This is a genomic window from Herbidospora galbida (assembly GCF_005233835.1).
In the GTDB taxonomy this organism is placed as follows: Bacteria; Actinomycetota; Actinomycetes; order Streptosporangiales; family Streptosporangiaceae; genus Herbidospora; species Herbidospora galbida.
The window spans coordinates 1-54,966 of sequence record NZ_SZQA01000039.1 but is presented as its reverse complement, the minus strand read 5'-3'; the positions used below and the strand labels follow the sequence as shown (position 1 = coordinate 54,966).

Annotated in this window: 56 protein-coding genes and 1 riboswitch (1 of these 57 only partly in view); of the genes, 32 read left to right on the top strand and 24 right to left on the bottom strand. The window is 71.8% G+C overall.

What is annotated here, in order from left to right; translation table 11 throughout:
* The 6 genes from FDA94_RS31820 to def form a co-directional block, all read right to left on the bottom strand.
* Positions 1-76: the 5' end (the start) of a sodium:solute symporter family protein gene (locus tag FDA94_RS31820; RefSeq protein ID WP_137250764.1), read on the bottom strand. Its footprint begins 1,589 nt before the window's first position; only the first 76 of its 1,665 coding nucleotides appear in the window; it begins with the start codon at positions 74-76; its stop codon lies beyond the left edge, outside the window.
* Positions 77-138: 62 nt separating this feature from the next.
* Positions 139-1,650, bottom strand: coding sequence for a hypothetical protein (locus FDA94_RS31815; RefSeq protein ID WP_137250763.1), 1,512 nt, complete (start codon positions 1,648-1,650; stop codon positions 139-141).
* Between the two features lie 131 nt (positions 1,651-1,781).
* Positions 1,782-2,204 (bottom strand): nitroreductase/quinone reductase family protein, encoded by a 423-nt coding sequence (locus FDA94_RS31810; protein ID WP_137250762.1) that lies wholly within the window; start codon positions 2,202-2,204, stop codon positions 1,782-1,784.
* A 29-nt stretch (positions 2,205-2,233) separates the two neighbouring features.
* The gene (locus FDA94_RS31805) at positions 2,234-3,058 is read right to left on the bottom strand and encodes a patatin-like phospholipase family protein (protein ID WP_137250761.1); all 825 of its coding nucleotides are present in this window, start codon (positions 3,056-3,058) and stop codon (positions 2,234-2,236) included.
* A gap of 28 nt (positions 3,059-3,086) precedes the next feature.
* Positions 3,087-3,662: a class I SAM-dependent methyltransferase gene (locus FDA94_RS31800; RefSeq protein ID WP_137250760.1), complete on the bottom strand. Its 576-nt coding sequence runs from the start codon at positions 3,660-3,662 to the stop codon at positions 3,087-3,089.
* Positions 3,659-4,186 carry a peptide deformylase gene (def, locus tag FDA94_RS31795; protein WP_137250759.1) on the bottom strand — a complete coding sequence of 176 codons (528 nt, stop codon included), beginning with the start codon at positions 4,184-4,186 and terminating at the stop codon, positions 3,659-3,661. The genes FDA94_RS31800 and def overlap by 4 nt, the downstream gene beginning before the upstream one ends.
* A 174-nt stretch (positions 4,187-4,360) precedes the next feature.
* Between def and FDA94_RS31790 the strand changes: the two genes are divergently transcribed.
* Both FDA94_RS31790 and FDA94_RS31785 read left to right on the top strand, forming a co-directional pair.
* Positions 4,361-7,078: a cellulose-binding domain-containing protein gene (locus tag FDA94_RS31790; protein WP_137250758.1), complete on the top strand. Its 2,718-nt coding sequence runs from the start codon at positions 4,361-4,363 to the stop codon at positions 7,076-7,078.
* A gap of 125 nt (positions 7,079-7,203) precedes the next feature.
* Complete coding sequence (locus FDA94_RS31785; RefSeq protein WP_137250757.1) at positions 7,204-7,650, top strand: TIGR02611 family protein; 447 nt, start codon at positions 7,204-7,206, stop codon at positions 7,648-7,650.
* Here the strand turns inward: FDA94_RS31785 and FDA94_RS31780 are convergent.
* Positions 7,636-8,811, bottom strand: a complete 1,176-nt coding sequence (locus FDA94_RS31780; protein WP_137250756.1) for a M20 metallopeptidase family protein — start codon at positions 8,809-8,811, stop codon at positions 7,636-7,638. The two genes, FDA94_RS31785 and FDA94_RS31780, sit on opposite strands and share 15 nt — an antisense overlap.
* A gap of 115 nt (positions 8,812-8,926) precedes the next feature.
* On the opposite strand from FDA94_RS31780, the gene FDA94_RS31775 reads away from it, so the two are divergent.
* Positions 8,927-9,445 carry a hypothetical protein gene (locus FDA94_RS31775; RefSeq protein WP_137250755.1) on the top strand — a complete coding sequence of 173 codons (519 nt, stop codon included), beginning with the start codon at positions 8,927-8,929 and terminating at the stop codon, positions 9,443-9,445.
* Here the strand turns inward: FDA94_RS31775 and FDA94_RS31770 are convergent.
* Entirely contained in the window at positions 9,399-10,253 is an 855-nt protein-coding gene (locus FDA94_RS31770; RefSeq protein WP_137250754.1) for a beta-keto acid cleavage family enzyme, read from the bottom strand. The genes FDA94_RS31775 and FDA94_RS31770 overlap by 47 nt on opposite strands.
* Before the next feature lie 70 nt (positions 10,254-10,323).
* Here FDA94_RS31770 and kdd point away from each other — a divergent pair, with 70 nt between their 5' ends.
* The 10 genes from kdd to FDA94_RS31720 all read left to right on the top strand — a co-directional run bounded on the left by kdd (position 10,324) and on the right by FDA94_RS31720 (position 18,689).
* Complete coding sequence (kdd, locus tag FDA94_RS31765; RefSeq protein WP_246060257.1) at positions 10,324-11,313, top strand: L-erythro-3,5-diaminohexanoate dehydrogenase; 990 nt, start codon at positions 10,324-10,326, stop codon at positions 11,311-11,313.
* A complete protein-coding gene (gene kamD, locus FDA94_RS31760) occupies positions 11,310-12,809 on the top strand; it encodes a lysine 5,6-aminomutase subunit alpha (protein ID WP_137250753.1) in 1,500 nt (499 codons plus the stop codon). Before kdd ends, kamD begins: the two co-directional genes overlap by 4 nt.
* Before the next feature lie 11 nt (positions 12,810-12,820).
* On the top strand, positions 12,821-13,570 hold the full coding sequence (gene kamE, locus FDA94_RS31755) for a lysine 5,6-aminomutase subunit beta (protein WP_212735595.1): 750 nt from the start codon (positions 12,821-12,823) through the stop codon (positions 13,568-13,570).
* On the top strand, positions 13,567-13,935 hold the full coding sequence (gene kal / locus FDA94_RS31750) for a 3-aminobutyryl-CoA ammonia lyase (protein ID WP_137250751.1): 369 nt from the start codon (positions 13,567-13,569) through the stop codon (positions 13,933-13,935). The genes kamE and kal overlap by 4 nt, the downstream gene beginning before the upstream one ends.
* Positions 13,936-13,969: 34 nt before the next feature.
* The gene (locus FDA94_RS31745) at positions 13,970-14,407 is read left to right on the top strand and encodes a MarR family winged helix-turn-helix transcriptional regulator (RefSeq protein WP_137250750.1); all 438 of its coding nucleotides are present in this window, start codon (positions 13,970-13,972) and stop codon (positions 14,405-14,407) included.
* Positions 14,408-14,505: 98 nt separating this feature from the next.
* On the top strand, positions 14,506-15,195 hold the full coding sequence (locus FDA94_RS31740) for a nitroreductase (RefSeq protein WP_137250749.1): 690 nt from the start codon (positions 14,506-14,508) through the stop codon (positions 15,193-15,195).
* 16 nt (positions 15,196-15,211) lie between these two features.
* Complete coding sequence (locus FDA94_RS31735; RefSeq protein WP_137250748.1) at positions 15,212-16,105, top strand: patatin-like phospholipase family protein; 894 nt, start codon at positions 15,212-15,214, stop codon at positions 16,103-16,105.
* Positions 16,102-17,307 carry a macrolide family glycosyltransferase gene (locus FDA94_RS31730; protein ID WP_137250747.1) on the top strand — a complete coding sequence of 402 codons (1,206 nt, stop codon included), beginning with the start codon at positions 16,102-16,104 and terminating at the stop codon, positions 17,305-17,307. The genes FDA94_RS31735 and FDA94_RS31730 overlap by 4 nt, the downstream gene beginning before the upstream one ends.
* Before the next feature lie 3 nt (positions 17,308-17,310).
* Positions 17,311-17,769 carry a hypothetical protein gene (locus tag FDA94_RS31725; RefSeq protein ID WP_137250746.1) on the top strand — a complete coding sequence of 153 codons (459 nt, stop codon included), beginning with the start codon at positions 17,311-17,313 and terminating at the stop codon, positions 17,767-17,769.
* Positions 17,766-18,689, top strand: a complete 924-nt coding sequence (locus FDA94_RS31720; protein WP_137250745.1) for a hypothetical protein — start codon at positions 17,766-17,768, stop codon at positions 18,687-18,689. Before FDA94_RS31725 ends, FDA94_RS31720 begins: the two co-directional genes overlap by 4 nt.
* On the opposite strand, the gene FDA94_RS31715 is transcribed toward FDA94_RS31720, so the two are convergent.
* Complete coding sequence (locus tag FDA94_RS31715; protein WP_137250744.1) at positions 18,673-19,278, bottom strand: SHOCT domain-containing protein; 606 nt, start codon at positions 19,276-19,278, stop codon at positions 18,673-18,675. The genes FDA94_RS31720 and FDA94_RS31715 overlap by 17 nt on opposite strands.
* A 132-nt stretch (positions 19,279-19,410) precedes the next feature.
* Here FDA94_RS31715 and FDA94_RS31710 point away from each other — a divergent pair, with 132 nt between their 5' ends.
* The 3 genes from FDA94_RS31710 to FDA94_RS31700 all read left to right on the top strand — a co-directional run bounded on the left by FDA94_RS31710 (position 19,411) and on the right by FDA94_RS31700 (position 23,440).
* Entirely contained in the window at positions 19,411-20,343 is a 933-nt protein-coding gene (locus FDA94_RS31710) for an acyl-ACP desaturase (RefSeq protein ID WP_137250743.1), read from the top strand.
* Positions 20,344-20,348: 5 nt separating this feature from the next.
* Positions 20,349-20,882, top strand: a complete 534-nt coding sequence (locus tag FDA94_RS31705) for a DUF1349 domain-containing protein (protein ID WP_137250742.1) — start codon at positions 20,349-20,351, stop codon at positions 20,880-20,882.
* Positions 20,883-20,944: 62 nt separating this feature from the next.
* Entirely contained in the window at positions 20,945-23,440 is a 2,496-nt protein-coding gene (locus FDA94_RS31700; protein WP_137250741.1) for a penicillin acylase family protein, read from the top strand.
* Here FDA94_RS31700 and FDA94_RS31695 read toward each other — a convergent pair.
* The gene (locus FDA94_RS31695; protein WP_137250740.1) at positions 23,437-24,240 is read right to left on the bottom strand and encodes a GIDE domain-containing protein; all 804 of its coding nucleotides are present in this window, start codon (positions 24,238-24,240) and stop codon (positions 23,437-23,439) included. The genes FDA94_RS31700 and FDA94_RS31695 overlap by 4 nt on opposite strands.
* A 180-nt stretch (positions 24,241-24,420) precedes the next feature.
* Between FDA94_RS31695 and FDA94_RS31690 the strand changes: the two genes are divergently transcribed.
* On the top strand, positions 24,421-24,804 hold the full coding sequence (locus FDA94_RS31690) for a RidA family protein (RefSeq protein ID WP_137250739.1): 384 nt from the start codon (positions 24,421-24,423) through the stop codon (positions 24,802-24,804).
* Here FDA94_RS31690 and FDA94_RS31685 read toward each other — a convergent pair.
* Positions 24,801-25,739, bottom strand: a complete 939-nt coding sequence (locus tag FDA94_RS31685; protein ID WP_137250738.1) for an alpha/beta hydrolase fold domain-containing protein — start codon at positions 25,737-25,739, stop codon at positions 24,801-24,803. The genes FDA94_RS31690 and FDA94_RS31685 overlap by 4 nt on opposite strands.
* 35 nt (positions 25,740-25,774) lie before the next feature.
* On the bottom strand, positions 25,775-26,092 hold the full coding sequence (locus tag FDA94_RS31680; RefSeq protein WP_137250737.1) for a putative quinol monooxygenase: 318 nt from the start codon (positions 26,090-26,092) through the stop codon (positions 25,775-25,777).
* A gap of 121 nt (positions 26,093-26,213) precedes the next feature.
* On the opposite strand from FDA94_RS31680, the gene FDA94_RS31675 reads away from it, so the two are divergent.
* Positions 26,214-27,113, top strand: coding sequence for an AraC family transcriptional regulator (locus FDA94_RS31675; protein WP_137250736.1), 900 nt, complete (start codon positions 26,214-26,216; stop codon positions 27,111-27,113).
* A 6-nt stretch (positions 27,114-27,119) separates the two neighbouring features.
* Here FDA94_RS31675 and FDA94_RS31670 read toward each other — a convergent pair whose 3' ends face one another.
* Both FDA94_RS31670 and FDA94_RS31665 read right to left on the bottom strand, forming a co-directional pair.
* Positions 27,120-29,495: a helicase-associated domain-containing protein gene (locus FDA94_RS31670; protein ID WP_137250735.1), complete on the bottom strand. Its 2,376-nt coding sequence runs from the start codon at positions 29,493-29,495 to the stop codon at positions 27,120-27,122.
* A gap of 351 nt (positions 29,496-29,846) precedes the next feature.
* The gene (locus FDA94_RS31665) at positions 29,847-30,383 is read right to left on the bottom strand and encodes an ATP-binding protein (RefSeq protein ID WP_246060256.1); all 537 of its coding nucleotides are present in this window, start codon (positions 30,381-30,383) and stop codon (positions 29,847-29,849) included.
* Between the two features lie 151 nt (positions 30,384-30,534).
* On the opposite strand from FDA94_RS31665, the gene FDA94_RS31660 reads away from it, so the two are divergent.
* The 3 genes from FDA94_RS31660 (at position 30,535) to FDA94_RS31650 (ending at position 31,953) form a co-directional block, all read left to right on the top strand.
* Positions 30,535-31,371 carry a helix-turn-helix domain-containing protein gene (locus FDA94_RS31660; protein ID WP_198169573.1) on the top strand — a complete coding sequence of 279 codons (837 nt, stop codon included), beginning with the start codon at positions 30,535-30,537 and terminating at the stop codon, positions 31,369-31,371.
* On the top strand, positions 31,358-31,591 hold the full coding sequence (locus FDA94_RS31655) for a DUF397 domain-containing protein (protein WP_137250734.1): 234 nt from the start codon (positions 31,358-31,360) through the stop codon (positions 31,589-31,591). The genes FDA94_RS31660 and FDA94_RS31655 overlap by 14 nt, the downstream gene beginning before the upstream one ends.
* 101 nt (positions 31,592-31,692) lie before the next feature.
* On the top strand, positions 31,693-31,953 hold the full coding sequence (locus FDA94_RS31650) for a hypothetical protein (RefSeq protein ID WP_231515285.1): 261 nt from the start codon (positions 31,693-31,695) through the stop codon (positions 31,951-31,953).
* Here FDA94_RS31650 and FDA94_RS31645 read toward each other — a convergent pair.
* Positions 31,950-32,558 (bottom strand): histidine phosphatase family protein, encoded by a 609-nt coding sequence (locus FDA94_RS31645; RefSeq protein WP_137250786.1) that lies wholly within the window; start codon positions 32,556-32,558, stop codon positions 31,950-31,952. The two genes, FDA94_RS31650 and FDA94_RS31645, sit on opposite strands and share 4 nt — an antisense overlap.
* A 68-nt stretch (positions 32,559-32,626) precedes the next feature.
* Here FDA94_RS31645 and FDA94_RS31640 point away from each other — a divergent pair, with 68 nt between their 5' ends.
* A complete protein-coding gene (locus FDA94_RS31640; protein ID WP_137250733.1) occupies positions 32,627-33,499 on the top strand; it encodes a Gfo/Idh/MocA family protein in 873 nt (290 codons plus the stop codon).
* Here FDA94_RS31640 and FDA94_RS31635 read toward each other — a convergent pair.
* The 3 genes from FDA94_RS31635 to FDA94_RS31625 form a co-directional block, all read right to left on the bottom strand.
* Positions 33,465-34,712: an acyltransferase family protein gene (locus tag FDA94_RS31635; RefSeq protein WP_137250732.1), complete on the bottom strand. Its 1,248-nt coding sequence runs from the start codon at positions 34,710-34,712 to the stop codon at positions 33,465-33,467. The genes FDA94_RS31640 and FDA94_RS31635 overlap by 35 nt on opposite strands.
* Positions 34,713-34,832: 120 nt before the next feature.
* On the bottom strand, positions 34,833-35,477 hold the full coding sequence (locus tag FDA94_RS31630; protein WP_137250731.1) for a response regulator transcription factor: 645 nt from the start codon (positions 35,475-35,477) through the stop codon (positions 34,833-34,835).
* Positions 35,468-36,667: a sensor histidine kinase gene (locus FDA94_RS31625; RefSeq protein WP_137250730.1), complete on the bottom strand. Its 1,200-nt coding sequence runs from the start codon at positions 36,665-36,667 to the stop codon at positions 35,468-35,470. The genes FDA94_RS31630 and FDA94_RS31625 overlap by 10 nt, the downstream gene beginning before the upstream one ends.
* A gap of 22 nt (positions 36,668-36,689) precedes the next feature.
* Positions 36,690-36,823: riboswitch (cobalamin riboswitch) on the top strand.
* A gap of 72 nt (positions 36,824-36,895) precedes the next feature.
* On the opposite strand from FDA94_RS31625, the gene FDA94_RS31620 reads away from it, so the two are divergent.
* The 3 genes from FDA94_RS31620 (at position 36,896) to FDA94_RS31610 (ending at position 39,711) form a co-directional block, all read left to right on the top strand.
* Positions 36,896-37,843, top strand: a complete 948-nt coding sequence (locus FDA94_RS31620) for a helical backbone metal receptor (RefSeq protein ID WP_137250729.1) — start codon at positions 36,896-36,898, stop codon at positions 37,841-37,843.
* Between the two features lie 87 nt (positions 37,844-37,930).
* Positions 37,931-38,938 (top strand): FecCD family ABC transporter permease, encoded by a 1,008-nt coding sequence (locus tag FDA94_RS31615; protein WP_137250728.1) that lies wholly within the window; start codon positions 37,931-37,933, stop codon positions 38,936-38,938.
* A complete protein-coding gene (locus tag FDA94_RS31610) occupies positions 38,935-39,711 on the top strand; it encodes an ABC transporter ATP-binding protein (protein ID WP_137250727.1) in 777 nt (258 codons plus the stop codon). The genes FDA94_RS31615 and FDA94_RS31610 overlap by 4 nt, the downstream gene beginning before the upstream one ends.
* Here the strand turns inward: FDA94_RS31610 and FDA94_RS40755 are convergent.
* Both FDA94_RS40755 and FDA94_RS31600 read right to left on the bottom strand, forming a co-directional pair.
* On the bottom strand, positions 39,701-41,341 hold the full coding sequence (locus FDA94_RS40755; protein ID WP_246060255.1) for a serine/threonine-protein kinase: 1,641 nt from the start codon (positions 41,339-41,341) through the stop codon (positions 39,701-39,703). The genes FDA94_RS31610 and FDA94_RS40755 overlap by 11 nt on opposite strands.
* Positions 41,338-42,801: a S1C family serine protease gene (locus FDA94_RS31600; protein WP_137250726.1), complete on the bottom strand. Its 1,464-nt coding sequence runs from the start codon at positions 42,799-42,801 to the stop codon at positions 41,338-41,340. Before FDA94_RS31600 ends, FDA94_RS40755 begins: the two co-directional genes overlap by 4 nt.
* Positions 42,802-42,995: 194 nt before the next feature.
* On the opposite strand from FDA94_RS31600, the gene FDA94_RS31595 reads away from it, so the two are divergent.
* Positions 42,996-44,144 (top strand): sensor histidine kinase, encoded by a 1,149-nt coding sequence (locus FDA94_RS31595; RefSeq protein WP_137250725.1) that lies wholly within the window; start codon positions 42,996-42,998, stop codon positions 44,142-44,144.
* Positions 44,141-44,806, top strand: coding sequence for a response regulator (locus FDA94_RS31590; protein ID WP_137250724.1), 666 nt, complete (start codon positions 44,141-44,143; stop codon positions 44,804-44,806). Before FDA94_RS31595 ends, FDA94_RS31590 begins: the two co-directional genes overlap by 4 nt.
* Here the strand turns inward: FDA94_RS31590 and FDA94_RS31585 are convergent.
* Positions 44,749-45,450 (bottom strand): hypothetical protein, encoded by a 702-nt coding sequence (locus FDA94_RS31585; protein WP_137250723.1) that lies wholly within the window; start codon positions 45,448-45,450, stop codon positions 44,749-44,751. The two genes, FDA94_RS31590 and FDA94_RS31585, sit on opposite strands and share 58 nt — an antisense overlap.
* Positions 45,451-45,622: 172 nt before the next feature.
* Here FDA94_RS31585 and FDA94_RS31580 point away from each other — a divergent pair, with 172 nt between their 5' ends.
* The 5 genes from FDA94_RS31580 to FDA94_RS31560 are packed head-to-tail and all read left to right on the top strand — an operon-like array spanning position 45,623 to position 50,515.
* Positions 45,623-47,650: a DUF6421 family protein gene (locus tag FDA94_RS31580; protein WP_137250722.1), complete on the top strand. Its 2,028-nt coding sequence runs from the start codon at positions 45,623-45,625 to the stop codon at positions 47,648-47,650.
* Between the two features lie 2 nt (positions 47,651-47,652).
* Positions 47,653-48,315, top strand: a complete 663-nt coding sequence (locus FDA94_RS31575) for an SDR family NAD(P)-dependent oxidoreductase (RefSeq protein ID WP_137250721.1) — start codon at positions 47,653-47,655, stop codon at positions 48,313-48,315.
* Positions 48,305-49,351, top strand: a complete 1,047-nt coding sequence (locus FDA94_RS31570) for a threonine aldolase family protein (protein WP_137250720.1) — start codon at positions 48,305-48,307, stop codon at positions 49,349-49,351. The genes FDA94_RS31575 and FDA94_RS31570 overlap by 11 nt, the downstream gene beginning before the upstream one ends.
* Before the next feature lie 33 nt (positions 49,352-49,384).
* A complete protein-coding gene (locus FDA94_RS31565) occupies positions 49,385-50,053 on the top strand; it encodes a response regulator transcription factor (protein ID WP_137250719.1) in 669 nt (222 codons plus the stop codon).
* Between the two features lie 42 nt (positions 50,054-50,095).
* Complete coding sequence (locus tag FDA94_RS31560) at positions 50,096-50,515, top strand: response regulator (protein ID WP_137250718.1); 420 nt, start codon at positions 50,096-50,098, stop codon at positions 50,513-50,515.
* Here FDA94_RS31560 and FDA94_RS31555 read toward each other — a convergent pair.
* From FDA94_RS31555 to FDA94_RS31545, 3 genes are all read right to left on the bottom strand, one after another.
* Positions 50,401-51,828 carry a phytoene desaturase family protein gene (locus FDA94_RS31555; RefSeq protein WP_137250717.1) on the bottom strand — a complete coding sequence of 476 codons (1,428 nt, stop codon included), beginning with the start codon at positions 51,826-51,828 and terminating at the stop codon, positions 50,401-50,403. The two genes, FDA94_RS31560 and FDA94_RS31555, sit on opposite strands and share 115 nt — an antisense overlap.
* A complete protein-coding gene (locus tag FDA94_RS31550; RefSeq protein ID WP_137250716.1) occupies positions 51,821-53,785 on the bottom strand; it encodes a sensor histidine kinase in 1,965 nt (654 codons plus the stop codon). The genes FDA94_RS31555 and FDA94_RS31550 overlap by 8 nt, the downstream gene beginning before the upstream one ends.
* 5 nt (positions 53,786-53,790) lie before the next feature.
* Positions 53,791-54,966, bottom strand: a 1,176-nt coding sequence (locus tag FDA94_RS31545) for an ABC transporter permease (protein WP_137250715.1), incomplete at its 5' end; no start/stop codon positions are given.

The following is a 54,966-nucleotide window of genomic DNA, read 5'->3' as shown; positions in this document are numbered from 1 at the left end:
CGAAGTAGAGCGCCAGGATCAGGTAGTCCAGCGCGTTGACATCCAGGCGGAGGTCCTGGGGAGCAAGAGCGAGCACGGCCCCCCGCTACCCCGGGAGTTCACCGTGTCACGCGCGCCGCAGTCCGATCGATAAGTCGATCACATGCCGGATGTCGCGTCTTCCAGTGCGGTCGCTATGCTCTGCGCTTGGCGTCTGACCCCAGGCTTACGCATCCAGAGGCGCACCAGCATCTGAATGACGAAGTCGAATTGCAGGCCGAGGCGTTCTGAGAACGCCCGCAATTGATATTGGTGATCCAGGTGGGCGGTTGACGTCAGTGCCGCGACGATGTCTCCACTTGGTCGGCCGAGTAGTTTTGCGACGGTTGCTCCGCCCGCCTCGACTGCATTCAGGAGTTCTTGCTCGGGATCGCCTGTTCCGGGGAAGTAGAACAACCCCGGTGCAGCCTTCTTGGTGACCGATGATTGCCGTTGGTCACCGTCAAGGATGGCGATGGAGCCGATGCGGGACGATGTTCTGAACGCACGCAGAGCGGCGACCACTTCGGCAGCGCCTCCCGAAGCGATGACTTCGGCCTCGCGTAGCACCCAGGGGGCGATTTCGGCGCACATGGCGCGGAGCAGGAGGGCGGCGAAATCGTCTTCGACGAGGACGAATGCGCGTAGTGGAGTGTCGACACCCACGGCATCACGAATTTGTGTGCGAGAGGTAGGGGCGATGACTCTCACCTTGCCGTCCGTTCTCACGCACATCCTGATGTTGTCGAGGGGGAAGCGGCTCAGGATCTGCTCGGAGTGGGTCGCCACGATGAACTGGCTGTCGCTTGCCAGCGCGCTTCTCGCCATCTCGTCGATAAAAGGTCTCTGCCCGAGGTTGGACAGGAAACTCTCGGGTTCGTCGATGACGAAAGCGCTGCCCTCCTGGCGCATGACCCAATTGAGTACGAAGTGCACCCAGATCTCGCCCAAGCTCATCTTGCCGGAGTCGACGGTGCCGTATGGCGTCTCGGCCACGACATAGGGACAGTAGTCCAAGGGGCTGTCCTTCGTCCCGCTGACGACGACGGGGTTGACCACTACGCTTTCGTAGTGACGGCCAAGTATGTTCTTGATGCCGTTCAGGTCGGCGCGGCTGAGACTGAAGGGTGGGAATTCCTCGCTCGTGAACTTCGTGATGCGTGGATATTCTTGATACATCAAGACCAGATCATCGAAGGCCGTCACGGCGCTTGCGTATGTCACATCCCAGGTGTGCGGGATTTGTTCACCCCACGCCTGTCGCCGTTGACCTCCTCCCCACGACAGGTCGATGGTTCTGGTCGTCTTCGTCGCGCCGGTGGACAGCGTGACATCGATGATTCCCGTTAAAATGCCATTGACTTCCATGTCGGAATCATGATTGACGAACAAGGGAGGCGTGTGGCCTGGCGAGCGGTAGCCGAAGGCGACCTCGAGCATACGTGCGAGGACCGTCTTGCCGGTTCCGTGATAGCCGACAATGGCGGTCGCCCGGTCGAATGAGATGACCTGTGGCTCGAAGACATTCGACTCGATTATCTTCACGGAATCGATCTGGATCGTTGCGCGCTGCTTCAATAGATGTAGCCATCGCTTGACCCGTGGATCGGATGGTCTCTCGCCGTCGGCCATGGGCGGATTCTAGTCCATGCGCCATATGACACTGAACTTCGTTATTGGTGCTACACGATTGGCGAGATCCTGTCCGGCGGTGCGTAGACGACAATGGCTCCCCCGCCGTGAGGGGAGCCTTTGAATCCTGTTCAGTTGCGTTCCAGTGCGACGACCGGGATCTTGCGGCCGGCCGCCTTCTCGTGTTCGGAGAAGAACGGGAAGTTCTTCTTGATCTGCGACCACAGCGCGTCGTACTCGGCCCCTTCCGTCGGGCGGGCCGTGGCGATGTAGACCTGGTCGCCGACCTCGACGGTGACCTCCGGGGTCTTGAGGAGGTTGCGGAACCACTCCGGGTCCTCCGGGGCGCCCGCGGCCGAGGCCATGACCAGGAGGTGGTCGCCCTCCAGGACGTACATCATCGGGGTCGTGTGGGGGCGGCCCGTGACGCGGCCACGGGTGGTCAGGATCAGCAGGGCGCGGCCCTCGAAGGGGCCACCGCCCTTGTGGGCGCGGAACTCCTCGATCGTCTTGCGGTTGATCTCGCGGATGTCGCCGTCAGTCGGGTTGCTCATGCGCCTCATACTTGCCGGAAAAGAGGCTCTCAGTCCCAGACCTCGCCGACCCCCGCGGCGACCGAGGGCGCCTGGGCGAGGCCGGCCTTGAAGGCGGGGGCCCACAGGCCCGGGTCGAGGACGTTGCTGCCGAACACGGCCTTGGCCGCCTCGTCGGGGCCGATCGACACGGTGCTCGACGCGCCGGTCTTCTTCAGCTCCCGGGCCAGGCGCTCGGGCGGGACCATGCCGGTGAGCGGTTCGAGCACGACGACCGTGTCGGCGCCCCTGGCCAGGTCGGCGTTGGTGCCGCTGCGGACGCCGCCGTCCATGTAGCGGGCCCCGTTGATCTCGACCGGCGGGTAGACGCACGGGACGGCGCAACTGGAGGCGACGGCCAGGGTGAGCTCGACGCCCGACTCGCGGGTCCAGACGACGAACTGGCCGGTGGCGGCGTCGACGGCGGTGACCTGGAGGTCGCGCTCGGGCCACACCTTCACCGGGAGCCGGTCGCCGAGCGACTCGATCCGGGCCATGCCGTCGACCACGGGGAGGGCCAGGGCGAGCTCGCCGACCCTCCGGCGGGCCTCCTTCGGGTCGATGCTGGGATCGAAGAGAATCCCGAACGCCTGCATGACCGGCGCCATGTCGACGGCGGGGCGGGGCCCGTGGTCGGACGTGCTCTGCCGCGCGACGGCCTGCTCCAGGTCGGCGCCGGTGGCGATGAGGGTGCCGACGACGGAACCGGCGGACGTGCCGATGATCGTGTCGGCGGCCCCCAGATCGACGCCCTCGCGGCGCAGGCCGGTGACAATCCCCGCTTCCCAGGCGATGCCGGCGATGCCCCCGCCGCCCAGAACCAATGCTCTCGTCATGTACCGAATTATGTTCTATCGACGGCCGCTAGGGGAGGGCGACCACGGCGTATCTCTCGTCGTGGATCGGCCGGCCCCACAACGCGGGGTCGGGCAGCGGCTCGACCGTGACCTCCCTGACCAGGGGCCGGACCATGCCGACCAGGTCCTCGGCCCTTATCCCGGCAGCGCCCCAGCGGCCCTCGACCAGGACGAGGCGGCCGTCGGGGCGCAGGCTCGCGACCCACCCGCGCAGCACGGCTGCCGGGTCGTCGAAGACCCACAGGAGGTGGCGGCAGAGGACGACGTCGAAGTGGCCCGGCGGGTCGTCGGCGTCGCCGACCATGATCTCGGGCGTGTACCCGGCCTCGGCCAGCTTGCGGCGGGCCCGCTTCACCATCTCGGCCGACCGGTCGACGCCGACCGGCCGGTGACCCATTTCCGCTGTGAGCAGGGTCAGGGAGCCCGTGCCGCAGCCCGCGTCGAAGACGTCGGCGGGCGCGGGCGGGAGCCAGGCCGCCAGGCGGCCGGCCCAGGCCGCTCTCACGGCCGGGTCGCGCAGGCCGTGGTCGGGCTCGTCGTCGAAGGTGGCGGCCTCACGGTCCCAGTCGGGGTCCCAGTTCACGACTCGTCTTTCTGGAGTTCGCGGAACTCCTCCATCACCGCCTCGCGCGCCTCCTCCGAGAGGTGGTCGATGTAGAGGATGCCGTTGAGGTGGTCGGTCTCGTGCTGGAAGCAGCGGGCCAGCACGCCCGTGCCGGTCACGCTGATCGCCGCGCCGGTGAGGTCGAAGCCGTGGACGGTGGCCACATCGGGGCGGCCGAGCCCGGCGCGTGGGCCGGGCACCGACAGGCAGCCCTCGCCGCCGACGTCGAAGACCTGGTCGTCGGGGTCGGGCAGCTCCAGGGTCGGGTTGACGACCACGCCCTTCTGGTAGACCTCGTCGGCGTCGGGGCAGTCGTAGACGAAGATCCGCAGGGCCACGCCGATCTGGTTGGCGGCCAGGCCGACGCCCTCGGCGGCGTACATGCTCGCGAACATGTCGTCGGCCAGCAGGGCTAGCTCGTCGTCGAACTTCACGACCGGGCGGCACGGGGTGTGCAGCACGGGGTTTCCGACGATCGTGATGAGTCTGGCCGTGCCGGTCATGGGGTGCTCCGCCTCGGTGATGGGTCGTGGTCCTCTCTCATTGTCGCAGCGGCCCGGACCTGAGATAGTTGGTTTGGTAATCAAACCAAGTACCATGCACGCGCGCGGCGGACGGTCAGGGTCCCCACCCGATCGTGCATGGCCGGTTATCCATTCACGGAGGAGAAACCGTCCATGCGAAGAAAGATCGTCAGCATGCTCGCGATCCTCGCCCTGGCCCTGGTCGCGGCGGTGGTGCGGATGGCCCCCGCGGGGGCGGTCGCCTCGGATCCGTACACGTACAAGAACGTGCGGATCGACGGCGGCGGATTCGTCCCGGGCATCGTGTTCAACCCGACCGAGCGCAACCTCATCTACGCCCGGACCGACATCGGCGGGATGTACCGCTGGGACCAGTCGGGCTCGTCGTGGAAGCCGCTGCTCGACTGGGTCGGCTTCACGAACTGGGGTTACAACGGCGTCGACAGCATCGCGACCGACCCCGTGCAGACCAACCGGGTGTACGCCGCCGTCGGCATGTACACCAACTCCTGGGACCCCAACAACGGGGCCATCCTCAGGTCGAGCGACAAGGGCGACTCGTGGTCGGTCACCCCGCTGCCGTTCAAGATGGGCGGCAACATGCCCGGCCGGGGCATGGGGGAGCGGCTCGCCGTCGACCCCAACCGCAACTCCACGCTCTACCTGGGCGCGCCGATGGGCAACGGCCTGTGGCGGAGCACCGACTACGGCGCGACCTGGGCCAAGGTCACCAGCTTCCCGAACGCCGGGAACTACAGCGACGACCCGAGTGACCCCAACGGCTACACCAGCCACCAGCCCGGCGTCGTGTGGGTGACCTTCGACAAGCGCACCGGCACGTCCGGCAGCGCCACCCAGACGATCTACGTCGGCGTGGCCGACAAGGCCAACACCGTCTACCGGACGACCAACGGCGGCACCACGTGGGAGCGCCTCCCCGGCACCCCCACCGGCTACATCGCGCACAAGGGCGTGCTCGACCACGTCAACGGCTACCTCTACCTCGCCACCTCCGACACCGCCGGGCCCTACTCGGGGGCCAAGGGCGACGTCTGGCGCTACGCCACCGCGACCGGCACGTGGACGCAGATCTCGCCGATCCCGTCGAGCAGCGGCGACGCCTACTTCGGCTACTCCGGCCTGACCATCGACCGGACCAACCCGAGCACGATCATGGTGGCCACGCAGATCTCCTGGTGGCCCGACGTGATCTTCTGGCGGTCGACCGACTCCGGGGCCACCTGGACGCGGATCTGGGACTTCACCTCGTACCCGAACCGTAGTTTCCGCTACAAGATGGACATCAGCTCCGCGCCGTGGCTCAGCTGGGGAGCCAACCCGCAGCCCCCGGAGGTCACGCCCAAGCTGGGCTGGATGACCGAGTCGCTGGAGATCGACCCCTTCGACGGCAACCGCTTCATGTACGGCACCGGCGCCACCATCTACGGTTCGACCGACCTGAAACTGTGGGACACCGGCGGCCAGCTCACCATCAAGCCGATGGTCAAGGGCCTGGAGGAGACCGCCGTCCTCGACCTGATCAGCCCGCCGACCGGCGCGGCCCCGCTGATCTCCGGCCTGGGCGACATCGGCGGCTTCCGGCACACCAACCTCGACGCCGTGCCGCCGATGATGTTCCTGCAGCCCAACTTCACCTCGACGACCTCGCTCGACTACGCCGAGCTCAACCCCTCGACGATGGTCCGCGTGGGCAACTTCACCGAGGCCGACCGCCCCGGCGACAACCACGTCGCCTTCTCCACCGACGGCGGCGCCAACTGGTTCCAGGGCCAGGAACCCGGCGGGATCAACAACGGCGGCACCGTCGCGGCGGCCGCCGACGGCAGCCGGTTCGTCTGGGCTCCCGGCGACAGCGGGGCTTCGGTCGTCTACTCGGTCGGGTACGGCAACTCGTGGGCGACGTCCAGCGGCGTGCCGTCGGGCGCGAGGGTCGAATCGGACCGGGTGAACCCGCAGAAGTTCTACGCCTTCAGCAACGGCCGCTTCTACGTCTCCACCAACGGCGGCCAGACCTTCACCGCCTCCGCGGCGACCGGCCTGCCCGCGACGGCGCGGTTCAAGGCGGTTCCCGGGCGCGAGGGCGACATCTGGCTGGCGGGCGGCGCGGGCCTGTGGCGGTCGACCAACTCCGGGACGTCGTTCACGAAGATCTCCAACGTGGAGGAGTCGGACAACGTCGGCTTCGGCAAGGCGGCCCCCGGGCAGTCGTACATGGCGATCTTCCTGGTCGCGAAGATCGACGGCGTGCGCGGCGTCTTCCGCTCCGACGACACCGGCGCGACGTGGGTCCGCATCAACGACGACCAGCACCAGTACGGCAACATCGGCGAGGCCATCACGGGCGATCCTCGGATCTGGGGCCGCGTCTACCTGGGCACCAACGGCAGAGGCATCCTGTACGCCGACCGCACCGGCCCCACCCCGTCGCCGTCTCCCTCGCCGTCCCCCTCCCCGTCGGCGAGCCCCAGCCCCAGCCCCAGCCCGTCGCCTTCACCTTCGCCTTCGCCTTCCCCGAGTCCGTCGCCGTCCCCGTCTCCCAGTCCCGGTAAGGCGTGCGTGGCGACGTACACGATCACGAACCCGTGGCCCGGCGGGTTCGGCGCCAGTGTGACCGTCAGGAACAGCGGCACCAGCGCGATCACCGGCTGGACCGTCCGCTGGACCTGGGCCAACGGTCAGACCGTCACCCAGCTCTGGAACGGCGTCCACTCCGCGAGCGGCGCGCAGCAGACGGTCGTGAACGCCGGCTACAACGGCAACCTGAACCCGAACGGCACGACCACGTTCGGCTTCAACGCCAGCCAGTCGGGGACCAACCCCATCCCCGCCGTCACCTGCACACCGGCCTGAAAGCCCTGTCCCTGGGTCGTAGACCGACATGTCGTCTACGACCCAGGGATCAGCCCAAATGGTCCATCTGACGGAAAGTCCGCTGCAAGCGCTCTGGTTATGCTGGCCGTGGGGGTGACACCTATATGGCTATGGCCGGGCCCACCGATCCCGACGTCGATCCGAAGACGCCGGTCGCGGTGGACAACAGTGGAATCAGGGGACGGCTCGACCGTTTCCGCGCGACCCGCACGGGCGCTCTGACCCTGAAGATCGTGGTCGGCACGATCGGCGGGGCCATGGTGATCGGCGGGCTCATCATGGTGCCGTTCCCGGGGCCGGGGTGGCTGGTCGTGTTCGCCGGGCTGGCGCTGCTGGCGACCGAGTTCAGCTGGGCCCACCGGGTGCTGGAGTTCGCCAAGCGTTACGTCACGATCGCCACCGACTGGCTGAAGCGGCAGAACTGGGCGGTGCGGATCATCGCCGGGGTGCTGACCTTCGCGGTGGCGTTCGCGATCGTGTGGGGGTGCCTGAAGCTGACGCTCGGCTTCGACATGGTCGAATACGGGCTGAACTTCCTAAACCCTAAGTAGGCGCCGCTCCGCGAGGGCGGCCAGCACGCGTGACCCGTCGGCCATGACCGAGTCGTCGAACTCGGTCTCGGGGGAGTGGTTGGTCGCGCAGGTCGCCGGGTCGGCCCCCTTCGCGTGGGCGCCCAGCACGAGGAACGCGCCCGGCACCTCGTCGAGGACGAATGAGAAGTCCTCCGACCCGGTGGCCGGGCGCGGCATCGTCAGATAGCGGTCGGCCCCCACGATCTCCGGCACGACCTCCTCGGCGAACGCGGCCTCGGCGGCGTCGTTGACCGTCACCGGGTAGCCGATCCCGAAGGTGCACTCGGCGCGCAGGCCATGGGCCTCGGCGATGCCCGTGGCCAGCCGGACCACCCCTTCCTTGACCTTGGCGCGGGTCTCGGCGGAGAAGGCGCGGATGGTCGCCTGGAAGTAGGCCTCGTCGGGGATCACGTTGTCGGCGGTGCCGGCGTGGAACTGACCGACGGTGATCACCACCGGGTCGAACACGTCGAAGGCCCGGGTCGTGTACGTCTGCAGCTGGCTCACGATCTCGCAGCCCACCTGGACCGGGTCGAGGGCCCGGTGGGGCGTGGATCCGTGGCCGCCCCGGCCGCGCACGGTCACGTTGAAGGTGTCGGCGGCGGCCAGGATCGGGCCGGGCTTGGTGACGAACCAGCCGCTCGGCACGATGGCCGAGAACACGTGCATGCCGTACGCGGCGACGACGCGGCTGCCGGAGGCGTCCAGGACGCCCTCGTCGATCATGAGTTTGGCGCCCTCGTGGCCCTCTTCCCCGGGCTGGAACATGAACACGACGTCGCCGGTCAGCTGGTCGCGGCGTTCGGAGAGCAGCCGGGCGGCGCCGACGAGCATGGCGGTGTGCAGGTCGTGGCCGCAGGCGTGCATCGCGCCGTCGACGGCCGACCGGTAGTCGACCGGGACGCGCTCCTGGATCGGGAGGGCGTCCATGTCGGCCCGCAGCAGGACGCTCTTCCCCTCGCTCCGGCCGCCGCGCAGCACGGCGGTGACGGAGGTGAGTTTCTCGCCGGTGGTGACCTCCAGGGGCAGCCCGTCGAGGGCGGCCAGCACCTTCTCCTGCGTCCGTGGCAGATCGAGGCCGATCTCGGGCTCCCGGTGGATGGATCGGCGCAGCTTTTCCAGCTCGTCCTGAAAGGTCATGTCTCATCCTCAACCCGGTCGCGGATCGGCTTCAACGCGGCGCGCCTTTTCCGCCCACGATCCGTCACCGGCTGCGATTGTTGGTGACGTCGTGTAACCGTCGCCGGGAGGAATCATGATCGTTCCGCTCGTTCTCACCGCGTTGCTCTCCGGCGGTGTCTCCATCACCATCGAGAACGGCGTGACCGAGCTGTCGGGCCGGGTCGAATACACGGTCCAGGTGGTCAACCGGGAGCCCCGGCCGGTGCAGGCCGACGTCCGGATCGCGTTCCCGCCGGGCCTGGCGAACCTGCGCGCCGAGGGCGCGACCCTGTCGACGAACTACGCCGGCTGGGAGGCGCTGCTGCCGACCGGCACGAGCACGTTCCGGCTGAGCGGGCGGGCCGACGGCGGGCGTCCGTCCGACGCCGTCGCCGCCACGGCCTGCGTCTACCTGGAGAACCCGACGCGGCCCGAGGTGTGCGCGAGCGACATCGACACCATCGGGGTCAAGGGCGACTGGAGCGTGCTGGGCGTGGTGGCGCTGCTGATGGCGCTGACCGGAGGCGCGGGCGCGGCCTACCTGCTGCTGCGGACGCGGCGTACCGTCACGGAGCTGGCGACGCCGTCGGACCGGGAGCCGGAGCGGGTCTGATCCCCAGGAAGGCGCGGGCCTCGGTGGTGGTCATCGGGGGGCGCTGGGCCAGCCGGGCCGCGTCGGCCGCGCGGGCGACGAGTTCCTCGTTGCCGCGTACCGGGCGGCCCTTGGCGTAGGTGAGGGTGTCCTCCATGCCGACCCGCAGGTGGCCGCCGCCGGCGAGGGCGGCGAACAGCACGGGGAGCGACGTGCGGCCGATCCCGGTCGCCGACCAGGTGGCCTCCGCCGGCAGTTGGCCGACCGCCGCGGCGACCGTGCGCAGGTCGCCGGTGAAGCCGCCGGGAACGCCCATGACCAGGTCGCAGTGGACCCGCCCGCCCGAGGGCGGGCCGTAGCGGTCGAGCAGGCGGTTCATGGTGGCGACGTGGCCGAGGTCGAACAGCTCGAACTCCGGCGCGATCCCCCTGGCCTGGGTCTCCTGGTAGAGCTCGGCCACGAACCCCCAGGGGTTCATGAAGACGTCGTTGCCGAAGTTCACGGTGCCGCAGGTGAGGGAGCAGGCGTCGGGGGCGGCGTCCAGGACCTTGAGCCGGTCGGCGTACGGGTCGTGCACCGACCCGCCGGTGGAGAGCTGGACGACCAGATCGGTCTCCCGCAGCGCGGCGACCGTCTCCCTGAGCAGCCCCAGGTCGAGCGTGGGCCTGGCCGCGGCGTCCCTGATGTGGACGTGGACCACCGCCGCCCCCGCCGCCTCGCAGGCCCTGGCCGTGGCGACCAGTTCGCCGAGGGTCACCGGCAGGGCGGGCACGTCGGCCTTGGCCGATTCGGCTCCGGTCGGGGCCACGGTGATGAGGGTGCTGGACATACCCGGATATTGCCCCCTTGTTCCGGGGCGGGACAAGATGCTTTCCTGAGTCGAGACTCAGGGAAGGGTGGTGGGACCATTGCCGACGGCCTCTCCGATCGGGCTGCATCGGGTGCTGTCGCCACCGGGCGTGCTCCCTCAGGCGGCCCGGCGGCTCGACGCCTCGCCGGGCCTGTGGCCGGGGGAGACCCGGCTCCGGGTCGAACGGCTGAACCTCGACGCGGCGTCGTACCGGCAGCTGCGCGAGAAGCACCACGGCGACGGCGCGGCGGTGCGCGGCGAGGTGCTGGAGATCATCCGCAGCCGGGGCAAGATGCACAACCCGGTCACCGGGTCGGGTGGCATGCTGGTCGGCGTGGTCGAGGAGGGCCCGGCCTTCCCGGCCGGAACCCGGGTGGCCACGCTCGTCTCCCTGACCCTGACCCCGCTGGTCGTCACCTCGACGAGCTGGGACGGGCGCTCGGAGCAGATCCCGTGCGACGGCCACGCGATCCTCTTCGAACGGTCGGTGGCGGCGGAGCTGCCCGCCGACGTGCCGGTTCCGCTGGCGCTGGCGGTCATGGACGTCTGCGGCGCGCCCGCGCTGACCGAGCGCGTCGTCCGGCAGCGCCGGAATCCCGTGGTGGCCGTGCTCGGGGCGGCCGGGAAGAGCGGCTCGCTCTCGCTGGCCGCCGCCCGTCGCGCCGGGGGCCGGGCCGTCGGCGTGGTCCTCGACGAGCGGGAGGCCGCCGCGATCGAGGGCCTGGCCGACGAGGTGGTGATCGCCGACGCCCGCGACGCCGTCGCCCTGTCGGACCTGAAAGCCGACGTCACGGTCGTCTGCGTGGACGTGCCCGGCTGCGAGCACGCCGCGATCCTGGCCACCCGCGACGGCGGGACGGTGGTCTTCTTCTCGATGGCGACCTCGTTCTCCGCCGCCGCGCTGGGCGCGGAGGGGCTCGGGGCCGACGTCACGATGCTGATCGGCAACGGCTACGCCCCCGGTCACGCGGACCTGGCGCTGACGCTGCTGCGGGAGGAACCCGGCGTCCGGGCCGTGTTCGAGGAGCGGCTGCGATGAAGCTCGGCCTCGACCCCGCCGTGGTGCGCAAGGCGCGCGACCTGGCCGCCCGTGCCGCCGAGCCGGTCATCGAGATGGCCCGCACGCACACGACGGTCTCGGTCGAACGGGCCGTGCTCCGGCTCGCGGGCGTCACCGGCGCCGACGCCGACGGGATCCCGTGGGTCAACCGGATCGTGGACGCCGTACGCGACCAGGTGGGCCTGGAGCACGGTGTCGCGCTGCCCTTCTTCGCGGCCGGGAACTGGCGCTCCCTGAAGTTCGGGCTGCCGACGGGCGCCGAGCGCGACCGGGCGCTGGCGCGGGCCCGCGAGGCGGTCGGCGCGGGTATCGCCCGGATCGACCGCAACCGCGCCGACCGCGACCGGCTGCTCGCCCGGCACGGCGACCCCGAGAAGCCCTGGATCTACCTGATCGTCGCGACCGGCGACATCCACGAGGACATCCCGCAGGCCCAGGCCGCCGCCCGCGAGGGCGCCGACGTCATCGCGGTCATCCGCTCGACCGGGCAGTCGCTGCTCGACTACGTGCCGGAGGGCGCGACCCGCCAGGGGTACGCCGGGACGTACGCGACCCAGGAGAACTTCCGCCTCATGCGGGCCGCCCTCGACGAGGTGTCGGGGGAACTGGGCCGCTATGTCAGGCTGACCAACTACGCCAGCGGCCTGTGCATGCCCGAGATCGCCGCGCTGGCCGGGCTCGAACGGCTCGACATGATGCTGAACGACTGCATGTACGGCATCATCTTCCGCGACATCAACCCCCGCCGGACCTTCGTCGACCAGCGGTTCTCCCGCCAGATCCACGCGCGGGCCGGGATCGTCATCAACACCGGGGAGGACAACTACCTGACCACGGCCGACGCGATCGACGCCGCCCACACCGTCGTCGCCTCGCAGCTGCTGAACGAGCGCTTCGGCCACGAGGCGGGCCTGGCCGACCGGCAGCTCGGCCTCGGCCACGCCTTCGAGATCAACCCGCAGATCCCCGACTCGTTCCGCCTGGAGCTGGCCCACGCGCAGCTCGTGCGGGAGCTCTTCCCGGCCGCGCCGCTGAAGTACATGCCGCCGACCAAGCACATGACCGGCAACATCTTCGCCGGGTACCTGCTCGACGCGTTCTTCAACCTGGCCGGGGTGATGACCGGCCAGTCGATCATCCTCGTCGGCATGATGACCGAGGGCATCCACACCCCCTGGCTCTCCGACCGCGACCTCGCGCTGGAGAACGTCCGGTACGTCCGCCGCGCGGCCGGGGACCTGTCGGAGGACTTCACCCCCGGCCCCTTCATCCGCGAGCGGGCCGCGCGGGTGCTGTCGGAGACCGTCGACCTGCTGCACCGGGTCGCCGACGACGGCCTGCTCGACGCCATCGCCGACGGCGTCTTCGGCGTGACCAAGCGGCCCGCCGACCGGGGCAGGGGCCTCGACGGCGTGGTCGAGAAGGCCGACGGCTACGTGAACCCCGCGACCGAGATCCTGGAGGCGGCCCCGTGACCGTCGAGACGATGAAACAGATCATCCGCCCGTACGGCGACACGACCGGCGACGCGATGATCCAGGTCAGCTTCACCCTGCCGGTCCCGCACGGCCCCCGGGCCGAGCTGGCGGCGCTCCAGCTGGCCGGGAAGATGGGCCTCGACCCGGCGAGCGTCGTGCACAGCAAGGCGATGGGCCCCGACTTCACCTTCTTCATCGTGTACGGCAAGGCGACGCACCTGATCGACTACGCGGGCATCGAGGTCCCCGAGGGGCGGGAGTTCGAGCTGCTGCCCCCGGCCCAGGTCAACGCCGCCGTGCAGAGCGTCCTCGGCCGGCGGCTGGTCGTGGTCGGCGCCTGCATCGGCACCGACGCCCACACGGTCGGCATCGACGCGATCCTCAACGTGAAGGGGTTCGCGGGGGAGAAGGGCCTGGAGTACTACCGGGAGATCGAGGTCCACAACATGGGCGCCCAGGTGGCCGTCGACGACCTCGTGGCGCGGGCGAAGGCGGTGGACGCCGACGCGGTGCTCGTCTCCCAGGTGGTGACCCAGAAGAGCGCCCACATCCACAACACCAAGCAGATGGCCGCCGCCTTCACCGAGGCCTACCCGACCTCCCTGACGGGCGGTCTCGGCCGCCCGCTGCTGGTCGTGGGCGGTCCCCGCTTCGATACGGTGACCCCGTCGGACCTGGGCGTCGACCGGATCTTCGGCAAGGGCACCACCCCGGGTGAGGTGGCGAGCTACCTCGTCCACGCGCTGGTGCGCGAATGAAGGTCACCCACCGGCGCTACGTGCCGGCCTCCCACGCCCACTACGGCGGCTCGCTGGTCGACGGCGCCTACGTGCTGGGCCTGTTCGGCGACGTGGCGACCGAGGTGTGCATCAGGATGGACGGCGACGAGGGGCTGTTCGCGTCGTATCAGGACGTGCAGTTCCGGGCCCCGGTCGTCGCGGGCGACGTGATCGAGGTGACGGCCGAGGTGACCCGGGTCGGCACCCGCAGCCGGACGCTGGCCTTCGAGGCCCGGGTGGTCTGCCGGGCCCGGCCCGATCTCTCGCCGTCGGCGAGCGAGGTGCTCGACCCGCCTCTCGTGGTGACGACGGCCGTGGGCACGGTCGTGGTGCCCGCGAAATAGTATCGAATGAGAATGTTTCGGCTAATATTGTTTCATGAGCACTGACAGTCCCTCCTCCGGTCCGTTCGCCCTCGGCCTGCTGCTGCGGCAGGCGCACTGGCGGGCGGTCACGGTGATGTCCGAGGCGTTCCGCCCTCTGGGCATCGAGCTGCGGCACTTCGCCGTGCTGATCGTGCTGGTCGAGCGCGGGGCCACCGTGCAGCGGGACCTGGCGGTGGCGACGGGGTCGGACAAGGCCGGGATCATGCGGGTCGTCGACGACCTGGAACGCATGGAGCTGGCCGTGCGCAAGGCCGTTCCCGGCGACCGGCGGGTGCGGGCCGTGGAGATCACCTCGAAGGGCGTCGAGCTCTTCGACGCGGCACAGCTGGCGGCCGGGCCGCTGGCCGAGGAGCTGGTCGCCGGCCTGGAGCCCGGTGAGGCCGAGCAGCTCAAGGACCTGCTGGCCCGGGTCGCCTACCCGCCGGAGTAGCCTTCCTCACACTCTCCGAAATAGTATCGATCGATACCATCACGTGTGATACTGTCGTGTATGTAACGAATTAGATACGCGGAGGGGGAGGTGTGATCGTGAACGTCTACGAGGCAGTCACCAGCCGGCGGGCGGTGCGCGGATTCACCGGAAGGCAGGTCCCGAGAGAGGTGCTGGAGCGGGTGCTGGCCGCCGCGGCCTGGTCACCCTCCGGGTCGAACCTCCAGCCGTGGCACGTCTACGTGCTCACCGGCGCCCCCCTGGCCGAGCTCAAGAAGCGCGCGGGCGAACGCGTGGCCACCGGCGACGCGTGGGACGAGCGCGAGTACCCGATGTATCCGTCCGAGCTGAAGTCGCCGTACCACGAGCGTCGATCTGCCTTCGGCCGGGAGCGCTACGGCGCGCTCGGCGTGGAGCGCGACGACTGGGAGGCTCGCCAGCGGGCGGCCGCCGCCAACTGGCAGTGCTTCGGCGCCCCCGCCGCCCTGTTCTGCTACATCGACGCCGACATGGGCCCGCCCCAATGGGCCGACGTCGGCATGTACCTGCAGACCGTCATGCTGCTGCTGCGCGCCGAGGGGCTGCACAGCTGCCCGCAGATGGCCTGGTCGGTCTACCGCAAGACCGTCGCCGAGGTCCTGTCGCCCCCCGAGGGGCTCGTCCTCTTCTGCGGTCTGTCGATCGGCTACGAGGACGTCACGGTGAAGCAGCCCCGCACGGGCCGCGCACCGCTCGACGAGACGGTCACCTTCGTCGGGGACCCGGGACGACGACTCCAGGCTGCGTGACGAGGGAGGACGGATCATGAGGGTCACAGACGCGGGCCTGAGCTCCCTTCCGCGCCCCGTGGCGGTGGCGGTCGGGGGCGGGGGCGTGCTCGGGGCCGCGCAGGTCGGCGTCGGGTACGCGCTGGAGCAGCGGGGATTCGTCCCCGACCTGATCGTGGGAACCTCGGTGGGCGCGCTCAACGGCGCGATCGCGGCCGCCCACCCCGGCCGGGCCGCGCCCTGGCTCGACCGCGTGTGGACCCGGGCGCGGCGGCGCACCGTGTTCCCGTTCGGCTACCCGTCCTCGCGGGGCGGCGTCTTCGCCGATCGCGGGCTGCGCGGCCTGATCGCCATGGCCGGGCTGCCGGCGCGGATCGAGGAGCTGGCGGTCCCCTTCACCGCGGTCGCCATGGATCTGGCCACCGGCGCGCAGGTCCTGCTCGACCATGGAGACCTCGAGTCCGCGCTGCTGGCCAGCGCGGCGATCCCGGGCGTGCTGCCCCCGGTGGAGCGGGAGGGCCGGACGCTCGTCGACGGCGGGGTGGTCGCCTACCTGCCGGTGCTGGCGGCCCGGCAGGCGGGGGCGGCCAGCGTGGTGGTGCTCTCGGCCGGGCCGGCGGGCGTGGCGCAGCGTCCGGCCGGCCTGCCGCGCCGGGCCGGGGCGGTCGCCGCCAGGGCGGGGCTGCTGCTGTGGCAGCACCAGATCGAGCGCGACCTCCGCGAGGTGTCCAGCCGGATCCCGACGGTCGTGCTGCCGACCGGCGTCGACTCCTGGCCCGCGCCGTGGGACTTCAGCCACGCCCAGCGGCTGATCGGGACCGCCTGCCGCGCGGCGGGCCGCTTCCTCGACGGGCTGCGCGTCAGCGGGCCCGGTCTCTACGGGGTCGACGGTCCTCTCGCGGCGGCGGCACATGCGGAGGCCGGCCGATGAGCACCGTCGCGTTCGTCAACCTCGCCATGCACGGGCACGTCAACCCGACGCTGCCGGTCGTCGCCGAACTCGTCCGGCGGGGCCACTCCGTCAGCTACCACACCTCGCCCGCGTTCGCGCGGAGCGTCGAGGCCACCGGCGCGGGCGTGCGCCTCTACACCGGGGGCGACCGGCCGCTGCCCGGCCCGCCGATGCCGCTCACGCTGCTCGACGGGCTCGCCCGCACCACCGTCGAGCTGCTGCCCTCGGTCGTCGCCGACCTGCGGGAGATCCGGCCCGACCTGGTCGTGCACGGCGCGGCCTGCCCGTGGGGCGCGGTCGCCGCCTGCGAGCTCGGGGTGCCGGCGGCGGCGCTGTTCACCACGTTCGCGTTCGACCGGCGCACGCCCAGCCCCACCCGCGCCTCATGGGACCTGCTGGCCTCCGCCGTGGCCCGGCCCGCGAACGCCTGGGGCTACCTGCGCTCGCGGTGGGGGCTGCGCCGGCTGCCCCTGCTCGACCTGGCCAACGTCCGGCAGCCGCTCAACCTGGTCTTCACCTCGCGCGCGTTCCAGCCCGGCGCCGGCTCCTTCGACCGGTCCTACCGGTTCGTCGGCCCGAGCCTGGGCGCCCGTCCGCCCGACCCGTCGTTCCCGGCCGACCGGCTGCGCGCCCCGGTGCTGTACGCCTCGCTCGGCACCGTGTTCGACGGCGGCTCCCGGCTGCTGCGCACCTTCGCCACCGCGCTCGCACCGCTGGGCGGCACCGTGGTCGTCTCCACCGGAGCCACCGATCCGGCCGCGCTGGGGCCGCTGCCGGGCAACGTGCTGGCCCGCCGCTTCGTCCCGCAACCGGAGGTGCTGGCCCGCGCCGCGCTGTTCGTCACCCACGGCGGGATGAACAGCGTCAACGAGGCCATGTACGCCGGGGTCCCGATGCTGGTGGTCCCCCAGGGCGCCGACCAGCCGCTCGTGGCCCGCCGGGTCGTCGAACTCGGCGCGGGCCTGTCGATCCGTACGCGGGACGCCAGCGAGGAAGCCGTGCGCGCCCTGGCCCGGCGGGTGCTCGGCGAACCGGGGTTCCGGGTCGCGGCCGACGCCCTGCGCGTCGCCCAGCGCGAGGCCGGCGGCTATCCGCGCGCCGCCGACGAGATCGAGCACCACCTGCGCCGGGTCGGCCGGCTCCGGCGGCCGGTCACCGCGGACTCGCCACGGGAGCGCTGACCGATGTCACCCGTCGTCGTCGTCCTGCTGCTGCTCGCCGGGCTGTCCGAGGCCGCCGGGCGGATCCTGCCCATGGTCGCCCGCCGGCCCGGCGGGTCGCGGTCGCACGCGGTCCTGCTCCTGCTGTCGGGCGCGGTGGTCGAGGGAACCGCGTTCGCGCTGTGGCCGCTGACCGCATGGACCCTCGCCGGACTGGTGCGCCCGGCCCCGATGTCGGACGTGTCCGCGCTGACCTGGACGCCCGGCCTGCTCGCCCCGCTGCTGCTGGCCGCCGTTCTGGCGTTCCCGCTGCTCGGGCCGCTGCTGCACCTGTTGCTTTTCGTGGCGGCCGGGGTCGGCCTCGTCGCCCCGCTCGCCGCGACGACGGGCCTGGGCTGGTGGGCCGCCGCGGCCTGCGTGGCCGTCGCCGGAGCCGGACTGGGCGCCGCGATCGAGGCCGTGCGGCGGCTGGTGATCGCATGATCGAGCTCCCGCTGTTCCTCCTGGTGCTCGGCCCGGTCCTGCTCGCGGAGGCGCTGCTCGCCCGCTACGAGGTGCTGGCCTACACCGCCGGCTGGCGGACCCCCACCACCGAGCTTCCGCACGGCATGCCCTACGCCCGGGGCGCCGACCCCGACCGTCCTCCGGCCGCCTACCTGGTCTATCTCGACGGCATCGGCAAACGCCGCTTCCGCGACACCCGTGACGGGGGTCAGCTGGTCAAAGCCGTGATCGACGGCGCGCCGGAGCTGCGGGTACTCGGTCAGGTGCAGCCCTACTCGCCGCTGGCCGACCCGCTGGCCGACCGGCCCGTGTGGGAGTGGATCCGCCGCCGCGCCGGGCTCCTGCTGTTCCTGCACAACGTCATGCAGATCTTCGTCGCCGCCGACTGCCGGTACCGCCCCCTCTACAACGGCGCCGTGGGCGGCCAGATCGCCGGGCAGCTGCGCCTGGCCGGTTACCGGCCCGGCAGCGGCGTGCCCGTGGTGCTGCTCAGCTACAGCGGCGGCGCCCAGGTCGCCACCGGAGCGGTCGAGGAACTCCACGCGCGGCTCGGCGTCCCGATCCTGCTCATCACCATCGGCGGGTTCCACAACGGCGCCAACGACCTCACCCACGCCTGCCGGCTGCACCGGCTCACCAGCGCGGCCGACGTCATCGAGCGGGTCTCCGTATGGATCTTCCCCCAGCGCTGGCCGCTGTTGCGGGGCAGCGGCTGGAACCGGGCGGTCCGGGCCGGGAAGGTCACCGCGCACCGGCTCGACCCGGCCACCCACATGGGACGGCGCAGTTACCTCGACCCGGCCGCGCGGCTGCCCGACGGCCGTACCTACCTGGCCCGCACCGCCGGAACCGTGATCGCGCTGATCCGCGCGCACACGGGCTCTAGTGCTTGTCCATGACGTCGGACTTCAGCCGGTCGAACTCCTCGTCGGAGATGGCGCCCGACCGCCGCAGCTGGTCGAGCTGGGCCAGCCGCTGGATGACCGCGTCGGCGCCCGTCGCCAGCGGCGGCACCGGGCCGACCCGCATGCGGTGGGCCAGCGTCTTGAGGTCGTCGAGGATCAGCGGCCGGCCCGGACGGTCGGGGCTGTAGGCGATGGTCAGGCGGGTGCCCGGCGGGACCGGCCAGATGGTCGACTGCCTCAGTTCCATGCCCGGCACGTCGGGGACGTGCCCGATCAGCCGGTACATGAGCTGGTTGTTGACCCGCACGCCGGTCGGCACCACGTCGGTCACCACGGCCTCGGCGCGCAGGCCGCTCTCGCGCAGCGCGCGTTCGCGGGCGTCGGTGCGCCGCCACGCCGCGATCGTCAGGGCGAGCGCCACGACCACGGCGAGGGAGAGCGCTCCGAAGACGAAGGACATGGTGAGGTTGGCCTGCGAGCCGGTGTTCGTCCACAGGACGTACATGAAGACCGCCAGAGGCAGGCTCCAGATCAGTTGAAGACCGACCGACAGACCGATCCAGATGCGTGCACCTTTGGGCATGTGCCGCACATTACCTCGGCAAGCATCGGTATCTACAAGAACTGCGGCGCTTGCTTGTGCGCGGGGTCGAACCTTTCACCACAAAGCTACGCTAGCGTAGGTTACGAAAACGTAAGTATGTGGGGAGCTGAGATGGCGCGCGCACTGACGCAGACGGAATTCCTCATCGAGCTGGAACCCGTCGTCGAGGAGAATCTCAACCGGCACCTGGGCGTGGCCAAAGAATGGTTCCCCCACGAGTACATCCCGTGGGACGACGCCCGCACCTTCGACGGCATCCTCGGCGGCACCGCGTGGCGGCCCGAAGACTCCACGATCCCCGACGTCGCCCGCACGTCGCTGCTGGTCAACCTGCTGACCGAAGACAACCTGCCGAGCTACCACCACGAGATCGCGACCACCTTCGGCCGCGACGGCGCGTGGGGCACCTGGGTCGGGCGCTGGACGGCCGAGGAGGGCCGCCACGCGATCGTCATCCGCGACTACCTGATCGCCTCGCGCGCCCTCGACCCCAAGGCGCTGGAGCGGGCCCGCATGGCGCACATGGAGAACGGGTTCCAGACCGAGTACGACACCATGCTCGGCCAGCTCGCCTACGTCTCCTTCCAGGAGCTGGCGACCCGCATCGCGCACCGCAACACCGGCAAGGCCTCGGGCGACGAGACGTGTGAGCGCATCCTGGCCCGCGTCGCCGCCGACGAGAACCTGCACATGCTCTTCTACCGCAACCTGCTCGGCGCGGCCCTGGAGCTCGACCCGAACCAGACCATGCGCGCCATCACCGACGTGGTGACCTCCTTCCAGATGCCCGGCGCCGGCATGGCCGGGTTCGCCCGCATGTCGATGGCCATCGCCCACGCCGGCATCTACGACCTGCGCTCGCACAAGGACGAGGTGCTGATGCCGGTCCTGCGCCAGTGGAAGGTCTTCGAGCTGGAGGGCCTCGACCCCGAGGGCGAGAAGGCCCGCCAGGAGCTCGCCGAGTTCCTGGACAACCTTGAGGTCACGACGCGGAAGTTCGAGGAGCGGAGAGAGGCCAGGCGGGCCCGCGAAGCGGCAAAATAGGCCATATGTGGATCAATGAGCCTGCGAGCTGGACCGCCGACGGAGACACCCTGACCTTCTCCGTCACCGGCGAGACCGACCTGTGGCGGCAGACGCACTACGGCTACACCTACGACACCGCGCCGATGTACGGCCGCACCGTCGAGGGCGACGCCAAGGTGCGGGTCACCTTCACGGCCGACTACGCCGAGCAGTACGACCAGGCCGGGGCCATCCTGCGCGCCGACGAGAACAACTGGATCAAGGCAGGGGTGGAGTTCGTCGACGGCGCCCTCCAGATCAGCGCCGTCGTCACCCGCGACTTCTCCGACTGGTCGGTGATGCGCGCCCCCAAGGGCACCACCTCGGTCACGTTCGAACTCGTCCGCGAGGGCGACTCCGTGCACATCAACTGGGGCGTCGACGGCGGGGAGCCCGTCACGCTGCTCCGGCTGGCCTACTTCCCGCCCGGCGTGCCCGCCCTCGCGGGCGCGATGGCGGCGGCCCCGGTCGGCAAGGGCTTCCAGGTCGACTTCTCCGAAGTCGTGATCACCGGCTAGGTACCAGAACACCCTTCCGGACCCGCATACTGTGATGCGCACATGAGCGGGAAGGTCCGGGAATGGTGAGATTCGCTCCGTACAAGAGGTTCTCGTGGCCGCTCCGCTGGTCGTTGCGGATCCTCACGACGCTTCTCGTACTCGCGCTCGTCGCGGTCGGCGGGGTCGTCTGGGTGGTCCGCGCGTCGTTCCCGCAGACCGACGGTGAGCTGCGGCTGCCGGGGCTCACCAAGGCGGTCACCGTACGGCGCGACGCGTTCGGCGTGCCGCAGATCTACGCCGACACCGCCGCCGACCTGTTCCGGGCGCAGGGCTACGTCCACGCCCAGGACCGGTTCTGGGAGATGGACTTCCGGCGCAAGACGACGGCCGGGCGGCTGTCGGAACTGTTCGGCGACTCCACCCTGGAGATCGACAAGGTGGTCCGGACGCTCGGCTGGCGCCGGGTGGCCGAACAGGAGGTCAGCCTCCTCACCCCGGAGGCGAAGGCGGGACTCGACGCCTACGCCGCCGGGGTGAACGCCTGGATGAAGGACAACGAGGGCTACACGGCCAAGAGCCTCGAGTACGCCGTCCTGAAGCTCACCAACGCCGACTACGAACCCGAGCCGTGGACGCCGGTCGACTCCCTGGCGTGGCTGAAGGCGATGGCCTGGGACCTGCGGTCGAACATGGACGACGAGATCGAGCGCGCCGTCGACGCCGCGACCGTGCCGAGGGAGCGGGTCGAGGAGCTGTTCCCGCCCTACCCCTACGACCGGCACCGGCCCATCGTCACCACGGGCGGCGTCCGCGACGGCGAGTTCACCTCGGGCGAGCGCGCGACCGCCGCGGCCGACGCCCTGCGGCGCGTCTCGAAGACGCTGAACGCCGTGCCGTCGCTGCTGGGCAGCGGCGGCGACCCCAAGGGCATCGGCTCCAACTCGTGGGTGGTGTCCGGCAAGCACACCGACACCGGCAAGCCGCTGCTGGCCAACGACCCGCACCTCGGGCCGAAGATGCCCTCCATCTGGTACCAGGCCGGGCTGCACTGCCGGACCCTGTCGGCCGACTGCCCCTACGACGTCTCCGGCTTCACCTTCTCCGGCCTGCCGGGCGTCGTCATCGGCCACAACCGCACGATCGCGTGGGGCTTCACCAACCTCGCCCCCGACGTGGCCGACCTCTATCTGGAGCGGGTGCGCGAGAACACGTACGAGATCTCCGGCACCTGGGCGCCGCTGGAGACCCGCACCGAGCGCATCGAGGTCGCGGGCGGGACCCCGGTCGAGCTGACCGTGCGGACCACCCGGCACGGCCCGATCGTCTCCGACGTCTTCGAGCCGGTCGCCGGGCTGAAGACCACCGGCGTGGAGGTCGCGCTGCGCTGGACCGCCCTCGACCCCGGCAACACCGGCAACGCCATCTTCCTGCTCGGCAGAGCCACCGACTGGGAGGAGTTCCGTAAGGCCGCGGCCCAGTTCGAGGTCCCGTCGCAGAATCTCGTGTACGCCGACACCTCCGGCAACATCGGCTACCAGGCCCCCGGGAAGATCCCGGTCAGGTCGGGCGGCGACGGGAAGTGGCCCGCCGAGGGCTGGACCGGCGAGCAGGAGTGGACCGGCTTCATCCCGTTCGACGAACTCCCGACGGCGTTCAACCCCGACGAGGGCTTCATCGCGACCGCCAACAACGCCGCCGTCGGCCCCGGCTACAACCACTTCCTGACCGACGACTGGGCCTACGGCTACCGCTCGCAGCGCATCGCCGACCGCATCACCCGGGCGGCGTCGACCGGCAAGATCACCAAGGACGTCATGTCGGCGATCCACCGGGACACCTACAACGGCCTGGCCCCCGTCCTGGTCCCGCACCTGGCGCGGATCGGCGGCGCCGACACGGCCCTGTTCACCGGCTGGGACTTCACCCAGGAGAAGGACAGCGCCCCGGCCGCCTACTTCAACGCCGTCTGGCGCAACCTCCTCTCCCTGACCTTCGACGACGAGATCACCGAAGACCTGCGCCCCGGTGGCAACGACCGCTGGTGGGAGGTGGTGAGGCGGCTCCTCGACGACCCCTCCGACACGTGGTGGGACGACGTGAGGACGCCGGGGGGCGAGCAGCGCGACGACATCCTGCGCGCGGCCCTCGCGGCGGCCTCGAAGGAGCTGCGCGGCACGCTGGGCGACGACCCGAAGGCGTGGACGTGGGGCGACCTGCACACCCTGGAGCTCACCAACGAGACCTTCGGCACCAGCGGCATCGGCCCCATCGAGTGGCTGTTCAACCGCGGCCCCTACCGCCTGTCGGGAGGCAAGGACGCCGTCGACGCCACCGGCTGGGACGCCGCGTCGGGCAACTACGAGGTGAACTGGGTGCCGTCGATGCGCATGGTCGTCGACCTGGCCGACCTCGACGCCTCGACGTGGGTCAACCTGACGGGCGCCTCGGGCCACGCCTTCGACGGCAACTACGCCGACCAGGCCGACCTGTGGGCCGAGGGGAAGACGACCCCCTGGCCCTTCACCGAGGAGTCGGTGCGGACCGCCACCACCGACGAACTCACCCTGACGCCCTAGAAGACCAGGGTGAGCAGGTAGAAGAACAGCGACAGGCCCGCGATCACCGTCAGTCCCAGCCTGACGGCGCGGGCCAGCCGCTGGTCGGCCTTCTTGTCCAGGATCAGCTGATCGCGGCCGATGACCGAGACGATCAGCTTGGCGTTCGTGCGTCTCGGCCGGCCGATGACGACCTGCCCCGCACGGTCGCTCGCCTCTCCCTGGACGAACAGCGGCACCCCCGGCGTGAGGATGTGCTCGCGGATCTCGTAGGAGATGGTGCGGCTGTCGTCACGGGTCTTGGCGGCGGCGTTGAGCACCTGCTCGGGGACGGCGCGGCTCGAAGAGCCGAGCTCCGACCGGGCGTAGTCGGCGAAGTGGGAGCCGACCGTGCCCTCGGGCCGGTTCGCGCCCAGGGAGACCGCCACGGAACCCGACTCGTCGGTGAGGAGGAACCGGTCGGTGCTGTGCCGGTGGCCGAGGTGTTCGGTGACCCTGGTCGGCTGCGCCTTGTCGTCCTTCTCCGCCGGTTCCCGCCAGTAGACCCGGCTGACCTGATACTCCCACCAGACGCATTTCCGTCTGCTGAGCGGCGCGGTCATCAGCCCGCCGGGGCCCTCGGCCGTCACCCCGTTCACCTGCACGGTCTCGCCGAACGAACCGCCGGCCTCCCGCGCGGTGGCGGCCAGCGCCGCCACGTCGGCGCAGCTCATCTCCGACAGGCGGGCCATCTGCCGCCAGTCGGACCGGAAGACCAGCTCGGCGACGTAGGCGACCCCGGCGAAGAGCAGGAAGACCACGGCCGTGACGATCCACCACATGTCCGCCCCCGTTCTCCGGTGGACTCCATCGTGCGACGGGGCCGGGGAGATCGGGAGGACGGCGCCGGGCGCGCGGGAGTGGTAAATGCCTTTCGCAACGGTCCGGAAGGGTCACCCCGCAGAGGCTGCGGTGGGCGCGGCGTGACCACACGCGGCGCGACCGGACCGTAGAACGGAGCCATGAGCAGGGAAGTGATCCACGCCGACGGCGTGCCCGCGCCCGGGGGCGCCTACTCGCAGGCCGTCGTCGCCAACGGGTTCCTCTACACGGCCGGCACCGGGCCGCACGACCCCGTCACCGGGGAGGTCGTCGGCGACGACGTCGCCGCGCAGACGCGGCAGGTGCTCGGCAACCTGCGGGCGCTGCTGGCCGCGCGCGGCCTCGACTTCTCGGACGTCGTCAAGGTGACCGTCCACCTCGCCGATCTGGCGCGGGACTACGAGGCGTACAACGCCGTCTACGAGTCGACGATGATCCGGCCGTTCCCGGCCAGGACCACCGTCGGTTCGACGCTCGACCGCAAGCTCGTGGAGATCGACATGGTGGCCGTGCTCCGCGATTAGAGGAGCCGGTCGAGCCACGCGGTCCGGGTGCGGCGGGCCTCCGCGGAGAGGGCGGCGGCCGGAAAGAGGGCGTCGAAGCCGTGGAAGCCGCCGTCCCAGACGTGCAGATCGGCGCGGCCTCCGGCGGCCCAGATGCCGCTGGCGTAGGCGACGTCCTCGTCCCGGAAGACCTCGGCGGACCCGGCGTCGACATAGGCCGGCGGGAGACCGGACAGGTCGGCGGCGACGGCGGGGGAGACATAGGCCGGGACGTCGTCGCCGGTCAGATCGCCGAGCACGGCCCGCCAGCCGTAGGCGTTCATCTCGCGGCTCCACACCCCCGGGCCGGTGAACTGGCGGGTGGACGTGGTCGCGTCGCGGTGGTCGAGCATGGGGCAGATCAGCACCTGGGCGGCGAGCGCGGGCCCGCCCCGGTCGCGGGCCAGCAGGGCGACCCCGGCGGCCAGCCCGCCGCCGGCGCTGATGCCCGCCACGACGATCTTCGCCGGGTCGGCCCCCAGGCCGGCGGCGTTCTCGGCGGTCCAGGCCAGCGCCCGGTGACAGTCTTCGACGAGGGTCGTGCCGGTGACGTCGGGGGCCAGCCGGTAGTCGACGGTGACGACGACCGCGCCGAACCGGTCGAGCCACTCCAGCGGGATGTCGAGGTTGGCGAACCGGTCACCCATGATCATGCCGCCGCCGTGGATCCAGACGACGCAGGGCGCGTTCACGGCGCCGGGCGGCACGAGCACGGTCAGCGGGATCTCCGCGCCGTCCTCGGCGGTCACGGTGACCTCCCGCCGCTCGACGTCGCGGCCGTCGAGCAGGGCGTCGAGGGGAGCCGACGGGAGGCCGCGCAGCGTCGCGACCACCTCGGGGGTCAGCTCGGGCATGAGCGGCAGCTCGGCGGACAGGGCACGGAGTTCGGCGTCGACGACGGGCCGGACGGGGGTCATCAGGGGTCCTTTCACAGGTGTTTCGGAGGGGGAGGTCAGAGGGCGGCTTTGCCGTGCACCGGGGTGAGGTCGGTGTAGACGGACTCGCCCGCCAGCAGCGGGGCGATCCGGGCGACCATCGCCTGGGCGGTCTCGCCCGCGAACTGGCGGTGGTGGTCGGCCTCGGTGGTCCAGCCCTCGGTGACCTGGACGACGTCGGGGTCGGTGGCCGAGCGGCTGACCAGGTAGACCAGGCAGTGCTCGCTCGCGGCGGGGGAGCCCTCGTCGAGGCCCGTCAGGAGGAGGGCGACCAGGTCGTCTCCCCGGCCGGGCAGGGCGGTCATGGTGGCGGTGAAACCGTAGGCGGCGGTCATGCTCATTCCTTCGTTCGGTGCGGCTTGCGTTGCTTCCATTACACGGCCTTCCCCCATGTCAGAGGTAGAACGATGCTCGCCGCCTCTTGCCCGATCCTCTCGAAGGCGGTGTAATCGTGCGATGAGCATGGATGAGCTGCGCGGCCTGCTGAACCGGCACGCCCGTCCCGACATGACCACCCCCATCGACGGGGTGCTCGTCTCCAGGGTCGGGCGGTCCGAGCCGCCGGAGACCTCGATGTCCGGGACGGTGCTGGCGGTCATCGCGCAGGGGGAGAAGCGGCTCGCGCTCGGCGACCGCGTCTACGACTACCGCGCCGGGCAGTATCTCGTCGCCTCCGTCGACCTGCCGGTGACCGGCCACTTCGTCGGCGCGACCCGGGAGGAGCCCGCGCTCGGGTTCGGGCTGGTGCTGCGGCCCGAGGCGGTGGCCGAGGTGCTGCTCTCGGCCGGTGCCGGCGACGTCCCCCGCGAGCCGGGCGGCGCGGTCTCGGGGCTGGCGGTCAGCGACGTGTCCGCCGAGCTGCTCGACGCGGTCGTCCGGTTGCTGCGGCTCATCGAGCGGCCGCGCGACCGGGCGGTGCTCGCGCCCCTGGTGATCAAGGAGATTCTCTGGCTGGTCGCGAGCGGGCCGCAGGGCGGTGCGGTGCGGCAGCTCGGGCTGGCCGACAGCGGGCTCAGTCACGTCGCGCGGGCGGTGCGGTGGATCAGGGAGCACTACGCGCAGCCGTTCCGGGTGGAGGAGGTGGCACGGCTGTCGGGCATGAGCGTGTCGGCGTTCCACCGCAACTTCCAGGCGGTCACCGCGATGAGCCCGATCCAGTTCCAGAAGCAGATCCGGCTCCAGGAGGCCCGGCTCATGCTGGCCACCAGCCCGGGCGACATCGCCGGGGTGGGGCACCGCGTCGGCTACGACAGCCCGTCGCAGTTCAGCCGGGAGTACCGCCGCCAGTTCGGCACGCCGCCCAGTCAGGACGCCACGTTGCGCCCGGCCTCCAGGGCGGTGGCCGCTCTGCCGTGACGGAAGCTAGGAAGCCGTGACGGACGCGATCTCGTTGAGGGGGAACTCCAGGTAGTCGCCGGCCTCCTCGCACCACGCGTCGAGGACGCCGCTGTGGAGTTCGCCGTGGCTGACGGTGGCCGTCACCCCGTCGGACAGGGTGATCAGCGCGCGGACGCCGCGGTCGACGACGAAGCCCAGGAGCGACTGCTGGGCCGTCGGCAGGCGGCTGGCCAGGCGGCCGATCAGCGCCCACGTGTGACCGCTCTGGCGGCCGTCGTCGCGGCTCTTGATCAGGCGCTTGGCGTGTTCGTGGGGGTCGGGCGGGGGCTCGGTCAGCAGGGGTGGCGGTTCGAGCTCGGCCACCCGGCCGCCCGGCAGCAGGATCAGCCGGCCGCCCTGCGGTTCGCGGCGGATCTCGATGTCGCCGGTGTCGTTCACCGGGACGGGGGCGTAGCCGGCCTCGCGCAGCGCCCGCAGGGTGCGGTCGGCGGGGGCGTTGCTGGCCAGCACCGTCGGGGCGAGCTGGCGCAGGCCCAGTTTGGCCAGCTTGCGGTGCCCGGCGATCTCGGCCAGCAGCCCCGGGTCGGAGCCCTGCACGATGCAGCCGACCGAGGTGACGGTCACCTCGCCGTGGCGGCGGGCGACGTCGTTGATGAGGTAGACGAGCGGCTGGGGCAGGGTGCCGACCTGGGAGAGCTCGTCGAGCAGCTCGTCGGCGGTCGACCCGGCGTCGAGCGCGCGGCGCACGGTCGCGGGGCTGAACCGCCAGATCGACGCCGCGCCCTTGGCCTCGCGGGTGGCGACCCGGTCGAGCAGCGAGGCCAGCTCGACCGCAGGGGGACCGGTGACCACGGCGGTCAGGTCGGCGCCGAACAGGGCGGTGCGCTGCGCGCTGGCCAGCGCCCGGGTGGAGCAGTCGGCCAGCGCCGGGTCGTGCTCGACCTCGGGGGCGGAGTCGTCGTGTTCGTCGCCGGCGACCGAGCCCAGGGAGGCCAGGGCGCGGCCGAGGTCGGTGAGGGAGTCGCAGGCGGTCAGGCCGAGCAGCCGCGACTCCTCCAGGATGCCGGGCGCCGACTCGGCGAGCAGTTCGCGGTCGAGCAGCGGCGCCCGCCAGTGCACCGACTGCACGAGCTCCTGCAGGGTGGCGAAGCCCTGGCCGGGCTCGACGTCGGTCAGGGCGCCGAGTACGGCCCGGCGGATGCGGGCGAGGGTCTCACCGGCGGGGTCGTCGCCGAGCACCACCGGATAGCGGCCGTCGACGCGGCGCAGCGGCGAGCGCTCCATCCGCCACCAGGCCGCCAGCAGCACCCGCAGCCGGTGGGGGGCGTCTTCGAGCCGCCAGGCGTCGAAGCGGTCGGTCGGCACCAGGCCGCCCGCCTTCTCGTCGAGGGCGAGCAGCCGGGCCACCGCGCAGACCTCGATCAGCAGCCGGGTCTCCTCTTCGGAGGTGCCCGTCTCCTTCGCCACGCGGCGGATCTCGCGCACGCCCACGCCGCCGTTCTTCAGCAGCGGCAGGGTGGTCTTGTCGGCGTTCTCCAGCAGCGCGGTGGCGCGGTCGAGCAGGTGGGGCGCGGCCAGCGCCATCGCCAGGTCGACGGCGTCGCGGTCGACCGGGATCGTCGCCAGGTCGGGGGGATAGGGCGTGAACGGGCCGTGGTATTCGGGGCCGCGCAGGCCGAGGGCGACCTCGCGGGGCATCTCGGCGACGTCCCACTGGGTGCGGAACAGCAGGCCCCGGTCCTGGGCCCACTTCTCGGGGGTGCCGGGGTTGACGAAGCGGTTGCCGTCGACGCTGCGGACCGGGCCGTCCCAGGCGAAGTCGTCGAGCAGCCCGACGGTCCCCTCGGGGGCGGTGGAGAGCAGGTCGCCGAGCTTGTCGGGGTCGCCGAGCAGCGCGGTCACCCGGGCCGTCATCTGGCGCTTGCCGCCCGCCGGGGGGATGCCCAGCGTCCGGCACATGCGCCGCAGCCCTTCGGCGTTCAGCGCCCACGACTCCAGGTATTGGGCCAGCGGTTCGCCCAGGCCGCACGGGGCGGTCCACCAGCGGGCCACCGCCTCGGCCAGGTGGATGCGGCCGTCGGGGCCGGGCCAGGCCAGGGCGCAGTCGTAGAGCCGGTCGAGCCACGGGATCACCTCGGAGGTGGACACGCCGAGGAACCGGGCCAGTTCGTCCTCCGTCGGGCGGCCGCCGATGACCAGGCACGCCTGCAGGAGTTCCAGAGGGGGCAGCGGGAGGCCGCGCATGACCTCCATGACCGCGAACGTGTTGCCGAGCCGCTGCGCGAGCGCATCGATCCGCCGGGGCCAGGGCGGAGCGATGGCGTCCGGGCGGTTGGCCAGGACACGCGCGAGACGGTCTTCGTCGAGAGTTGTCAGCCAGGCGATTAGGTGATCGTCCATCACAGATCTCTCAGGGCCTCGGGAAGCCGCGGTGGTGGAGACGCACGTGAGATCAAGATATTCGGCACCCTGGGCGACGAAAAGGTCATTCTCCTGTTCTCCCTCCTCCCCGCGAAGAGTGCTGGACTCCACCTCAGCACAGGATCACGCGATCGGAAGGCGATCCCGGATACTCGATGGGGAATTCCTGGCCACGCGTTAACAGTGGTCTCAGAAGCATCAGGAGAGCGAGACGCGGCCGGCCTCCGGCCGGCCGTGGCTCGCGTGGTGAATCTGCCCGGTGACTCGTCGGCCAAGGGGCGCCCCCGCGCAGTCCGGGCTACACGGGGACACCCCTCGGCCGGCGAGGGACTACCCCAGGACGGCCCAGACCGCCTTGCCGTGCGGGGAGAGGGGCGACCAGCCCCAGCGCATGCTGATCGATTCGACGATGTGCAGCCCGAGGCCGCCGGGTTCGAAGGGGTTGGCCTCGCGCATGACCGGGGTGGCCGAGCCGGGGTCGGTGAGCGCGCAGGTGACGAACCCGCCGCGCCGGATGAGGGCGAGCCTGATCACCTCGCGCCGGTGCCGGTGGCCGATCTCCAGGCCGTGGCGCAGGGCGTTGGTGGCCAGTTCGGAGACGACGAGCTCCATGCCGTCGCACATGTCGCCGAGTTCCCAGCCGGTCAGCGTGCCGGTCGCGAAGCTGCGGGCGCTGTGGACCGAGTCCGCTTTGGGCGGGAGGACGAATGTGGCGGCCTGCGTGGGGGAGACGGCAGGCGGAAGGTCGCGCGCGGGTTCGGGCCACCAGCCGACCGGGGGCCACCAATCGAGTGCCGACCATTCGAGGACCGATTGCACGAGATCATGATGGGGCACGGTCTCGTGCATGTGCAACAGCGGATGCACGTGCAGATGGTCGTTGCAGGCGCTACGGTTACCCAAAACGACCCTGGGACGAAAGGGGCGATCTTTGACAGACTGTAGTTCAGTCCACATACCGGAGGAATGACTCGTGTCCATCGACCCGCCAGGTTCCGGCTCCACCGTCCGGCGCATCATGCTCGGCGCCAGTCTCCGGAGGCTGCGCGAGGAGCGGGACCTCACCCGCGAAGAGGCCGGATTCCACATCCGGGCCTCCGAATCCAAGATCAGCCGGATGGAACTCGGCCGGGTCGGATTCAAGACACGAGATGTCGAAGACCTGCTCACCCTGTACGGCGTCGTCGACGACGCCGAGCGACGGCAGCTCCTGGAGATGGTCCGGGAGGCCAACACGCCCGGCTGGTGGCACAAGTTCGGCGAGGTGCTGCCGGGCTGGTTCGTCACCTTCATCGGCCTGGAAGAGGCGGCCAGCGTGATCCGCACCTACGAGGTGCAGTTCGTGCCCGGCCTGCTCCAGACGTCGGCGTACGCCCGCGCGGTCATCCGGCTCGGGTTCCCCGACGCGGCCGATGACGAGATCGAACGCCGCGTGCATGTGCGGATGCAGCGACAGGAGCGGCTGGCCCATGCGGGCGGCCCGCGCCTGTGGGCGGTCATCGACGAGGCGGCGCTTCGCCGGCCCATCGGGGGGCCGAAGATCATGCGCGAGCAGATCGAGCATCTGCTCGACGTGGCCCGGCTGCCCAACATCACCCTGCAGGTGATGCCGTTCCGCTTCGGCATGCACGCCGCCGAGGGCGGGGCCTTCACCATCCTGCGGTTTCCGGAGTCCGACCTTTCGGACGTGGTCTACGTCGAGCAACTCTGGGGCGCTCTGTACCTCGACAAACGCGAGGACATCGATCCGTACCTCACGGCCATGGAACAGCTCTGCGTGGAGAGCACCACGCCGGGCGGGACCAGGGACCTGCTCGATGATCTTCTCAGAGAGAAAGTGTATGCAGACTTATAACGGGATGCCCGCCACCGACCTGAACGGGGTTCAGTGGCGGAAGAGCCTGCACAGCAACTCCACGGGCAACTGCGTGGAACTCGCGGAGCTGCCCGACGGCGGGGTCGCCGTCCGCAACTCCCGGTTCCCCGAGGGGCCGGCGCTCATCTACACGCGCGACGAGATCCGCGCGCTGGTGCTGGGGGTCAAGGACGGGGAGTTCGACGGTCTGGTCGCGTAACGCCGTTTCAGCTCGAGTTTTAACACGAGGTTCACGCACTTAACGGCTTTGGGCCAGGTGTGTAACACGGGTCCGGCAGCATGGATCCCATGCTGGACCAGATGACCTTGTATCCCGTCGCCGACGACGTGCTCTTCGCACCCGGCGGCCGGGTCGTGATCAGGACGTACGGTGTCGCCTCGGCGGCCGATCCCCATGACGGCAAGCCGCGGCCGGTGGCGTACCGGACGTGGGTCACCGGGGTCCGTGACCAGCCCCGCTACTGGCGCTGGGGACACTTCGAAGACGCCCGCCGGGGACACCGCAAGGTCCTCGAATGGCTCACCGGGCGCGGACCGCAGCCCGCGCCCGTCAACTCCTAGACCGGGTCCTCGTCGATCGGGGAGTTCCAGCACAGGACGACCCGTTCGCCGTGCTCGTAGCCGAGTGAGCAGTAGGTGCCGGTGTCGAGCCGGAGCAGCCTCCCTTCGGAGGCGGGCAGGCCGAGCCAGCGGGCCGCCAGCACCCGCAGGAAGTGGCCGTGCGCCACGAGCAGCACCGAACTGTCCTCACCGGTGAGCGCGTCGACGGCCCGGGTGATCGCCCGGTCGGCGCGCTCGCCGACGTGGTCGACGCTCTCACCCGGGTGGGCCGAGTCGCCCGGGATGACGCCGTCGCGCCAGATGTACCAACCGGGGATCGACTCCCTGATGGTGGCCGTGGTGACGCCCTCATAGCCGCCGTAGTCCCACTCCCACAGGTCGGGGTCGGTCTCCCACTCGGTGAGCCCGGCCAGCTCGGCCGTCTTCTCGGCCCGCTGGGCCGGGCTGACCAGCACCAGCTCGAAGTCGCGGCCTCCGACGACGGTGTTCAGGGCACGGGCCTGCGCCTCGCCGTGGGGGGTCAGCGGGATGTCGGTTCGCCCGGTGTGGCGGCCGGCTCTGCTCCATTCGGTCTCGCCGTGGCGCAGCAGGATGATGTTCACCAGCCCCATGATTCCCGGTATCCGGTCGATAGTCTCTGATCGCGTACGTGTCGCGACAAAGGGGACAGCAGATGGAACCGGTATCTGTGGGGCTGATCGGAGCCGGGCCGTGGGCCGGCATGATCCACGCGCCCAAGCTCGCCGCCGGGCCGGACACCCGGCTGGCCGGGATCTGGGCCCGCCGCCCCGAGGCCGCGCGCGAGCTCGCCACCAGGCACGGCACCCGCTCGTTCGAGCTGCTCGACGAGCTCTTCGACCACTGCGACGCGGTGGCGTTCTGCGTGCCCCCGGGCGTGCAGGCCGAGCTCGGGGTGCTGGCCGCGCAGGCCGGCAAGGCCCTGCTGCTGGAGAAGCCGCTGGCCGACAGCCTCGACGGCGCCCGGCGGCTCGCCGACGCCGTCGCCGAGGCCGGCGTGGCGACGCAGATGGTCTTCTCCTTCCGGTACGCCACCGCGACCACCGCCTTCCTGGAGAAGGCCGCCGGGATCGAGCCGTTCGGCGGATACGCCGCCAACATCGGGGGAGCGCTGCACGGCGGCCCGTTCGCGACGCCGTGGCGGCTGGAGCGCGGCGCGATCCTCGACGTCGGCCCGCACATGCTCGACCTGCTCGACGCGGCGCTCGGCCCGATCGCCGGGGTGCGCGCCCACGGCAACTCCCTCGGCTGGGTCGGGCTGCTGCTGGAGCACGAGACGGGCGCGGTCAGCGAGGCGTCGCTGACCATGGCCGCCACCGGCGACCTGCCCGACGCCCGCGTCGAGGTGTTCGGCCGGAAGGGGTCGGCCACGCTGTTCGGGGCCATGCTGGGCGACGACGCCTTCGAGCGGATGGTCGCGCAGTTCGCCCAGACGGTGCGAAGCGGCGGCGGCCACCCGCTCGACGCGGCCCACGGGCTGCGCCTCCAGCGGATCATCGCGGAAGCGGAACGGCAGCTCTCCGCCTGAGCAGCAGAGCCAGCCCCAGGGCGAGCGCGGCGCTGCCTGCGGCCGGGACGAACGTGCCCGGCGTGAACCCGGTGACGGTCAGGGTGAGCAGCCCGGCCGCCGACAGGCCCACGGCCGCGACCGTCCGGGCCCGGGTCGGGCTCGCCGGGGGAGCCGCCTCGAAGCGCGCCATCAGCGCCGTCAGCACGGCCAGCACCAGCGCCAGCCAGCCCAGCCAGACCGGCAGCAGCAGCCACCACGTCGCCGACCACGGCTCGGGGGTCCGCGCGCCGAAGCCGAGGAACGCGACGCCGCCGACGGTGATGAGCGCCGTCATGTGCCAGAGGTAGAAGGTCATCATGCGGGGCGCCAGCCAGGCCAGCACCGGCGCGGGCAGCGCCCGGTTCAGCCGCTCGCGGGCCCACAGCGCCAGGCCGAGCTGACCGGCGAAGACCGCGAGCATCACGGCGCTGGGCGGGGCCATGTTCGACGGCATGCCCGGCATCCCGATCATGCTGGCCGGGTAGGGGCCGGCGACCACCATGGCCGCCGTCGCCGCGAACCCGGCGGCCGCCAGCCCCAGGGCCTTGCGGCCGGTCAGGCGGGCGAGCCTGCCCTGGGCGTACAGGAACCCGATCTGGTGGACGGCGAGCCAGACGAACACGACGTTCAGGTATCCGGCGGCCTCGAACCCGGAGAACCGGAGCGCGTCGACGGCGAGCGCCCCGGCGGCGAACGCCGGGACCAGCACCCCCGCCCGCACCCGCGACAGCAGCGGCGTCGCGACGACGGCGAGCAGGTAGACGGCGAGGAACCAGAGCAGCTGGCCGACCAGCCGCGAGGCCACCTCCAGCGGCTGCGCCGGCACGCCCAGCGCGCCGAGCAGGTAGGGCAGCGGCAGCCACACCGCGATCAGCGGCAGCACCGGCCAGCCGAGCCGCACCACCCGCTTGCCGATCCACTTCTCGGCGCTCTGCGGCCGGGACGTCCAGCTCAGGTAGTTGGCCGCGCCCCCGGCGAAGAACACCAGCGGCATCACCTGGCTGACCCACGTGACCAGCGGCGCCGACGCCAGCGCGTTCCCGGTGACCAGGTCGCCGCCACGGTCGAGCAGCACCGGCATCGACCAGTGCTGCACCACGACGAGCACCATGCCGAGCACCCGGACCACGTCGACGAACGGGTCGCGCGGCGAGGCCACGGGATGGACGGGATGGGGGTGGGTCATCGACATGGGGGGCCGCCTTCGGGGGGAATCGAGTCCCCTTGAGCCTCCCGAGAACGGCCGCCGAAGTCGGTCCCGCGGGCACCCGACTTGATCGTCGGCCTCCGCCACCCCGGGTGGTGGTGCTGGCTACACCCCGCTCAGATAGGCCAGGACGGCCAGCACGCGGCGGTGGCCGCTGTCGCTCGGCGGCAGGCCCAGCTTGGCGAAGATGTTGCCCACGTGCTTGTGGACGGCCCGTTCGGTGACCACGAGCGAGGCCGCGATGTCGGCGTTGGAGCGGCCCTCGGCCATCAGCGACAGGACCTCGCGCTCGCGCGGGGTGAGCGAGTCGATCGGGTGGGCGTGCCGGCGGACCAGCAGCTGGGCGATGACCTCCGGGTCCATCGCGGTGCCGCCCTTCGCCACCCGCTCCAGCGCCTCGACGAACTCCGACACCCGGGCGACGCGGTCTTTCAGCAGGTAGCCGATGCCGCCGCCGCCCCCGGCCAGCAGCTCGGTCGCGTAGGTCTGCTCGACGTACTGGGACAGCACCAGGATCGGCTGGCCGGGGTGGACGCGGCGGACCTCGACGGCGGCGCGCACGCCCTCGTCGCGGAAGGTCGGGGGCAGCCGGATGTCGACCACGGCGATGTCGGGGCGGTGCTCGTCGACCGCCGCGTGGAACTTGTCGGCGGTGCCCACGGTGGCGACCACCTCGTGGCCCTCGGTGTTGAGCAGCAGCGTCAGGCCCTCGGCCAGCAGCACGCTGTCCTCGACGATGATCACTCGCACGGCAGCTCCACCCGCAGCGTCGTCGGCCCGCCGGGCGGGCTGGTCAGTGTGGTCACCCCGTCGAAGGCGCTGACCCGGCGGCGGATGCCGGCCAGGCCCGATCCGCCGTCTTCGTCGGCGCCGCCGCGGCCGTCGTCGGTGACCTCGGCGGTCAGCCGGTTCTCCGTACGCCGGACGACGATCGTCGCCTTCGTGGCGGAGCTGTGCCGGGCCACATTCGTCAGCGCCTCGGCGATCACGAAGTAGGCCGCCGCCTCGACCGCCGCCGGGAGCCGCCCCACGTCGGCCGTCTCGGTCTCGACCGGCACCGGCGAGCGGGCCGCCAGCGCCGCGACCGCGCCCGGGAGGCCCCGGTCGGCCAAAATCGGCGGATACATGCCGCGGATGATCTCACGCAGCTCGGTCATCGTCTCCTCGGTGCTCTGCCGGGCCTCGGTGATCAGCGCGGCGGCCTTGCCCGGGTCGGTGGCCAGGACGCGTTCGGCGATGCCGAGCCGCATCGCGATGGAGACCAGCCGGGCCTGCGCGCCGTCGTGCAGGTCGCGCTCGATGCGGCGCAGCTCGTGGCCGTGCGCGTCGAGCGCCTCGGCGACCCGCTCGGCCAGCCGTACGTGCTGCGGCGTCGCGAGCAGCGACCTGGCCAGCTGCGACAGCCCTTCGGCGACCAGCGGCACGACCCGGAACCCGGCGGCCGCGACCAGCGCCATGAACAACGGGACGGTGAACGCCACCGTCGCCCAGGAGTCGAGCGCCCACGGCAGGTAGATGTGGTGGTCGGGCCCGAACGCGTCCCACCACAGCGGCAGCGACAGCGCCCAGCCGAGCGCGCCCCAGAACGCGACCGCCGGGATCGCGCCGAACGGGCCGGTGACCACGTGCTGGGCGAGGAAGGCGAGGTCGCGCCAGGTCTGCGGATCGCCCATCACCACGCGCACCCGCGCGAGGACGCCGCCCCTGATGGGGTGGTAGGACGCCGTCACCGGCGTGCCGAGCCACGCCCCCGCGTTCCGCCGGGCCAGCGACGCGACGGCCCGGTTCAGCCGGATCGCGAAGGGGAGCAGGATCAGCCCGAGGTAGGTCGCCGAGACGACGAGGGTGAAGAAGGTGACGGCGAGGGCCAGCAGGCACAGGGGGACGAGGAGAAGTCCCAGCAGAAGCCGCCCGGTCGCCGTGACGGTCCGCCGCACCATGCGGTCAGCATAGCCTCACGTTTCCGGCAAAGAGGCTGTTGGTAACCTATGGGGCGCGTGACGCCGCAGCGAAGTCCGGTGTGAACCCGGCGCTGTTCCCGCAACTGTGATCCCTCCTCCGAGGGTGAGCCAGGTCGCCTGCGTCGTCGCCGACGTCGTCCGCCCTCGTGGAAAGGGTGATCCGTCCCCGGGTCTCTCGTTTCCCGGCAACTCCTCCGGAGGAAACTCGTGAGGCCCCTTCGCACGGCCATCGCGGGCGTGTTGCTGGGTGTCACCCTGCTGTCCGGCTGCGGCAGCAATGACACCGCCACCCCCGCCCCCGCCCCCCTCGCCTCGGCCGCCCCGGCCGCTTCGAGCGGCCCCTTCCCGGTGACGGTCCAGGCCGCCAACGGCCCCGTGACGATCCCCGCCAAGCCGCAGCGGATCGTGTCGCTGTCGCCCACCGCCACCGAGTCGCTGTTCGCGATCGGCGCGGGGCCGCAGGTCACCGCCGTCGACGACCAGTCGAACTTCCCCGCCGAGGCCCCCAAGACCGACCTGTCGGGCTTCAAGCCCAACGTCGAGGCCATCACCGGGCGCAACCCCGACCTGGTGATCGTCTCCAACGACCTCGAAGGCGTGGTCGCCGGGCTCGGCAAGGTCGGCGTGCCGGTGCTGGTGCTCACCGCCGCCACCGAGATCGACGACGCGTACGCCGAGATCGAGAAGCTCGGCACCGCCACCGGCAACCGGGCCAAGGCCGACGAGGTCGTGGCCGGGATGAAGCAGAAGCTCGCCGACCTGGCCGCCGCCGCCCCCAAGGCCGAGCTCACCTACTACCACGAGCTCGACGTCACCCCCTACGCCGCCACCTCGACCACCTTCATCGGCCAGATCTACGCCCTGTTCGGCCTGGAGAACATCGCCGACGCGGCCCCCGACGCGGCCGGCGGCTACCCCAAGCTCTCGGCCGAGTTCGTCGCCAAGGCAGACCCCGACCTGATCTTCCTGGCCGACGTGAAGTGCTGCCGGCAGAACGCCAAGGCCCTGGCCGAACGGCCCGGCTGGTCCGGCCTGAAGGCCGTCGAGAACGGCGACGTGGTCGAACTCGACGACGACGTCGCCTCCCGCTGGGGCCCCCGCGTGGTCGACCTGGCCGAGGCCATCGGCGCCGGGGTGGCCAAGGCCGCGGGCTGATGTCCCGGAGCTTCACGGCCGAGGTGCAGGCTGGTCGGGCGGACCCGTGCCGGGGCTTCTTCGCGCCGGATCCAAGGCGGCGCGCTGATGCGTAAGGGCGTGGTCTTCGCGGGGGCCGCTGTCGTACTGGCCGCGTGCATGGCCGCCGGGCTCATGGTCGGCGCGGCCGGGCTGCCCCTCAAGGGGGTGCTGCTGGCGCTGGCCGACCGGCTGCCGTTCGTGTCGGCCCACTCCGGGCTGACGCCGCTGGAGACCGGGGTGCTGTTCGAGCTGCGGCTGCCCCGGGTGCTGCTCGGCGCCATGGTCGGCGGGCTGCTCGCGGTCGCGGGCGCCGGGTACCAGGGCGTGTTCCGCAACCCGCTGGCCGATCCCTATCTCCTCGGGGCCGCCGCGGGGGCCGGGCTGACGGTCACGCTGGTCATCGTGGCCGTGGGCGACGGGGCGGCGGTGCCGCTCGCGGCGTTCTGCGGGGCGGCCGGCGGGGTGCTGCTGGCCTACGGGCTCGGGCACACCGCCACCCGGGGCGGCGGCACCGCGACGCTGGTGCTCGCGGGGGTGGCGGTGACGTCGTTCCTGACCGCCATCCAGACCTTCCTCCAGCAGCTCAAGGTCGAGGAGCTGCAGCGCGTCTACGCGTGGATCCTCGGCGACGTCGGCGGCGGGTGGGAGCAGGTCGCCATGTGCGCGCCCTACGCCGTGGTGGCCGCCGCGATCCTGCTGCTGCACGGGCGGCTGCTCGACGTGCTGTCGGTCGGCGACGACGAGGCGAGCGCGCTGGGCGTGCGGGCCGGACGGGTGCGGCTGGTCGTGCTGGTCGCGGCCTCGCTGGCGACCGCCGCCGCCGTGTCGGCCGGCGGGCTGATCGGGTTCGTCGGCGTCGTGGTGCCGCACGCCGTCCGGCGGCTGGCCGGGGGCTCCTACCGCGTGGTGCTGCCGCTGTCGCTGCTGGCGGGCGGGGCGTTCCTGGTGACGGCCGACCTGATCGCCCGGACCGTGCTGGCCCCCGCCGAACTGCCCATCGGGGTGGTCACCGCGTTCGTCGGCGCGCCGTTCTTCGTCACCATCCTGCGCGCCACCCGGAAGGTGGAGACGTGACCGTCGAGATCACCGACGTGGGCGTGGACCTCGGCGGGCGGCCGGTCCTGCGCGGCGTCACCGCCACCGCCCGCGAGGGCCGCTGGCTGGCCGTCATCGGGCCCAACGGGGCAGGGAAGTCGACCCTGCTCAAGGCCGTCATGGGCCTGCTGCCCCACACGGGGCTGATCACCGTGGGCGGCCGTCCGGTACGCGACCTCGCGCCCCGCGACCGCGCCCGGGTGCTGGCCTACGCGCCGCAGAGCCCGCTGCTGCCGCCCGACATGACCGTCCACGAGTACGCCCTGCTGGGGCGGACGCCGTACATCCCCTATTGGGGGCGCGAGAGCGCCCGCGACACCGAGACCGCCCGCGCGGTGCTCGACCGCCTCGACCTCACCGGCCTGGCCGCGCGGCCTCTGGAGCGGCTCAGCGGCGGCGAGCGCCAGCGGGTGGTGCTGGCCCGCGCGCTCACCCAGCAGGCGCCCGTGCTGCTCCTCGACGAGCCGACCACGGCCCTGGACCTCGGTCACCAGCAGCAGGTGCTGGAACTGGTCGACCGGCTGCGCCGCGACGACGGCCTCACCGTCGTCAGCACCCTGCACGACCTCACTCTGGCCGCCCAGTACGCCGACGACCTGCTCCTGATGAGCGGCGGCACGGCCGTGGCGGCCGGCGGCCCCGGCGAGGTGCTGACCGAGGACCTCGTCACCCGTCACTTCGGCGCCCGCGTGAGCATCGGCGCCGGACCGGCCGGGCGGCCCGTCGTGCACCTGCGCCGCCCTACTGGGTGAACTTCACGCTCGAGATGATCGTGGTGATCATCGTGTCGTCGCACTTGGCCGTCGGGCAGAAGAACGTCATCAGCGCCGACGGCTGGCCGGTCCGGGTCACCAGGAAGCTGCGGAAGTCGAGCCGCCCCGCGCCGGCCGCGTCGCTCAGGAAGCCGCTGACCTTGAACCCGGGCTGCCCGCCCACCGACGTCGGCTCGGGCGCGCCCGGGATCGACACCACGCCGGGCAGCGTCGCCTGGAGCCCGGCCTGCACCGACTCCAGCGCGTCGCCGGCCGAGATCGTGTCGGTGGTCTGGGCGATCACGCCGCTCGACTTGTCGGGGGAGCCGGTGATGATCGGGTTGACCCCCGACCAGTCGGGGTTGCCGGGCACGCTGAACAGCGCGTCGAAGGCGTCGGCCGAGGCCGCGATGGTGACGTGCTGGTCGGAGTAGTCCTTGCGGGTCCAGGTGGACGGGTAGTCGAAGCTGTAGGGGGCCGCGACGTTGCCCGGGAACGTGTTCCATGACGCCTGCCCGTCGCCGCCGCTCTGGCTGACGATGTAGACCGCGCCCGCCGCGATCAGCCCCAGGGCCAGCACCCCGCCGACCACCGGGACCAGCGGGAACTTCTTCTTCTGCGGCACCCCGGCCGGGGCCGTCGCCACCTGCGACACCCGCGAGGGGTGGGAGGGGTGCGACGGATGCGTGTAGGGCGGGTTGGAGATCGGGTTCTGGTAGACGGTCCCCGGAGGCGTCGAGGGCCACGACTGCCGCGGGCCCGACACCGGGCTGGGGAAATCGCCCTCGGTGCCGCTGATCGCGTCGCGCAGGGCCGAGACGAACGCCGTGCACGTCGGGTAACGGTCGAGCGGCGACTTCGACAGCGCCCGCGACAACACCTGGTTCACCGTGTGGGGCAGGTCGGGCCGGTAGGGCGTCAGCGGCGGCGGGTCGTGGGAGACGTGCGCGTAGAGCAGCGCGAGCTCGGTGTCGCGCTGGAACGGCGGCAGCCCGGCCAGGGCCTCGTAGACGACGCACGCGAAGGCGTAGCCGTCGGCGCGGCCGTCGACCGGCAGGCCCCGGATCTGCTCCGGCGCGACGTAGCGCGGGGTGCCCATGAAGTGGCCGTGGCTGGTCAGGCCGGTGTCGGCCGAGGAGCTCTTGGTCAGGCCGAAGTCGGTCAGGTAGACGTGGTCGTTGCCGGTGACCAGGATGTTGGCCGGCTTCACGTCGCGGTGCACGAGCCCGTTCGCGTGGGCCTCGTCGAGGGCCGAGGCGATCTGCGAGAACAGGTGGTTGGCCCGCGCCACCGGCAGCGGGCCGTTGGACTGCACCAGCTTGCGCAGGTCGCTGCCGCCGTCGACGTAGCGCATCGCGATGAACAGCATCCCGTCGTGCTCGCCGGCCTCGTAGATCGGGATGATGTGCGGGTGGTCGATCGAGGCCACCAGCCGCGACTCGCGCACGAACCGGTCGCGGAACCGGCTGTCCTCGGCGAGCTGCGGGGCCAGCACCTTGAGCGCGACCGCGCGGCCGAGCCGCTGGTCGCGCGCGCGGTAGACGGTGGCCATGCCGCCCCGGCCGACCACCGCCTCGATCGTGTAGTCGCCGATCCGCTGCCCCACCAGCGCCGGCAGTTCGGCGCTCATGGCGCGTCCGACGGATGACCGCAGAAGCCGCAGAACCGGTGGGCGTGGCCCAGCCGCATGCCGCACTGGGTGCAGAACTTCTTCGACGTCCCGCCCGGGTTCGAGCCGGGGTTGGAGACGTGCGGCTGACCTCCCGCAGGGGAGATGTCCATGACGGGCTGCCCGGGATTCGGAGTGCGGTAGACCTCCGTCTGGGCCGGCCATGACGTGACCAACGCGTGGTTCTCCCCCGATGTGTCCTGCTGGTCCACCCCGTTGCGCCGGCGCCGCAGCAGGAACGGCACCGACCCGGCCATGACGGCCCCCACGAGCACGACCCCCCCGGTGATCCAGATCCACGACGCCACCCCCGGCGAAGGCGCCGGGACGGCGACGGGCGAGGGCTTCTTCTTCGCCGCGTCTTCGGCGGTGTTGGCCTTGGCCTTCGAGACGCGGAGATAGTCGAGCGCCACGGCGTGGTCCTGCCGCAGGGTCAGCACCTGCTGCAGCACCGGCGCCGCGTTGGCGTAGAGCTTGTTGTGGTAGGCGGCGAGCGCCTGTTCGTAGACGACGTCGACGGGTCCCCGGCGGGGCGTCACCCCGGCCGCCACCAGGGCGGTGCGGATCTCGTCGACGGGCGTCACGGTGGCGGGCAGGCTGCCGCCCCCCGACAGCACCCCGACCACCTCGCTCTTGCGGTCGTCGATCACCGCGGCGCCGATCGCGCCTGCTTCGATGAGTTTGTCGATTTTGTCACGTTCCGCCGCTTTGAAGTTGCGGCTGCCCGGCGGGTCGAAGTGGGCCGTGTCCATCTTCGGCGGCGCCTTCGCCGACGGGCGGGTGGCCAGCGTCATGACGTCGACCGACTCGACCTCGGCGCCGATCGTGGTGCCCATCGGCACGGTCGGCAGGTTGTTCTTCGGGCCCGCGTTGACCTTCAGCACCGCCGGGGCCGACGGCGTGTCGCCCGCCGACAGCACCTCGGCCGCGAGGCCCTCGGGCAGCGCCGGGTCGAGGTAGGGGAAGGCGGTCACCTTCGTCTCGACCGTGGCGTTGCAGGTCGAGTTCTGGGTGCGCGGCGGATAACAGGCCTGCAGGCGGATGTTGAGGTCGGGGTCGTCGACCGTGTGACGGTCGAAGTCGGCCGGGACGTCGACCTTGAAGTACTCGGCGAAGACCCGGTTGGCGGCGTACACCTGCAGGTCCTTGTCGGACCGGACGACCTGGGTCGCCGTCACGATCACGCCGTCGGGCGTGACGGTGAATCCGCTGCCCGTCGCCAGTTCCACCTCGTATTCGCGCTCGAAGCGCTGAAGACGGGCGCGGTCGTCGATGAGGGTGACGGAGACCGTGGACTCGGACTCCACCCGGACGGCCCCCGGTGTGACCCGGTCGGTCGATCCGCTGGGGTGGGGATGCAACAAGGGCATGCCCAGGACACCGAGGGCACCGAGCCCCGCGATGACTGCCAGGCGGGGCATGTCCGCCTCCTTACCGATGAACGACGAATTCCAGCGTCTCAGTGGCCGGAAACCCCGGCAAGGGTTCACACGGTCACCGAAACTCATCTGATACCGGCCAAGGATCACGCCAAGGCTTGCATTTCACTTGCAATCGGATCGAAGGTGGCGACCTGCCGCTTCGCGGGGCGACCAGGACACACTAATCTGCCACCATGGCCCTCCGCATCCCCGCGCCCTCACGGAGCGACCTCCTCATCGGCGCCGCCGTCGCGGCCGTCGGCATTCTTGAGGCCTTCACCTCCGCGACCAGCTACGGCGCAGCCCAGAATCCCGAGCTCTGGTGGATCCCGCAGGCCCTGATCGCCGGCGGTCTGCTCTGCTTCATGCGCGGAGCGCCGATCCTGGTGTTCGTCGGCACGGTGCTGCTCCAGTTCCTCTGGCACCGCCAGGGATACGAGGCCTGTCAGGTCCACCAGCTGATGGCCCTGCTCATCGGCTTCCACGGGCTGGGCGCGCGGCTGAACCTGCGAAAGGGCGGCCCCTGGGCCGGAGGCGGAATCCTGATCTTCGACGTGGGCGCGGTCGACATGCGGGTGCTGCCGATCTCCGAGGCGATCTACCTCACGGTCATGTTCGGCTTCGCCTATCTGACGGGCGTGGCCGTGCGGGCGTGGCTGGTGCGCGCGCAGCGGGCCGCGAAGGAGGCCGCGCTGGCCGAGGTCGAGCGGGAGCGCCGGGCCGCCGAGGCGGTCGCCGCCGAGCGCAGCCGGATCGCCCGCGAACTGCACGACGTGGTCGCCCACAGCGTCAGCATGATGGTCATGCAGGCCGCCGGGCTGCGCCGCGCGCAGGGCGGCGAGAACCCCGTGCTGACCGGCATCGAGCAGGCCGGCCGCGACGCCGTCAACGAGCTGCGGGTCATGCTGGGTGCGCTGCGGATGCCGCAGGACGAGGCGCTGCCCCAGCCCGGCCTCGACATGGTGCAGAACCTGATCTCCACGGTCAGCAACACCCCCCTGACGGTCACCCTGACGGTCGCCGGCGAGCCGGTGCGGCTGGCTCCCGGCCTCGACCTGTCGGCCTACCGGATCGTCCAGGAGGCGCTCACCAACGCGGTGAAGTACGCCGGTGAGGCCGACGTACAGATCAAGATCACCTATCACCCGCTCTCGGTCACCCTGGAGGTGACCGACAACGGCAGGGCCACCGGGACCGACGGGCTGTCGACCGGCAACGGCCTCATCGGCATGCGCGAGCGGGCCGAGCTGTTCGGCGGCACGCTCGACGCGGGGCCGCGTGAAGAGGGCGGGTTCCGCGTCTGCGCGGTGCTGCCGACGTCCCCGGGAGTTGTCCTGGTATGAGCGAGAACATCAGGATCGTCCTGGCCGACGACCAGGCCATGATCCGGGCCGGTCTCCGCATGGTGGTGGAGAGCGAGCCGGGCATGGAGGTCGTGGGCGAGGCCGCCGACGGCGTGGAGGCCGTCGCGGTGGCCCGCCGGGTGCGGCCGGACGTCGTCCTGATGGACATCTCGATGCCGCGCATGGACGGCCTGACCGCCGCCCGGCAGCTGCTCGAAACCCCCAGCCCGCCCAAGGTCATCATGCTGACCACCTTCGACACCGACGAGAACCTCTACGCCGCCCTCAGGGCCGGGACCAGCGGCTTCCTGCTCAAGGTGTCGCCGCCCGAGCAGCTCGTGGAGGCCGTCAGGGTGGTCGCCGCCGGCGACGGGCTGCTCGACCCGGCGGTCACCACGCGGGTGATCGCCTCCTTCGCCGGCCGCCACGAGCCGGTCCGGCCGCCGCAGCTCGCCGAGCTGACGCCGCGTGAGCTGGAAGTGCTCCGCATGCTCGCCAAAGGCCTCACCAACGCCGAGATCGCGAGCGCGCTCTTCGTCGGTGAGGCCACGGTCAAGACCCATGTCGCGCGGGTGCTGATGAAGCTGAACCTGCGCGACCGCGCTCAGGCGGTCGTGTTCGCGTACGAGTCGGGTGTGGTCACGCCCGGGGCCGTCGGGTAGTAGGAGATCCACTCCGCGTCCGACATGCGCAGGATCTTGACGCCCCAGTAGCCGAAGGCGATCACCGGGACGCCCCAGGTGAACAGCGTGACCGGGCCGTACTCCAGGACGAAGCCGACCCACCAGCCGATCAGGATCAGGATGGTCGTCCAGAGCGGGGCGAACTTCGCCCGCCACAGGGCGATGGCGACCAGGCCGGCCCCGATCGGGCCGAAGAACAGCCACGGCATCTGGAAGCCGAAGACCACGCCGGGCAGGTTGAACATCTCGTCGAAGATCTTCGCGGCCTGCTCGGGGGTGTTGTGCTGCCCCAGGTACCACTCGACCGGGTCGACCATCAGCAGCGCCGACAGCGCCAGGAAGCCGATCACGGCCATCGTCCCGCCGATGTGGGCGAGCACCGCGCCGCGCTTACGGGCGAAGTGCAGGACGCCGATCAGGGCCACCGGGAGCAGCATCCACGACCAGTGGTACAGCGCCGACTGGAGCTGCGCCATGGCCGGGTTGTCCTGGTAGCTCACCGACTCGCGGATGTCGCCCCACGTGCCGGGGTCGACCACCACCGCGACGAACTGCAACAGCGGCGAAACGATCAGCAGGAGACCGGTGGCCCAGCGCCGGAAGCCGGTTGTGCTCTTGAACATCTCTCGAATCCCCCTCGGGTATCTCTCAACGCGGCGGACGTTACGGACCCGGGACGCGGGACAACGTCCCTAATGAGGGTGATTCGGTGTCACTCCAGAGAGTGACTTGCGGTTACATCCGGACATTGGCATATATTTTTCGTCAAGAGGTATCGATAGCAGGAGAAATTTCATGACTGCGTTCCCTAAGGTGCTGTTCGACGAGGGCCACAGCGAGGCATGGACGATCCGGCGCGACGTCGCACAGGCGATGAACCCCGGGCATCCCGACGACAACTCCTACGCCCGTGCGGCCGACCTTCTCCGCCGGTTGGGGCACCAGGTTTCCGCCCACACGGACGGGACACTTGTCCTCGACGGGCAGGACGTGCTGGTCATCGCCCATCCGTCGGCCCAGCGCTGGGAACGCACCACCGGCCTCGGCAGCCCCGAGTTCACGCCGGAGGAGATCGACGCCGTCGAGGCCTTCGTGGCGGCCGGGGGAGGGCTCGTCGTCCTCGCGGAGGAGGAGCAGGAGAAGTACGGCACCAATCTGGGTGACCTGCTGTCCCGCTTCGGCGTGAGGGTCGTGCACACGACCGTCCAGGACCCGGCGAACCGGTTCAACAACGTGGCCTCCTGGGTGCTCGGCGAGCCGGTGCGCGCCTCGATCGACGGGGCCGACGTGCTGGCCGGGGTGCAGCGGGCCTGCTTCTACCGCGCCGGCGTCCTGGACGCCCCCGGCGCGACCGCCCTGTTCCAGACGTCGGGGAGCGCCACCCCCGCGAACGCGCCGCTCGCCGTCGCGCTGCCGTTCAAGGCGGGCCGGGTCGTCGTGGTCGCCGACTCCGACCTGTTCGGCGACGACTCGATCGGCGACCTCGACCACGCGCGGCTGTGGGGCAACCTCGTGACCTGGGCGGCCCGGTCGCCCGAGACCGACGCGGCCGCCGCCGAGGGCCGGCCGGAGTTCGGCGCGCTCAAGGAGGCCGTCGAGGCGCTGCGGCCGTACACGGAGAAGGACGGCACCTTCACCGGCGACACCGCGCTGATCAGCCGGGTCGCCGCGGAGGTCGCCGAGCTGGCCCCCCGGTTCCCGCACGACGAGGTCTACCTGTCCGAGGTGCGGAAGGACCTGGCGAAGTGGGCCGAGACCGGCGGGAAGCCCGACTTCCTCGACTCGCTCAACGCCTTCCACCCCGACGAGCAGCGCGTCGACGGGCTGGAGCACCTCGTGGTGTTCCCGATGTACACCCAGAACGGCAACCCGAACCGGAACCTGGAGGCGGTCTGGATCAGGACCGTCTGGCCGCAGTGGCTGGCCGACCTGGAGGCCGGGGGCTACGACAACCCGATGTTCGTGCCGATCGCCTTCGAGGACTTCACCGCCGGGTACGACACCAACTCCGCCGTCCTGTTCCCGGAGACCGTGGTGGTCAGGGAGACCCCGCCGCGCTTCACCTGGGGCGGCATCTTCTGCGACCGCGAGGCCGCCCGCTTCCGCATGGTGACCGACGCCGCCGCCAAGACCCTCAAGCTCGACCTGCCGCCGGACGCCGCCCGCCTGGTCGCCTCCCAGGAGCTCGCCCAGGAGACCTTCACGATGTGGGACCTGGTGCACGACCGCACCCACTCCCACGGCGACCTGCCGTTCGACCCGTTCATGATCAAGCAGCGGATGCCCTACTGGCTCTACTCCCTGGAGGAGCTGCGCTGCGACCTGACCGCGTTCGGCGAGGCCGTGAAGCTGGAGGCCGACGGCGTCCCGCACGCCCGCTACGTGCAGCTCGCGATCCTGTTCGACCGGCTGTTCCGCTTCCCGGTCACGGGCGAGCGGGTGCGCAACTACGACGGGCTCGGCGGCCAGCTGCTGTTCGCCTTCCTGCACCGCAACGACATCGTCCGGTGGACCGACAACCGCCTGTCGATCGCCTGGGACCGGGTCGCGGGCGGCGTCGCCGACCTGCGTGCCGAGGTGGAGAAGCTCTACCGCGACGGCATCGACCGCTCGAAGCTGGCCCACTGGATGGCCGCCCACGACCTCGTCGCCGCCTACGTCGCGCCCCACCCGGCCTCTAAGTGGGCCAAGCGGGACCTGCCGGAGGAGCAGAAGGCCATGGTGGACGCCGTCCTGCCGGACGAGTTCCCCCTGAGCATGTTCTACGAGGCGCTGCGACGTAAGCTCGCCGACGTGATCGAATCGACGAAGGGTGTCCACTGACGATGAGCCGCGTCATTCTGGTTCTGGGCGCGGGCGGTCCCGCCGGGCGGGCCGTGGTGAAGAAGTTCACCGACCTCGGCGACACCGTCGTCGGGGTCGACCGCTCGGGCGCCGACGGCTGCCTCCCCGTCGACCTCCTCGACCTCGCCCAGGTACGCGACCTGGAGGCCCGCGTGCGCGCCGAGCACGGCCGCGTCGACGGGATCTTCCACCTGGTCGGCGGCTGGCGCGGGGCCAAGACGTTCGCCGAGACGCGCCTCGACGACTGGGCCGACCTCAACGACCTGCTGGTCCGCACCCTCCAGCACGTCACGCTCGCCTTCGAGCCGCTGCTGAAGGCGAGTGACGACGGCCGGTTCGCGATCGTGTCGGCCAAGGCCGCCGAGGCCCCCACGCAGGGCAACGCCTGCTACGCCGCCGCCAAGGCCGCCTCCGAGGCGTGGACGCTGGCCTTCGCCGACGCGCTCAAGAGCAGCGGCGCCGCCGCCTCGATCGTCGTGGTGACGGCGCTGGTGCACGACGCGATGCGCAGGGCCGCGCCGGACAAGCCGTTCCGCAACTTCACCGACGTCGCCGACCTCGCCGACGCCCTGGCCGGTCTGTGGGACCTGCCGGTGACCGAGGCCAACGGCCTCAGGCTGGATCTGACGGCCCATGGGAACTGACGCGGTCAGGCGCCACGATCCGGCGCTGAAGGGCTTCGCCAGCGACAACTACGCCGGCGTCCACCCCGAGATCCTCGACGCCGTCGCCCTCGCCAACGGCGGCCACCAGGTGTCGTACGGCGACGACGTCTACACCTCCGCGCTGCGGAACGTGTTCCGCCGGCACTTCGGCGAACGGGCCGAGGCCTACCCGGTGTTCAACGGCACCGCCGCCAACGTGGTGTCGCTGCGCGCGATGTGCGGGTCGTGGGAGTCGGTCATCTGCGCCGACACCGCCCACGTCCACGTCGACGAGGGCGGCGCGCCCGAGGTCGTCGGGTCGCTGAAGCTGCACACCGTCAGGACGCCCGACGGGAAGCTCACGCCCGACCTGATCGACACGCAGGCATGGGGGTTCGGCGACGTCCACCGGGCCCAGCCCCGGGTGGTGACGATCACCAACGCCACCGAGCTCGGGACCGTCTACACGCCCGGCGAGATCGCCGCGATCACCGAGCACGCCCACGCGCGCGGGATGCTCGTGCACCTCGACGGGGCGCGGCTGTGCAACGCCGCCGCCGCGCTCGACGTGCCCCTGCGGGCGCTGACCACCGACGTCGGGGTCGACGTGGTGTCGTTCGGCGGCACCAAGCTCGGGCTCATGCTCGGCGAGGCCGTGGTCGTGCTGAACCCCGACGCGGTGCGCGGGCTGCCGTACATCAGGAAGACGAGCATGCAGCTCGCCTCCAAGATGCGGTTCGTGTCGGCGCAGTTCGAGGCGCTGCTCGCCGGGGACCTGTGGCTGCGCAACGCCCGCAACGCCAACGCGATGGCGGCGCGGCTGGCCGAGAAGGCCGACCTGATCCCGCATGTCACGGTGACGCGGCGGCCCCAGGCCAACGCGGTCTTCGCCACCCTGCCCGGCGAGGTGGCCGACCGGGTCCGCAAGGACTTCCCCTTCTACACGTGGAACCAGGAGACGGGCGAGGTGCGGTGGATGTGCTCGTTCGACACCACCGAGGAGGACGTGGACGCCTTCGTCGCCGCGCTTGGCTGAGGCAGATTCCCCACGCGGGATAACCTTGCTCCCGTGCCGTTACGGGTCGTGATCGCCGAAGACAATCTCCTGATGCGCGAGGGCGTGGAACGCGTGCTCTCCCGCGATCCCGATCTGACGGTCGTGGCCGCGTGCGCCGACCTCGGCGGGCTGCTCGCCGCCGTCGAGGAGCACCGGCCCGACGTCGTCGTCACCGACGTCCGCATGCCGCCGACGTCCACCGACGAGGGCATCCGGGCCGCCACGAAGCTGCGCGCCGGGTCGCCCTCGACGGGCGTCGTGGTCCTGTCGCAGTACGCCGAGCCGTCCTACGCCACGATGCTGCTGGCGGGCGGCAGCGCCGGGCGGGCCTACCTGCTCAAGGAGCGGGTGGGCGAGCCCGGCCAGCTCGTCGAGGCGGTTCGCGCGGTGGCGCGCGGCGGGTCGGTCATCGACCCGGTCGTCGTCGAGGGGATCCTGGCCGACTCGCTGCGGCGGCGCTCCTCGCCGCTCGCCGCGCTCACTCCCCGTGAGCGGGACGTGCTGGCCCAGATCGCCCAGGGCAAGAGCAACGCGGCCGTCGGCGAGACCCTCTACCTGAGCGAGAAATCGGTGGAGAAGCACATCAGCGTGGTCTTCGCCAAGCTCGGGCTGGAGGCCGCCCCCGAGGTGAACCGGCGGGTGCTGGCCGTGCTGCTCTACCTGTCGGAACAGGAGGGGTAACACCCTTAGCGACGGGCGCCCCATGAGCCACCATGGGTTGCCATGGGGTCCGTCGAAGTTCTCATCGTCGACGACCAGGCGCCCTTCCGGGCCGTCGCACGGCGGCTGGTGGCCCTGGTCGCCGGCTGGCGCGTGGCCGGCGAGGCGGAGTCGGGGGAGGCCGCCGTCGCCGAGGCGGCCCGCATCCGTCCCCACGTGATCGTGATGGACATCAACCTGCCCGGCATCAGCGGGGTCGAGGCCACCCGGCGCATCCTGGCCGGGCAGCCCGGCGTCACGGTGGTGCTGGTGTCCACGTACGCGGCCGAAGACCTGCCGCCCGACGCCGCCACCTGCGGGGCGGCGGGCTACATCCGCAAAGAGGACCTGACCCCCGCCCGCCTGAGGGCGCACCTGGCCGCCATCAGCCCGCCCATGCCGTGGACGCCCGCCCCCGGCGGGGTCGACGAGGAGCAGAGGTAGACGCCCTCGATCGGGGTCCGCCACGGCTGGAGCGAGGGCACCGGCCGGCTGACGAACTGGAACAGGTCGGCCGCCCCGCCACCGATGTCCCCGCCGACGTAGTTGGCGTCGTGGCTCTCCAGCGCGGCCGGGCCCATGACGTGGCGGGCCAGGACCAGGTCGCGGAAGCCCGGCGCGAAGCGCTCGATCTGGGCCTCGATCGCATCGGTCATGTCGCCGTCGTAGCCGTTCGGTACGTGGCAGTAGGCCCACAGGGTGCGCTTGCCCTCCGGGGCCCGCGACGGGTCGGGAGGCTGCACCAGGAGGACGTAGGGGCGGTCGCAGACCCGTCCGCGCACCGCAGCCCGCTCGCTCGCGGCGATCTCCTCCAGGGTGCCGCCGAGATGGACCGTCCCGGCCGCCCCCACCGCCGGGTCACGCCACGGGACCGGGCCGTCGAGCGCCCAGTCGACCTTGAACACGCCCGGCCCGTAGCGATACCGCCGCATTCTGCGGGCGTAGGCCTCGGGCAGGTCGGCCATCTCCGCGAACTGGCGCGGGGTGACGTTCAGCAGGACCGTCTCGGCCTCGGGGAGCTCCTTCAGCGCGGTCACCCGGTGGCCGGCGACGGCCTCGCCGCCCAGTTCCCGCAGCCGGGCCACCATCGCGTCGGCCATCACCTGGGAGCCGCCCTCCACCACCGGCCAGCCCACCAGGTGGGCCATCGCGGCCAGCATCACGCCGTATCCGGCGGAGATGGGGCTGCGCAGGTCGAGCATCGAGTGGGCGGCCATCCCGGCCAGCGCGGCGCGGGCCCGGGGCCCTCGGAACAGCGTCTTGGCCGCGGTCGTGGCGGGGAGGGCGCCGGCGAGGCCGTAGCGGACCAGCGCCAGGGGCGCCTTCGGCATGCCGAGGGGCGCGAGCAGGGTGTCGACCAAGGGGAAGCCCGCCCTCGCGGTGGCGCCCACGGTGGCCAGGTAGGCCGCGCCGTCGCGGCCCAGTTCCGCCGCCGTCCGCTCGGCCGAGCGGTGGATGAGCACGGCGGGGCCGTCGTCGAGCGGGTGGGCGGCCGGGATCTCCGGGTGGACGGGCCGCACGCCCAGGCCGGGCAGCCGGTCGCGGAGCGCGGGGGAGGCCAGCGCGGTCGCGATCACGGTCGCGCAGACGTCGTGCGTGAAGCCGGGCAGGGTGAGCTCGGCGCTGCTGCGCAGGCCGCCGCCGAAGGTCGGGGCCGCCTCCAGCAGCAGGACCCGGCGGCCCGACTCGGCCAGCTCCAGCGCGCCGGTCAGGCCGTTCGGGCCCGAACCGACGACGACGGCATCGAACTCAGGCATGTGGGATCTCCCCGCGGATCGTGGTGCCGGCGCCGAGCGCCGAGTCGACGGTCAGGGTGCCGCCGATCGCGCCGAGCCGGTCGCGCATGTTGACGAAGCCGTGCCCCTCACCAGCGGATTCGAACCCGGCGCCGTCGTCGGCGACGGTGAACCGCAGCACCTTGTCGTCGGCGGTGATCTCCACCTCGACGGCCGCGTCGGCCCCGGCGTGCTTGCCCGCGTTCTGGATCGCCTCCAGGCAGCAGAAGTAGACGGCCGCCTCGGTCTCCTCGGAGAACCGCCGGGGCAGGTCGACGGCGACCGCGCACGGCAGCGCCGACCGCCGCGCCGCCGAGCGCATCGCCTGGTCGAGGCCGTGGTTGCGCAGCAGCGGCGGGTAGACGCCGTGGGCCAGCTCCCGGACGGCCGCGATGGTCCCCTGCACGTCGTCGCGGAGCTCGGACATCATCGCGCGGGCGACGTCGGGCTCCTCGGCGATGATCTCCCCGGCCAGGCTGAGCTTGACCGACAGGGCGACCAGGTGCTGCTGGGCGCCGTCGTGCAGGTCCCGTTCGATGGCGCGGCGGGCGGCGTCGGCGGAGGTCACGATGCGCAGGCGGGAGGCCTGGAGTTCCTCGTTGCGGCGGCGCAGCTCGTCGAGGCTGGCCTGCAGCGCCGAGTCGAGCCGCATGTTGTGCAGGGCCAGGCCCACCTGGCGGGCCAGCTGCACGAGCACCTGGTCGTCGTTCTCGGAGAACGGCGGGGCGTCGGGCGGGCGGCGCACCACGATCATGCCGAGGAGCTCGCCCAGGTGGGCGGCGGGCGCGACGCGGACCAGGCCGCCGCTCTCCGGGAGCATGCCGGGCAGCCAGATGGCCAGCCACGACGGGCCGCCGATCCGGGTGCGGCCGACGATGACGCGTTCGCGGTCGTTGAGGGTGATGCGCTCCGGCGGCAGGTCGGGCACGCTGACCGTGCGCTGGAGCACGCCGTCGGAGCCGACCCAGATCTCCGCGCCCGCCGGGGCCATCGCGGCCTTCAGCGACTCGGCCAGCTGGAGCAGCAGCTCGTCGAAGGGGACCGCGCGGCTCATGCGGGCGCCGAAGGTGGCCAGGATCTCCTCCGGCGGCACCCCGCCCCGGCCGGTGATCGCGCGGGCGGTGTGCAGGAGGCGGTTGCGCACCGGGATGGCCAGGATCGCCACCACCAGCGCCGCCGCCATCGAGGAGACCAGCAGGTCGCGCTCGCTCTCGGCCGGGAGGCGGCCCAGGCCCAGCACCACCACCAGGTAGACGCTGGCGATCATGACCGCGAACCCGGCGACCACCACCGCCTCCAGCAGCGCCTTCTCCCCGACGTGCGCGGTCGGCGGCAGATGCCCGAACAGGGCGCCCACCGGCACGATCACCAGCGCCCCGACGAGCCACGCCATCGGGGTCTCCGGCACCCCCAGCAGCAGGTGCAGCCCGATGATCACGGCGCCCGCGGCGGCGGCGAGCAGCAGCGCGGCGCCGGTCCACTGGAGCGCCGCCCGCTGCCGGGGCGAGGCCGGGCCGCAGCGGGCCACGATCGCGATGGTGCCGATCCCGGCCGCGACGACGGCGGCGGCCCCGTAGCCGCCGGGGGAGACCTCGACCAGTAGCGTCAGCGCCAGCCCGGCCAGCGCGCCCAGGCCCGTGACGATCCGGCGCGGCAGGCTGCGCAGGCCGCCGTCGGGTAGGGCGAGGGCGAATCCGAGCCACCCGGCGATGGCCAGCGGGACCGCCTGCGGCCAGACGGCCGCCGCGCCCTGGAGGACGGCCACCAGGCCCGCCCACCGGGCGACGGCGGGCCGTCCGGAGGCCAGGCACCCGGCGGCGGCGATCACCCACCCGGCGGCCACCACGGCGCTGGCGGTGTCGGCGGTGTCGTTGAACCCGGCGCCGAGCGTCGCCAGCGCGGCGACGCCCCCGACGGTCGCGGTGAGGACGCGGTTCATGTCGATCACTCCGCTCGCAGGAGAAGCCCGGCCGGCAGCCGGGCGGCGGTCCGTCCCGGCCACGCGGCCAGCAGGTTGGCGATCAGCAGGGCCACCGGCCCGACCAGCAGCAGGGCCCAGGCGGCCACCGGGGGGACGTACAGCAGCGGGGTGGCGTCGGCGGTGACGCGCCAGACCACCCGGCCGGCGGCCGGCCCGAGCGGGACGCCGAACGCGAGCCCGGCCACGGCCAGCAGGGTGGCCTGGGTGGCGACGGCCAGCCGGGCCTGCCCCCGGGTCAGCCCGAGGGCGCGCAGCACCGCCAGGTCGTGGGCCCGCCGCCGGACCGCCGTGGCCAGCGCGTGCCCGACCGCGCCGGCCCCCAGGACCGCCAGGAAGACGGCCAGCGCGATCGGCAGCACCCGGTGCCGGCGGAGCTCGCTCAGCTGGAAGGGCGGCTCGACCTGCTGGAGCGGCACGTCGGGCTGCCCGAACGCCGCCGTGACCCGGGCCTGCAGCGCGGCCGGGTCGGTGCCGGGCCGGACCGTGATCAGGACCTCGTGGGTCTTGAACGCGTCGAACAGGGCGTGCCAGGTGTCGTCGGCGACCCAGCCGCCCGACGCGTAGGTGTTGTGGCTGGCCTCCGGCACGAACCCGATCCCGGTCACCCGCAGCGCCGCCGGGCGGGTGCCCATGAGGGTGACCGTGTCGCCGACGGCGGCCCCCAGGTCCCGCGCGCTGTGCGGCGCCAGCATGACCTCGCCCGCCTTCTCCGGCGGCGCCCCCTCGATCGTCACCACCCGCACTCCGCCGGGCTGACGGGAGAACAGCGGCACCGCCGTGCCGCCCGAGACGGCCACGCCGAGGCGCGTGTCGGTGAAAGCGGCGACGGCGGGATCGTCGCGGAGCGCGCCCAGCCCCCGCGCGACCACCTCGGCGGGCACGAGGTCCACGCGGCCGTCGCCCAGCGGCAGGACGAACTGGTGGGTCTGCCCGAACGCCTCCGGGTTCCGGCCGGTCTCCTCGACCCCGGCGGCGAACGTGAACGCCGCCAGCACCCCCAGCACGCCGGTGACCGCGCCCAGCAGCGCGGGCCGGACCGGCACCCCGTCGCGGCCGGGCTCCAGCGCGAACCGCGCGCCGACGGCGATCGGCACCGGCAGGCCGAGCCGGGCGATCCGCGACGCCCGCAGGGGCCGCCG

Bases quoted from the DNA above. Each gene is read 5' to 3' on its own strand.
- FDA94_RS31815 (WP_137250763.1), bottom strand. From the start codon at position 1,650: ATGGCCGACGGCGAGAGACCATCCGATCCACGGGTCAAGCGATGGCTA.
- FDA94_RS31810 (WP_137250762.1), bottom strand. From the start codon at position 2,204: ATGAGCAACCCGACTGACGGCGACATCCGCGAGATCAACCGCAAGACG.
- FDA94_RS31805 (WP_137250761.1), bottom strand. From the start codon at position 3,058: ATGACGAGAGCATTGGTTCTGGGCGGCGGGGGCATCGCCGGCATCGCC.
- def (WP_137250759.1), bottom strand. From the start codon at position 4,186: ATGACCGGCACGGCCAGACTCATCACGATCGTCGGAAACCCCGTGCTG.
- FDA94_RS31790 (WP_137250758.1), top strand. From the start codon at position 4,361: ATGCGAAGAAAGATCGTCAGCATGCTCGCGATCCTCGCCCTGGCCCTG.
- FDA94_RS31785 (WP_137250757.1), top strand. From the start codon at position 7,204: ATGGCTATGGCCGGGCCCACCGATCCCGACGTCGATCCGAAGACGCCG.
- FDA94_RS31780 (WP_137250756.1), bottom strand. From the start codon at position 8,811: ATGACCTTTCAGGACGAGCTGGAAAAGCTGCGCCGATCCATCCACCGG.
- FDA94_RS31775 (WP_137250755.1), top strand. From the start codon at position 8,927: ATGATCGTTCCGCTCGTTCTCACCGCGTTGCTCTCCGGCGGTGTCTCC.
- FDA94_RS31770 (WP_137250754.1), bottom strand. From the start codon at position 10,253: ATGTCCAGCACCCTCATCACCGTGGCCCCGACCGGAGCCGAATCGGCC.
- kamD (WP_137250753.1), top strand. From the start codon at position 11,310: ATGAAGCTCGGCCTCGACCCCGCCGTGGTGCGCAAGGCGCGCGACCTG.
- kamE (WP_212735595.1), top strand. From the start codon at position 12,821: ATGAAACAGATCATCCGCCCGTACGGCGACACGACCGGCGACGCGATG.
- kal (WP_137250751.1), top strand. From the start codon at position 13,567: ATGAAGGTCACCCACCGGCGCTACGTGCCGGCCTCCCACGCCCACTAC.
- FDA94_RS31745 (WP_137250750.1), top strand. From the start codon at position 13,970: ATGAGCACTGACAGTCCCTCCTCCGGTCCGTTCGCCCTCGGCCTGCTG.
- FDA94_RS31735 (WP_137250748.1), top strand. From the start codon at position 15,212: ATGAGGGTCACAGACGCGGGCCTGAGCTCCCTTCCGCGCCCCGTGGCG.
- FDA94_RS31730 (WP_137250747.1), top strand. From the start codon at position 16,102: ATGAGCACCGTCGCGTTCGTCAACCTCGCCATGCACGGGCACGTCAAC.
- FDA94_RS31725 (WP_137250746.1), top strand. From the start codon at position 17,311: ATGTCACCCGTCGTCGTCGTCCTGCTGCTGCTCGCCGGGCTGTCCGAG.
- FDA94_RS31720 (WP_137250745.1), top strand. From the start codon at position 17,766: ATGATCGAGCTCCCGCTGTTCCTCCTGGTGCTCGGCCCGGTCCTGCTC.
- FDA94_RS31715 (WP_137250744.1), bottom strand. From the start codon at position 19,278: ATGCCCAAAGGTGCACGCATCTGGATCGGTCTGTCGGTCGGTCTTCAA.
- FDA94_RS31710 (WP_137250743.1), top strand. From the start codon at position 19,411: ATGGCGCGCGCACTGACGCAGACGGAATTCCTCATCGAGCTGGAACCC.
- FDA94_RS31705 (WP_137250742.1), top strand. From the start codon at position 20,349: ATGTGGATCAATGAGCCTGCGAGCTGGACCGCCGACGGAGACACCCTG.
- FDA94_RS31700 (WP_137250741.1), top strand. From the start codon at position 20,945: ATGGTGAGATTCGCTCCGTACAAGAGGTTCTCGTGGCCGCTCCGCTGG.
- FDA94_RS31695 (WP_137250740.1), bottom strand. From the start codon at position 24,240: ATGTGGTGGATCGTCACGGCCGTGGTCTTCCTGCTCTTCGCCGGGGTC.
- FDA94_RS31690 (WP_137250739.1), top strand. From the start codon at position 24,421: ATGAGCAGGGAAGTGATCCACGCCGACGGCGTGCCCGCGCCCGGGGGC.
- FDA94_RS31685 (WP_137250738.1), bottom strand. From the start codon at position 25,739: ATGACCCCCGTCCGGCCCGTCGTCGACGCCGAACTCCGTGCCCTGTCC.
- FDA94_RS31680 (WP_137250737.1), bottom strand. From the start codon at position 26,092: ATGACCGCCGCCTACGGTTTCACCGCCACCATGACCGCCCTGCCCGGC.
- FDA94_RS31675 (WP_137250736.1), top strand. From the start codon at position 26,214: ATGAGCATGGATGAGCTGCGCGGCCTGCTGAACCGGCACGCCCGTCCC.
- FDA94_RS31670 (WP_137250735.1), bottom strand. From the start codon at position 29,495: ATGGACGATCACCTAATCGCCTGGCTGACAACTCTCGACGAAGACCGT.
- FDA94_RS31660 (WP_198169573.1), top strand. From the start codon at position 30,535: ATGCTCGGCGCCAGTCTCCGGAGGCTGCGCGAGGAGCGGGACCTCACC.
- FDA94_RS31655 (WP_137250734.1), top strand. From the start codon at position 31,358: ATGCAGACTTATAACGGGATGCCCGCCACCGACCTGAACGGGGTTCAG.
- FDA94_RS31650 (WP_231515285.1), top strand. From the start codon at position 31,693: ATGACCTTGTATCCCGTCGCCGACGACGTGCTCTTCGCACCCGGCGGC.
- FDA94_RS31640 (WP_137250733.1), top strand. From the start codon at position 32,627: ATGGAACCGGTATCTGTGGGGCTGATCGGAGCCGGGCCGTGGGCCGGC.
- FDA94_RS31635 (WP_137250732.1), bottom strand. From the start codon at position 34,712: ATGTCGATGACCCACCCCCATCCCGTCCATCCCGTGGCCTCGCCGCGC.
- FDA94_RS31625 (WP_137250730.1), bottom strand. From the start codon at position 36,667: ATGGTGCGGCGGACCGTCACGGCGACCGGGCGGCTTCTGCTGGGACTT.
- FDA94_RS31615 (WP_137250728.1), top strand. From the start codon at position 37,931: ATGCGTAAGGGCGTGGTCTTCGCGGGGGCCGCTGTCGTACTGGCCGCG.
- FDA94_RS40755 (WP_246060255.1), bottom strand. From the start codon at position 41,341: ATGAGCGCCGAACTGCCGGCGCTGGTGGGGCAGCGGATCGGCGACTAC.
- FDA94_RS31600 (WP_137250726.1), bottom strand. From the start codon at position 42,801: ATGCCCCGCCTGGCAGTCATCGCGGGGCTCGGTGCCCTCGGTGTCCTG.
- FDA94_RS31595 (WP_137250725.1), top strand. From the start codon at position 42,996: ATGGCCCTCCGCATCCCCGCGCCCTCACGGAGCGACCTCCTCATCGGC.
- FDA94_RS31590 (WP_137250724.1), top strand. From the start codon at position 44,141: ATGAGCGAGAACATCAGGATCGTCCTGGCCGACGACCAGGCCATGATC.
- FDA94_RS31585 (WP_137250723.1), bottom strand. From the start codon at position 45,450: ATGTTCAAGAGCACAACCGGCTTCCGGCGCTGGGCCACCGGTCTCCTG.
- FDA94_RS31580 (WP_137250722.1), top strand. From the start codon at position 45,623: ATGACTGCGTTCCCTAAGGTGCTGTTCGACGAGGGCCACAGCGAGGCA.
- FDA94_RS31575 (WP_137250721.1), top strand. From the start codon at position 47,653: ATGAGCCGCGTCATTCTGGTTCTGGGCGCGGGCGGTCCCGCCGGGCGG.
- FDA94_RS31570 (WP_137250720.1), top strand. From the start codon at position 48,305: ATGGGAACTGACGCGGTCAGGCGCCACGATCCGGCGCTGAAGGGCTTC.
- FDA94_RS31560 (WP_137250718.1), top strand. From the start codon at position 50,096: ATGGGGTCCGTCGAAGTTCTCATCGTCGACGACCAGGCGCCCTTCCGG.
- FDA94_RS31555 (WP_137250717.1), bottom strand. From the start codon at position 51,828: ATGCCTGAGTTCGATGCCGTCGTCGTCGGTTCGGGCCCGAACGGCCTG.
- FDA94_RS31550 (WP_137250716.1), bottom strand. From the start codon at position 53,785: ATGAACCGCGTCCTCACCGCGACCGTCGGGGGCGTCGCCGCGCTGGCG.